This window comes from Bacillus crepusculi (assembly GCF_014764715.1).
GTDB lineage: Bacteria > Bacillota > Bacilli > Bacillales > Bacillaceae > Bacillus.
Genome location: NZ_JACXXE010000001.1, coordinates 576,716 through 633,138 on the forward strand (window position 1 = coordinate 576,716; position 56,423 = coordinate 633,138).

General features: G+C 41.1%; 67 protein-coding genes and 2 riboswitches (2 of these 69 running past the window's edge). Of the genes, 7 read left to right on the top strand and 60 right to left on the bottom strand.

From position 1 onward, the window contains the following. Positions 1–85, top strand: partial view of a YpzI family protein gene (locus IEE86_RS02900; RefSeq protein WP_191095859.1) — the 3' portion only. The gene continues 47 nt to the left of window position 1, outside the view; 85 of the gene's 132 nt are visible here — the last part of the coding sequence; the start codon falls outside the window, past its left edge; the stop codon is at positions 83–85. A 114-nt stretch (positions 86–199) separates the two neighbouring features. Here IEE86_RS02900 and fni read toward each other — a convergent pair whose 3' ends face one another. The 17 genes from fni to IEE86_RS02985 all read right to left on the bottom strand — a co-directional run bounded on the left by fni (position 200) and on the right by IEE86_RS02985 (position 16,225). Beyond that, positions 200–1,267, bottom strand: a complete 1,068-nt coding sequence (fni, locus tag IEE86_RS02905) for a type 2 isopentenyl-diphosphate Delta-isomerase (protein ID WP_191095860.1) — start codon at positions 1,265–1,267, stop codon at positions 200–202. A 14-nt stretch (positions 1,268–1,281) separates the two neighbouring features. Then, positions 1,282–2,433 (bottom strand): 30S ribosomal protein S1, encoded by a 1,152-nt coding sequence (gene rpsA, locus IEE86_RS02910; RefSeq protein ID WP_191095861.1) that lies wholly within the window; start codon positions 2,431–2,433, stop codon positions 1,282–1,284. A gap of 223 nt (positions 2,434–2,656) precedes the next feature. Then, positions 2,657–3,334 carry a (d)CMP kinase gene (gene cmk / locus IEE86_RS02915; RefSeq protein ID WP_191095862.1) on the bottom strand — a complete coding sequence of 226 codons (678 nt, stop codon included), beginning with the start codon at positions 3,332–3,334 and terminating at the stop codon, positions 2,657–2,659. Positions 3,335–3,405: 71 nt separating this feature from the next. Further along, positions 3,406–3,588, bottom strand: coding sequence for a DUF5359 family protein (locus IEE86_RS02920; protein ID WP_191095863.1), 183 nt, complete (start codon positions 3,586–3,588; stop codon positions 3,406–3,408). A 63-nt stretch (positions 3,589–3,651) separates the two neighbouring features. Further along, complete coding sequence (locus IEE86_RS02925) at positions 3,652–4,299, bottom strand: flagellar brake protein (protein WP_191095864.1); 648 nt, start codon at positions 4,297–4,299, stop codon at positions 3,652–3,654. 102 nt (positions 4,300–4,401) lie between these two features. Further along, positions 4,402–5,751 carry a germination protein YpeB gene (ypeB, locus tag IEE86_RS02930; protein ID WP_191095865.1) on the bottom strand — a complete coding sequence of 450 codons (1,350 nt, stop codon included), beginning with the start codon at positions 5,749–5,751 and terminating at the stop codon, positions 4,402–4,404. 16 nt (positions 5,752–5,767) lie between these two features. Then, on the bottom strand, positions 5,768–6,679 hold the full coding sequence (gene sleB, locus IEE86_RS02935) for a spore cortex-lytic enzyme (protein ID WP_191095866.1): 912 nt from the start codon (positions 6,677–6,679) through the stop codon (positions 5,768–5,770). Positions 6,680–6,813: 134 nt separating this feature from the next. Further along, positions 6,814–7,470 carry a glutamic-type intramembrane protease PrsW gene (prsW, locus tag IEE86_RS02940; protein ID WP_191095867.1) on the bottom strand — a complete coding sequence of 219 codons (657 nt, stop codon included), beginning with the start codon at positions 7,468–7,470 and terminating at the stop codon, positions 6,814–6,816. A gap of 154 nt (positions 7,471–7,624) precedes the next feature. After that, positions 7,625–8,596 (bottom strand): YpdA family putative bacillithiol disulfide reductase, encoded by a 972-nt coding sequence (locus IEE86_RS02945; RefSeq protein WP_191095868.1) that lies wholly within the window; start codon positions 8,594–8,596, stop codon positions 7,625–7,627. A 124-nt stretch (positions 8,597–8,720) separates the two neighbouring features. Beyond that, positions 8,721–9,995: a Glu/Leu/Phe/Val family dehydrogenase gene (locus IEE86_RS02950; protein WP_191095869.1), complete on the bottom strand. Its 1,275-nt coding sequence runs from the start codon at positions 9,993–9,995 to the stop codon at positions 8,721–8,723. Positions 9,996–10,191: 196 nt separating this feature from the next. Further along, a complete protein-coding gene (locus IEE86_RS02955) occupies positions 10,192–10,773 on the bottom strand; it encodes a genetic competence negative regulator (protein ID WP_191095870.1) in 582 nt (193 codons plus the stop codon). Between the two features lie 164 nt (positions 10,774–10,937). Further along, the gene (locus IEE86_RS02960) at positions 10,938–11,726 is read right to left on the bottom strand and encodes a metallophosphoesterase (protein WP_191095871.1); all 789 of its coding nucleotides are present in this window, start codon (positions 11,724–11,726) and stop codon (positions 10,938–10,940) included. An 86-nt stretch (positions 11,727–11,812) separates the two neighbouring features. Then, positions 11,813–12,265 (bottom strand): DUF2663 family protein, encoded by a 453-nt coding sequence (locus IEE86_RS02965; protein ID WP_191095872.1) that lies wholly within the window; start codon positions 12,263–12,265, stop codon positions 11,813–11,815. 65 nt (positions 12,266–12,330) lie between these two features. Further along, positions 12,331–13,089: a LysM peptidoglycan-binding domain-containing protein gene (locus IEE86_RS02970; RefSeq protein ID WP_191095873.1), complete on the bottom strand. Its 759-nt coding sequence runs from the start codon at positions 13,087–13,089 to the stop codon at positions 12,331–12,333. Continuing rightward, on the bottom strand, positions 13,034–13,675 hold the full coding sequence (locus IEE86_RS02975) for a CPBP family intramembrane glutamic endopeptidase (RefSeq protein WP_191095874.1): 642 nt from the start codon (positions 13,673–13,675) through the stop codon (positions 13,034–13,036). The genes IEE86_RS02970 and IEE86_RS02975 overlap by 56 nt, the downstream gene beginning before the upstream one ends. Beyond that, complete coding sequence (locus IEE86_RS02980; RefSeq protein WP_191095875.1) at positions 13,672–15,180, bottom strand: RecQ family ATP-dependent DNA helicase; 1,509 nt, start codon at positions 15,178–15,180, stop codon at positions 13,672–13,674. The genes IEE86_RS02975 and IEE86_RS02980 overlap by 4 nt, the downstream gene beginning before the upstream one ends. After that, positions 15,173–16,225, bottom strand: a complete 1,053-nt coding sequence (locus IEE86_RS02985; protein ID WP_191095876.1) for a YpbB family protein — start codon at positions 16,223–16,225, stop codon at positions 15,173–15,175. The genes IEE86_RS02980 and IEE86_RS02985 overlap by 8 nt, the downstream gene beginning before the upstream one ends. 268 nt (positions 16,226–16,493) lie before the next feature. On the opposite strand from IEE86_RS02985, the gene IEE86_RS02990 reads away from it, so the two are divergent. After that, a complete protein-coding gene (locus tag IEE86_RS02990) occupies positions 16,494–16,742 on the top strand; it encodes a ferredoxin (protein WP_003215700.1) in 249 nt (82 codons plus the stop codon). A gap of 34 nt (positions 16,743–16,776) precedes the next feature. On the opposite strand, the gene IEE86_RS02995 is transcribed toward IEE86_RS02990, so the two are convergent. Continuing rightward, positions 16,777–17,358, bottom strand: a complete 582-nt coding sequence (locus IEE86_RS02995; RefSeq protein WP_012010414.1) for an ECF transporter S component — start codon at positions 17,356–17,358, stop codon at positions 16,777–16,779. Between the two features lie 143 nt (positions 17,359–17,501). Next, a riboswitch (FMN riboswitch) is annotated at positions 17,502–17,633 on the bottom strand. 287 nt (positions 17,634–17,920) lie between these two features. Between IEE86_RS02995 and serA the strand changes: the two genes are divergently transcribed. Beyond that, the gene (serA, locus tag IEE86_RS03000) at positions 17,921–19,495 is read left to right on the top strand and encodes a phosphoglycerate dehydrogenase (protein ID WP_191095877.1); all 1,575 of its coding nucleotides are present in this window, start codon (positions 17,921–17,923) and stop codon (positions 19,493–19,495) included. A 103-nt stretch (positions 19,496–19,598) separates the two neighbouring features. Here the strand turns inward: serA and IEE86_RS03005 are convergent, their stop codons facing one another. The 15 genes from IEE86_RS03005 to IEE86_RS03075 all read right to left on the bottom strand — a co-directional run bounded on the left by IEE86_RS03005 (position 19,599) and on the right by IEE86_RS03075 (position 33,412). Further along, on the bottom strand, positions 19,599–20,246 hold the full coding sequence (locus IEE86_RS03005) for a peptidoglycan DD-metalloendopeptidase family protein (protein WP_191095878.1): 648 nt from the start codon (positions 20,244–20,246) through the stop codon (positions 19,599–19,601). Positions 20,247–20,346: 100 nt separating this feature from the next. Next, the gene (locus IEE86_RS03010) at positions 20,347–21,453 is read right to left on the bottom strand and encodes a sigma X negative regulator (RefSeq protein ID WP_191095879.1); all 1,107 of its coding nucleotides are present in this window, start codon (positions 21,451–21,453) and stop codon (positions 20,347–20,349) included. Then, entirely contained in the window at positions 21,365–21,973 is a 609-nt protein-coding gene (sigX, locus tag IEE86_RS03015; RefSeq protein ID WP_191095880.1) for an RNA polymerase sigma factor SigX, read from the bottom strand. Before sigX ends, IEE86_RS03010 begins: the two co-directional genes overlap by 89 nt. A gap of 201 nt (positions 21,974–22,174) precedes the next feature. Next, positions 22,175–23,956, bottom strand: coding sequence for an ATP-binding protein (locus tag IEE86_RS03020; protein WP_191095881.1), 1,782 nt, complete (start codon positions 23,954–23,956; stop codon positions 22,175–22,177). Further along, positions 23,953–24,675 (bottom strand): response regulator transcription factor, encoded by a 723-nt coding sequence (locus tag IEE86_RS03025; RefSeq protein WP_003215596.1) that lies wholly within the window; start codon positions 24,673–24,675, stop codon positions 23,953–23,955. The genes IEE86_RS03020 and IEE86_RS03025 overlap by 4 nt, the downstream gene beginning before the upstream one ends. Before the next feature lie 86 nt (positions 24,676–24,761). Continuing rightward, on the bottom strand, positions 24,762–25,940 hold the full coding sequence (gene ccsB / locus IEE86_RS03030; protein WP_191095882.1) for a c-type cytochrome biogenesis protein CcsB: 1,179 nt from the start codon (positions 25,938–25,940) through the stop codon (positions 24,762–24,764). Next, the gene (gene resB / locus IEE86_RS03035; RefSeq protein WP_191095883.1) at positions 25,924–27,603 is read right to left on the bottom strand and encodes a cytochrome c biogenesis protein ResB; all 1,680 of its coding nucleotides are present in this window, start codon (positions 27,601–27,603) and stop codon (positions 25,924–25,926) included. The genes ccsB and resB overlap by 17 nt, the downstream gene beginning before the upstream one ends. 1 nt (position 27,604) lies before the next feature. Beyond that, positions 27,605–28,135, bottom strand: a complete 531-nt coding sequence (resA, locus tag IEE86_RS03040; RefSeq protein WP_191095884.1) for a thiol-disulfide oxidoreductase ResA — start codon at positions 28,133–28,135, stop codon at positions 27,605–27,607. Positions 28,136–28,225: 90 nt separating this feature from the next. Then, positions 28,226–28,960: a 23S rRNA pseudouridine(2605) synthase RluB gene (gene rluB, locus IEE86_RS03045; protein ID WP_191095885.1), complete on the bottom strand. Its 735-nt coding sequence runs from the start codon at positions 28,958–28,960 to the stop codon at positions 28,226–28,228. A gap of 135 nt (positions 28,961–29,095) precedes the next feature. Next, a complete protein-coding gene (locus IEE86_RS03050) occupies positions 29,096–29,632 on the bottom strand; it encodes a spore maturation protein (RefSeq protein ID WP_191095886.1) in 537 nt (178 codons plus the stop codon). A 4-nt stretch (positions 29,633–29,636) separates the two neighbouring features. Continuing rightward, entirely contained in the window at positions 29,637–30,224 is a 588-nt protein-coding gene (locus IEE86_RS03055) for a nucleoside recognition domain-containing protein (RefSeq protein WP_191095887.1), read from the bottom strand. Continuing rightward, positions 30,212–31,363, bottom strand: coding sequence for a D-alanyl-D-alanine carboxypeptidase family protein (locus tag IEE86_RS03060; protein WP_191095888.1), 1,152 nt, complete (start codon positions 31,361–31,363; stop codon positions 30,212–30,214). The genes IEE86_RS03055 and IEE86_RS03060 overlap by 13 nt, the downstream gene beginning before the upstream one ends. Positions 31,364–31,477: 114 nt before the next feature. Then, entirely contained in the window at positions 31,478–31,957 is a 480-nt protein-coding gene (locus IEE86_RS03065; RefSeq protein WP_191095889.1) for a YpuI family protein, read from the bottom strand. Between the two features lie 113 nt (positions 31,958–32,070). Continuing rightward, the gene (scpB, locus tag IEE86_RS03070) at positions 32,071–32,664 is read right to left on the bottom strand and encodes an SMC-Scp complex subunit ScpB (RefSeq protein ID WP_191095890.1); all 594 of its coding nucleotides are present in this window, start codon (positions 32,662–32,664) and stop codon (positions 32,071–32,073) included. Then, complete coding sequence (locus tag IEE86_RS03075) at positions 32,654–33,412, bottom strand: segregation/condensation protein A (RefSeq protein ID WP_191095891.1); 759 nt, start codon at positions 33,410–33,412, stop codon at positions 32,654–32,656. The genes scpB and IEE86_RS03075 overlap by 11 nt, the downstream gene beginning before the upstream one ends. Before the next feature lie 210 nt (positions 33,413–33,622). On the opposite strand from IEE86_RS03075, the gene IEE86_RS03080 reads away from it, so the two are divergent. Both IEE86_RS03080 and IEE86_RS03085 read left to right on the top strand, forming a co-directional pair. After that, positions 33,623–33,715: a YjcZ family sporulation protein gene (locus IEE86_RS03080; protein ID WP_012010430.1), complete on the top strand. Its 93-nt coding sequence runs from the start codon at positions 33,623–33,625 to the stop codon at positions 33,713–33,715. A gap of 88 nt (positions 33,716–33,803) precedes the next feature. Then, entirely contained in the window at positions 33,804–34,328 is a 525-nt protein-coding gene (locus IEE86_RS03085; protein ID WP_191095892.1) for a DUF309 domain-containing protein, read from the top strand. A 24-nt stretch (positions 34,329–34,352) separates the two neighbouring features. Here the strand turns inward: IEE86_RS03085 and IEE86_RS03090 are convergent, their stop codons facing one another. From IEE86_RS03090 to IEE86_RS03120, 7 genes are all read right to left on the bottom strand, one after another. Further along, a complete protein-coding gene (locus IEE86_RS03090) occupies positions 34,353–34,706 on the bottom strand; it encodes a GNAT family N-acetyltransferase (RefSeq protein WP_191095893.1) in 354 nt (117 codons plus the stop codon). Positions 34,707–34,819: 113 nt separating this feature from the next. Continuing rightward, positions 34,820–35,284, bottom strand: a complete 465-nt coding sequence (gene ribH, locus IEE86_RS03095; RefSeq protein ID WP_060596841.1) for a 6,7-dimethyl-8-ribityllumazine synthase — start codon at positions 35,282–35,284, stop codon at positions 34,820–34,822. A 26-nt stretch (positions 35,285–35,310) separates the two neighbouring features. After that, the gene (gene ribB, locus IEE86_RS03100) at positions 35,311–35,937 is read right to left on the bottom strand and encodes a 3,4-dihydroxy-2-butanone-4-phosphate synthase (RefSeq protein ID WP_191095894.1); all 627 of its coding nucleotides are present in this window, start codon (positions 35,935–35,937) and stop codon (positions 35,311–35,313) included. Positions 35,938–35,948: 11 nt separating this feature from the next. Next, positions 35,949–36,599, bottom strand: a complete 651-nt coding sequence (gene ribE, locus IEE86_RS03105) for a riboflavin synthase (protein ID WP_191095895.1) — start codon at positions 36,597–36,599, stop codon at positions 35,949–35,951. A 250-nt stretch (positions 36,600–36,849) separates the two neighbouring features. Next, positions 36,850–36,991, bottom strand: a riboswitch (FMN riboswitch). 116 nt (positions 36,992–37,107) lie between these two features. Next, positions 37,108–37,452: a hypothetical protein gene (locus tag IEE86_RS03110; RefSeq protein WP_008344451.1), complete on the bottom strand. Its 345-nt coding sequence runs from the start codon at positions 37,450–37,452 to the stop codon at positions 37,108–37,110. A gap of 224 nt (positions 37,453–37,676) precedes the next feature. Further along, entirely contained in the window at positions 37,677–37,910 is a 234-nt protein-coding gene (locus IEE86_RS03115; RefSeq protein ID WP_003215556.1) for a DUF2164 domain-containing protein, read from the bottom strand. A gap of 226 nt (positions 37,911–38,136) precedes the next feature. After that, a complete protein-coding gene (locus tag IEE86_RS03120; RefSeq protein WP_191095896.1) occupies positions 38,137–38,718 on the bottom strand; it encodes a TetR/AcrR family transcriptional regulator in 582 nt (193 codons plus the stop codon). Positions 38,719–38,969: 251 nt separating this feature from the next. On the opposite strand from IEE86_RS03120, the gene IEE86_RS03125 reads away from it, so the two are divergent. Beyond that, on the top strand, positions 38,970–40,232 hold the full coding sequence (locus IEE86_RS03125; protein WP_191095897.1) for an MFS transporter: 1,263 nt from the start codon (positions 38,970–38,972) through the stop codon (positions 40,230–40,232). Between the two features lie 30 nt (positions 40,233–40,262). On the opposite strand, the gene IEE86_RS03130 is transcribed toward IEE86_RS03125, so the two are convergent. Further along, entirely contained in the window at positions 40,263–40,700 is a 438-nt protein-coding gene (locus IEE86_RS03130; protein ID WP_008359679.1) for a peptidylprolyl isomerase, read from the bottom strand. Positions 40,701–41,021: 321 nt separating this feature from the next. Here IEE86_RS03130 and IEE86_RS03135 point away from each other — a divergent pair, with 321 nt between their 5' ends. Then, a complete protein-coding gene (locus tag IEE86_RS03135) occupies positions 41,022–41,906 on the top strand; it encodes a DUF1002 domain-containing protein (protein ID WP_191095898.1) in 885 nt (294 codons plus the stop codon). Positions 41,907–41,945: 39 nt separating this feature from the next. On the opposite strand, the gene lysA is transcribed toward IEE86_RS03135, so the two are convergent. The 19 genes from lysA to IEE86_RS03230 form a co-directional block, all read right to left on the bottom strand. Then, positions 41,946–43,271, bottom strand: coding sequence for a diaminopimelate decarboxylase (gene lysA / locus IEE86_RS03140; RefSeq protein WP_191096038.1), 1,326 nt, complete (start codon positions 43,269–43,271; stop codon positions 41,946–41,948). Positions 43,272–43,386: 115 nt separating this feature from the next. Then, positions 43,387–44,859: a spore germination protein gene (locus IEE86_RS03145; protein ID WP_224740748.1), complete on the bottom strand. Its 1,473-nt coding sequence runs from the start codon at positions 44,857–44,859 to the stop codon at positions 43,387–43,389. Beyond that, entirely contained in the window at positions 44,813–45,421 is a 609-nt protein-coding gene (gene spoVAEA / locus IEE86_RS03150; RefSeq protein ID WP_191095900.1) for a stage V sporulation protein SpoVABEA, read from the bottom strand. The genes IEE86_RS03145 and spoVAEA overlap by 47 nt, the downstream gene beginning before the upstream one ends. Before the next feature lie 6 nt (positions 45,422–45,427). Then, positions 45,428–45,778, bottom strand: coding sequence for a stage V sporulation protein AE (gene spoVAE, locus IEE86_RS03155; protein WP_007501045.1), 351 nt, complete (start codon positions 45,776–45,778; stop codon positions 45,428–45,430). Next, a complete protein-coding gene (spoVAD, locus tag IEE86_RS03160; RefSeq protein ID WP_191095901.1) occupies positions 45,778–46,794 on the bottom strand; it encodes a stage V sporulation protein AD in 1,017 nt (338 codons plus the stop codon). Before spoVAD ends, spoVAE begins: the two co-directional genes overlap by 1 nt. A gap of 12 nt (positions 46,795–46,806) precedes the next feature. Next, the gene (spoVAC, locus tag IEE86_RS03165) at positions 46,807–47,259 is read right to left on the bottom strand and encodes a stage V sporulation protein AC (RefSeq protein WP_099726763.1); all 453 of its coding nucleotides are present in this window, start codon (positions 47,257–47,259) and stop codon (positions 46,807–46,809) included. Between the two features lie 20 nt (positions 47,260–47,279). Next, positions 47,280–47,696 carry a stage V sporulation protein AB gene (locus IEE86_RS03170; RefSeq protein WP_191095902.1) on the bottom strand — a complete coding sequence of 139 codons (417 nt, stop codon included), beginning with the start codon at positions 47,694–47,696 and terminating at the stop codon, positions 47,280–47,282. Next, a complete protein-coding gene (locus tag IEE86_RS03175; RefSeq protein ID WP_191095903.1) occupies positions 47,686–48,306 on the bottom strand; it encodes a stage V sporulation protein AA in 621 nt (206 codons plus the stop codon). The genes IEE86_RS03170 and IEE86_RS03175 overlap by 11 nt, the downstream gene beginning before the upstream one ends. Before the next feature lie 113 nt (positions 48,307–48,419). Beyond that, positions 48,420–49,187 (bottom strand): RNA polymerase sporulation sigma factor SigF, encoded by a 768-nt coding sequence (gene sigF / locus IEE86_RS03180; protein WP_191095904.1) that lies wholly within the window; start codon positions 49,185–49,187, stop codon positions 48,420–48,422. 12 nt (positions 49,188–49,199) lie between these two features. Continuing rightward, positions 49,200–49,640, bottom strand: a complete 441-nt coding sequence (spoIIAB, locus tag IEE86_RS03185) for an anti-sigma F factor (RefSeq protein ID WP_191095905.1) — start codon at positions 49,638–49,640, stop codon at positions 49,200–49,202. Beyond that, a complete protein-coding gene (gene spoIIAA / locus IEE86_RS03190; RefSeq protein WP_024422866.1) occupies positions 49,637–49,990 on the bottom strand; it encodes an anti-sigma F factor antagonist in 354 nt (117 codons plus the stop codon). The genes spoIIAB and spoIIAA overlap by 4 nt, the downstream gene beginning before the upstream one ends. Positions 49,991–50,152: 162 nt before the next feature. Next, positions 50,153–51,307: a D-alanyl-D-alanine carboxypeptidase family protein gene (locus IEE86_RS03195; protein WP_411955678.1), complete on the bottom strand. Its 1,155-nt coding sequence runs from the start codon at positions 51,305–51,307 to the stop codon at positions 50,153–50,155. A 157-nt stretch (positions 51,308–51,464) separates the two neighbouring features. Further along, positions 51,465–52,277 (bottom strand): purine-nucleoside phosphorylase, encoded by an 813-nt coding sequence (locus tag IEE86_RS03200; RefSeq protein ID WP_191095907.1) that lies wholly within the window; start codon positions 52,275–52,277, stop codon positions 51,465–51,467. 11 nt (positions 52,278–52,288) lie between these two features. After that, the gene (gene deoB, locus IEE86_RS03205) at positions 52,289–53,473 is read right to left on the bottom strand and encodes a phosphopentomutase (protein WP_191095908.1); all 1,185 of its coding nucleotides are present in this window, start codon (positions 53,471–53,473) and stop codon (positions 52,289–52,291) included. Positions 53,474–53,626: 153 nt separating this feature from the next. Further along, positions 53,627–54,517, bottom strand: a complete 891-nt coding sequence (gene xerD / locus IEE86_RS03210) for a site-specific tyrosine recombinase XerD (RefSeq protein WP_191095909.1) — start codon at positions 54,515–54,517, stop codon at positions 53,627–53,629. Positions 54,518–54,523: 6 nt separating this feature from the next. Further along, the gene (locus IEE86_RS03215; protein ID WP_191095910.1) at positions 54,524–54,751 is read right to left on the bottom strand and encodes a YqzK family protein; all 228 of its coding nucleotides are present in this window, start codon (positions 54,749–54,751) and stop codon (positions 54,524–54,526) included. A 117-nt stretch (positions 54,752–54,868) separates the two neighbouring features. Then, complete coding sequence (gene fur / locus IEE86_RS03220; RefSeq protein WP_034319892.1) at positions 54,869–55,321, bottom strand: ferric iron uptake transcriptional regulator; 453 nt, start codon at positions 55,319–55,321, stop codon at positions 54,869–54,871. A 121-nt stretch (positions 55,322–55,442) separates the two neighbouring features. Continuing rightward, positions 55,443–56,087: a stage II sporulation protein M gene (spoIIM, locus tag IEE86_RS03225; protein WP_191095911.1), complete on the bottom strand. Its 645-nt coding sequence runs from the start codon at positions 56,085–56,087 to the stop codon at positions 55,443–55,445. Positions 56,088–56,202: 115 nt separating this feature from the next. Next, positions 56,203–56,423 carry the end of a S8 family peptidase gene (locus IEE86_RS03230; protein ID WP_191095912.1) on the bottom strand. The gene runs 910 nt beyond the window's last position, so the window shows 221 of its 1,131 coding nt (coding positions 911–1,131); its start codon lies beyond the right edge, outside the window; it ends in the stop codon at positions 56,203–56,205.

The following is a 56,423-nucleotide window of genomic DNA, read 5'->3' on the forward strand; positions in this document are numbered from 1 at the left end:
AGAATCTGATCGTGATCAGTCAATTCATTATAAAGGGGCAACAGCATTAGAAGGTCCAGAAGACGCTCGCAAAAGAAATCAATAAAAAAAGGCATGTGATGATCACATGCCTCAGCTTGTAGACAAACCCTCGCATTCTTTGTCAGGTCGGCAAAGGTTTTTATGTCCCGCTAAAAAGAAAACAAAGGGCTACACTTTTTTAGCCCTTTGACTCCTTAGATCTTACACTATAGTACGTCGTATCCACGCCTCTTTCTTTCAGCCAATGACTTGTTTCACCTGTAATCACAACCGGTGCTTGTCTCAGTTCTTCAACGGTCTTCACGCCAATCACTGTCATCATCATCTTCACATCTTCCTGAAGGTCGATGATATCAGAAATGAGGCCGCTTTCTCCTCCACTGGTAAGTGATTTTAAGAAAAAGCCAGCTAACCCAGCAGCGGACGCGCCAAGTGCAATTGATTTTGTCACATCAAGTGCATCTTGAATGCCTCCAGAGGCTAAAACCGTTTGATCCTGAAAGGCGGTATGTACCTCAGCAAGACTCGCTGCAGTTGGAATCCCCCATTGATCAAAATAACGAAGTGCTTTTTGACGTCGAAGATTTTCGATCTTAGAAAAATTCGTTCCGCCATATCCTCCTACATCAACAGCCGCAACTCCGGCATCGAATAACTTCTTTGCCGTTTCCTTGCTCATGCCAAATCCGACTTCTTTTACGACAACAGGCACACCAACTGATTCTGCGATGGCTGCGATTCGCTCAAGCGCACCTCTAAAATCACGGTCCCCTTCAGGCATGACGATCTCTTGAATGACATTTAAGTGTATCTGGAGCATATTTGCCTCCAGCATATCGACCGCTTCCCGAGCTTGCTTGATTGTCGCTTCACTGCCTAAATTCGCAAAAATCAGTCCATCTGGATTGACCTTTCGAACGACTTCATACGTTCTTCTTTCATCTTTATCTTTCAGTGCAGCCATTTGTGATCCGACTGCGACTGGAATATTGGTTTCCTTCGCTGCGATCGATAACGAGCGATTGATCTCATAGGTTGACTCTCCGCCACCACCAGTCATTGCATTGATAAAAATTGGCGAACCGAAAGTCAGTCCGCCAATTGTCGTATGTGTATCAATTTGTGATGTCGCAAGATCTGGTAAACTGGCGTGAACGAAGGAAACATCTTCTAAACCTGTTGCTGCATGCTGGCCAGTCGATAAAGCATGCTCAATATGCTGTTTCTTTCTTTCTGCTCGCGTCAATTTTGATCACCAAATTATTTTAGTTTATTGAGTTTATCACCAATCAGGTCACCAAGCTGGAATCCGCTTGTGTTTTCTTCTTTCGCCTGATATTGACGATAATTCTCCTCTATTTGTTTTTCAGGATTTTCTTCTAAATCTCGGATGCTTAGTGAAATGCGCTCTTCATCTTCATTCACATCAAGCACTTTCACTTTCACAGTCTGCCCTTCTTCAAGGACTTCTTGAGGAGTACCAATATGTTTATGAGAGATTTGGGAAATATGCACAAGTCCTTCTACACCTGGCAGAATTTCAACAAATGCACCAAAGCTCACAAGTCGTTGAACGGTTCCTTCAAGCACATCACCTTGTTTCACCTTTTCACCAATTTGGCTCCAAGGTCCTGGTAATGTTTCTTTAATAGATAGTGAGATACGTTCGTTATCACGGTCAACAGCAAGTACTTTGACCTGGACTTCCTGTCCTTCCTCCACTACGTCAGATGGCTTTTCAACATGCGCATGGGATAGCTGAGAAATGTGAACTAATCCATCAATGCCGCCGATGTCAACAAATGCACCAAAATCAGTCAGGCGCTGCACTTTACCATCAATCACACTGCCTACTTCAAGCTTTTGCAGGAAGTCTTGCTTTTTGTCTAATTGCTCTTGCTCAACCACTGCACGGTGTGAGAGAATCACGCGATTTTTTTCGCGGTCAAGTTCTACCACGACAAGTGAGAGCGTTTTTCCTTTGTAGTCTGTAAAGTCTTCTACATAGTGTGCTTCAACAAGAGAAGCAGGAATAAATCCTCGCACACCAATGTCTACGACAAGACCACCTTTTACAACGTCTTTTACTTCAGCTTCAAATACTTCTTTCGTTTCAAACTTTTTCTCTAGGTCTTCCCAAGCGCGGTCTGCATCAACAGCACGTTTCGATAAAATCAAAGCATCGTCTTCGACTTTTGTTACTTTAAGCTCTAACTCGTCGCCATCTTTCACGACATCTGATGCTTTTTCAACGTGAAGACTTGATAATTCACTGATTGGGATAATCCCAGGTTGTTTCACATTGACGATATCTACATTTACATGCTTGTCCTCAACTTTAGAAACAATCCCTTTCACTACATCTCCAACCTCTGGTACCTGAACATCGATTTGATTCATTTCCTCTGTCATTTCGATAACCTCCTTGGTCCAAACCTACACAGCTTAGTTAAAACGACTGGGTGAATATGTGTCTTAAGCATGATGATTGCCAGCCGAATATGTATTATAGAAACATTCAAATCAACAGAATTGCTTGAATGATCAATAAAAATAGTATTAGTATAAACTTCTAATAAAAGACCTGGTTTGTCAAGAGATAAACCTCTAACTTATAAAAGTTTTCTAAAATTTCTTACTGTTTTTCCACGCGGTCTGCTGCGTCTAAAATTTTCCCTGCCACCTCTTGAATGGAAAGGGAAGTTGTGTCAATTTCAATCGCGTCATCAGCCTTCTTCAGCGGTGATACTTCGCGCTCTGAATCAAGCTTGTCACGTCTTGCGATCTCTTCAATCAGTTGATCGTAGTTGACATCATAGCCTTTTTTCTGATTTTCTTCGTAGCGGCGTTTTGCTCTTTCTTCTACTGAAGCAAGTAAGAAAATTTTCACTTCGGCATCTGGAAGAACGTGAGTGCCAATGTCTCTTCCGTCCATGACAACGCCGCCCCGTTTGCCAAGTTCTTGCTGCCGGCGGACCATTTCTTCTCGAACAGCTCTGTGCTTTGCCACAACAGATACTTGGTTGCTCACGCGGTCTGTTCGAATATCCTCTGTGACATCGGTGTTGTCTAGATGGACTTTTTGACCTTCGTCCGTTGACACAAGTTCAATCACTGTCTTTTTCAGCAGTTCATCAAGTGCCTGTTCATCTTCAAGGTCTACCCCTTGATCGAGTGCCGCTAGTGTAATCGCGCGGTACATCGCACCTGTATCGATATAAATATATGATTTTTTTGCTGCAACAATTTTTGCCACAGTGCTTTTTCCTGCTGCTGCAGGACCGTCAATTGCGATAGATAATTTCTTTTTCATAATACCTCTCCTTGATTGAATCTCCCTTATGAATTGTAACACGATCACCGCTCAAACGGGGGAATTTTCTATCAATCCTTCTGCTTAAACGTCTCAATCCAATCTTCAATACTCATGTTATTTACACCCTCGTATTGCACGACTTTTGACAAAAACAGTTCTCCTTTCGTCAAATGAAGTGTGATCTGAACGGCTAATAACAGAACAAGCTGAACCAGCAATGCTTTAAATAACCATCTTTCCACTGTTTTCATACAAAAAGCCTCCACGCTAGATTCTTTCTCCTCTAGTATGGAAGCTTTTTACACCCTTTATTCTTATGCTTTTTTTACACGTGTTAAAAGCTGCTGTTGAAAGCAGTATTTCATGATGTGCTGCTGATTGTCATTCGTGATTTCAGAAAACTCCATGATCGCTTTTGTTTTGCCAGTCTGTTCATCTTGATATACCCGATTCATTTCTGCAACCGCTTTAATTTTCACGGGTTCTTTCAGTGGTAGTTCAAATTCTGTGATCACTTCTCCATAGTCTTTGAGCGAGACGCCCTCCGGAACAGCAATTGCTACGCCGCCAGCACTCATATTAACGATAAAAGTGTCAAAGGCCTCTTCATCAGGTTGTGTGATGGTGGCTTTCACCATCGTATCCACTCGAAGGTATTCTCTCCGCTGAAGCCGTATCATCTCTTCTTTTGGCGGAATTGAAATCACTATCATCGGAATATCTTCTTTTCTTTTTCCGATGACTTCGCTTGCACATTTGTATGGAATTTGATTTTCATCGAAAAAGAAGACGGTGATTTCTGTTTGCTGGTTTAAATAGATGGTGCGCCCCGTCTCTTTATCAGCTGGATAATTAATGCAAATATCATCGTTATTATTTTCCAAAACTTTCGATTTTGCTGTTTTCACTTCTTTGTTCTCATTGACATACTCAATTGTGATTGCATCCCCTATTTGTAACATTCCTCATCACTCTTTTCATCTGTGAAATCGTATCCTCTCCTATATTAAACCATGTATAAAACAAAAGGAAAAGACTTATTAGCCTTTTCCTCGCTTGCTTTTCTATAGGTCTTTATATATAGGTTCTGCGTTTTTTAGCTTATCTACTCTTTCTTCTTTTCCAGTATCCGCATTGATAAACATCCGGTACGTATCATTTTTGATGGTTCCAAGAAACTCATAGCAGAGAACTTCCTCCGACATATCATTTTGAACAATTGCTAAATGTGTATCTTCAATTTTCACATGCTTATTCAATGTTTTTTCTGCTTCTTTTTGCGAGATGCTAGGTGCTTTAATATCGCGTTTTTTATGATTCATTAAATAGTCTTTCGCTGAGAACCCAACGACCTCTCCATCATCTAATGCGACTTTCATGCGAATACTATCCGGATAAAGTAGCACATTTTTTTGAAGGGGCACATAGGTAAATACACCGATATTATCAAATTGTGCACTTTCATCTAAATGGAACGTTTCTGTATCAAATCCATTCTTTTTTAAGAAGCTTAATGCTTTTTCAGACGCTTCATTTAAGCTGATTTTCTGTTTTTTGACGTTTCGATTTTGAAGAAGGTAGACAGGATGTCCTCCTTTTTCAGTCAAGTCTAAATAAAAGTTCGCTTTGCTATCTGGATCGGACATCGATAAGCTGTACACATCTCGATTTGTTTTACTTCCGCTTTTTCGCACCTTAAAATCTTGATTATGGTCAGGCGCGAATTTCTGCGCAATGCGAATCGCTTCTTTTTTTGAAATCTTTTCACCTTTTAAATGACTGTAGCCTTGTGTTTCTTTTTCTGATGATACATTTGTAGGACCGAGATCGACATCCGCAAATGCATCTGCATTTTTCTCTACTGTTTTCAAACCGTCGATGATGGTGTTGTCGTTCTTTCGATCGCCATCAGCCAGCGCCATTTCAACATCCATCCATTTTAAATTTTTGTTGAGTACAAGATGCTGCACTTGTCTAAGCTCGTTTTGGATATCTGCCGCTTGATCATATAAAGCAGTAATGGTTTTATGGGTATCTTTGTTTAACGGTTCATCTGATAACGATTTAACTGATGATTTGTAGCTAAAGTCCCCGACATTCGCTAGAAATTCTTCCGTTTTGTTAAAAGGCATCAATGTGAGCGGGAGCTGACTGACATTGTTATGCGCTTCTGATGACATTCTCCATACATCTGCAAGTGCTGGTGAGATTGATGTTTGGCTGTTCATCGCAAGTGTTGCTCCGAGTTTGTCGTGCAGCTGATCGACTTGATACGTTAAATCGTGAAAGGCCCTTTGATAATTGTTCTCTGCATGAAGCAGCACCGCGTCTTTTTCTTGATGCTCCTTATAGCCCCAGTAACCTGTTGAGATGACAGCAATTCCTAAAATAGCAATCAATATTCCTCTGATCATTTATTTACACCTCTTTTTATTCACAGAAAATATGTTTCCCGATTCGTTTAATTTGTGGTCTTCCCCAAATCCATGGGCTTGTTGCTGTATCAGGATTAAAGTAATAAATGGCGCTCTCAGATGGGTCCCAGCCATTGATTGCATCAAACACAGCCTTTTTTGCCGTTTCATCTGGCGTCATATAAAATTGTCCATCTGCTACAGCTGTAAACGCGAGTGGTTCAAAAATGACACCCGCGATCGTATTTGGAAATGTTGGGTTGTTCAGACGGTTTAAGATGACAGCAGCAATGGCCACCTGTCCTTCATACGGCTCACCTCTTGCTTCACTATAAACTGCTTGTGACAAGAGCTGAATGTCATTGCTAGAGAAACCACCTGGCATGTTCGCAGCCGTTTGCTTCGGCGTTTGATTTGCTTGCTGATTGCCTGACTGTTTTCCAGACTGCCCAGCTGACCCGCTTTGGCTTTTTTGATTCTGTTTTGCACCTTGCGCGGTCTTTTTTTGTGTGTTTCTTTGCCCAGGAGCCTTTGTTTGCTGATCAAGAGGCTTCCCGCCATAATGGGTGAATTGATTCCCTTTTTGCAGCTGCTGCTGTACAAACTCTTTATAGTATTTCGTCTTTTGAACTAATAGGCTTTTTGTTTTTGCACCTACGAGTCCATCGACATTTTTTACACCAAATTGGCTTTGAAAGTTACGAACGGCCCAGTACGTACCCCAGCCGTACACTCCATCAATTTTGCCATTGTAAAAGCCATTGTATTGGAGCCTTGCTTGCAGCTCGACTACATCTTCTCCTGTTGCTCCTCGCTGAATGACTTGATTGGTGAAGGCTTCACTTTTTTCAGCTGTCATCATTGAAGATGCGAGTAGAACAATTGAGAAGATAAGAACGATTTGTTTCATGAAACGAGCTTTGTCCATATTTGATCCTCCTGTACTTTTGATGTTTGAATATATGTTTCTTCCGATCCCTATTTTTATACATTCATCACAGGAGGGAATTGGATGGAAAAGACAAAAAAAACGCCCTATGCACTGATAGGACGTTTTCCAAATTAAATTTGCACCATTTTCACCGCACGGGCTTTTTTTGCTTTTCTCAGACCAAACCACCATAAAAACATCATAAACGGCAGCATCATATATCCCCAATTTTTCATCCCAAGAAGAATGTAATCATATAAGCCGTGAAAAATCACAGGGAGGGTTAAAGAAAGGATCAGCCATTTGCGCTGCTCTTTTTTATCAGAGAAACGAGCTTTGCCGATATAAAATCCCATCACAACACCAAACAAAGCGTGACTTGATACGGGTAATAAGGCGCGTGTAAATGCATATTCTACCCCATGACCGACTAAGTAAAGAATATTTTCAAGTGTCGCAAATCCGAGCGAAACACTTATCCCATACACAATCCCATCATAATGTTCATCAAACTGGGCATGCGCATAGACGCTGACCATTAAAATAAACCATTTTAATGATTCCTCTAAAAAGCCCGACGTCACAAATGAAATCAAGATAGGGTTCGTTGCGATATGTTCCTCTTGAAGGACATATTGTATAAACATGGTTGGAAACACAAGAATGACACCTAGCATAAAAGATCTGATGACCATGTGAACCGGCTCATTGTCGTACTGATCTTTCAAATAAAAATAACTTAAAAGTGCGATGCCGGGAGCTAAACCTGCTGAGATGATTGCGATCATAATCAGACCTCTTTCCCTACATTATCCTTCATTATCGTACCATGATTTACCCCTTTTTTATATGATCCGAGACCATTTTCCTTAAAATATTTTTCTATATAATCCCATTTGATATAAAAAAGAACTGAATCCCTTTGAAGGATCCAGTTCTTTTTTAGCCGTTGATTCTTTTGTTGATTTCTTCTGCAATCAGCCCTCCATGAAATCTTCCATTTTCAATGAAAATTTCATTGGCATTGTTTCCAGCTGCAATGACCCCTGCAATGAAAATACCCTCTACGTTTGTTTCCATCGTCTGTTCATTAAAGGCTGGTCGCCCTGATTCTTGATCAATCATTACACCCATTTTTTCTAAGAAAGAATGATCAGGATGATAGCCTGTCATGGCAAATACAAAATCGCTTTTCACTCGATCCATTTGATTTTGCTGGTTTGTAAACAGCACCTCATCTTTAGTGATTTCTTTCACCTGCGCCCCGAATTCCATTCGAATGGTTCCATTACGGACAAGGGCTTCAAACTCTGGTAAAATCCAAGGTTTGATGCTAGACGAATATTCAGTTCCTCTATATAACACCGTCACTCTGCTCCCGCATTTTACTAATTCTAGCGCGGCATCGACACTGGAGTTCTTTCCGCCGATAACTGTTACATCTTTATCAAAGTATGGGTGCCCTTCTTTAAAATAATGATACACATGAGGCAGGTCTTCCCCTTTGACATTCATGTAGTTTGGATGATCATAGTAGCCAGTGGCAATGACGACGTAGTCACAGGAATAATCATCTTTTGATGTGCTCACGGTAAAACGACCATCTTTTTTCGTCACAGCGTTTACTTTTTCAAAGGCATGCACACGCAGGCTTTTTCTTCTGACCACTTCTCGGTAATAGGAAAGTGCCTGAATACGAACTGGCTTCCGGTTTTCAGTAATAAAAGCGACATCACCGATCTCAAGCTTTTCACTTGTACTAAAAAAGGTTTGGTGTGTTGGGTAATGATATATACTGTTGACCACATTCCCCTTTTCAATCACAAGTGCATCGATCCCGATTTGCTTGAATGCGATGGCAGCTGATAACCCGCACGGGCCGCCTCCTATTATGATCGCTTTTTCTTGTTTCATTTGTTCCACTCCTGTCGTTTCAATGCAATAACAATTGCTGGGCTGATTGATTATTTGTGCCATTACATAAAAAAATCTCCTATATAAGGATAGGAGATTTTTGAGCGCGATGCAAATAAGCCGCTTAAATCCAGCCTCTGAATCGAGAAGCTTCAGCCATTTTACGTACACCGACCATATATGCAGCAAGACGCATATCAATGCGGCGGTTTTGCGCCATTTCATAAATATTATTAAATGATTTCACCATCATATCTTCTAAACGAGTTTCTACTTCTTCTTCTGTCCAGTAGAACCCTTGGTTATTCTGAACCCATTCAAAGTAAGAAACAGTGACACCACCCGCACTCGCAAGTACGTCTGGAACAAGGAGTACACCACGATCTGAAAGAATTTTTGTTCCTTCCAGTGTCGTTGGACCATTTGCTGCTTCTACGACAATTTTGGCTTTAATGTTTGCCGCATTATCTTCTGTAATTTGATTTTCAATGGCTGCAGGTACTAAGATATCACAATCCAGTTCAAGCAGCTCTTTGTTTGTAATCGTGTCGTTAAATAATTTAGTGACGGTTCCAAAGCTGTCACGTCGGTCAAGCAAGTAGTCAATGTCTAGACCCTCTTCATCGTATAATCCGCCGTAGGCATCTGAAATCCCTACAATTTTTGCTCCGGCATCATACATGAATTTAGCCAAGTAGCTTCCTGCATTTCCGAATCCCTGTACGACAACACGAGCCCCATTAATGTCAATTCCTTTTTTCTTCGCCGCTTCTTTGATGCAGATCGTCACACCTTTTGCTGTTGCCGTGTCACGTCCGTGTGATCCTCCAAGAACAATCGGCTTTCCTGTAATAAATCCTGGCGAGTTAAATTCGTCCATTCTAGAATATTCATCCATCATCCAAGCCATAATTTGAGAGTTTGTAAACACATCTGGTGCTGGAACATCTTTTGTCGGCCCCACGATTTGACTGATGGCGCGAACATAGCCGCGGCTTAGTTTTTCAAGCTCTCTAAATGACATTTCTCTTGGATCACAGATAATACCGCCTTTTCCTCCGCCATAAGGAAGATCCACAATACCACATTTTAAACTCATCCAAATTGAAAGCGCTTTTACTTCTTTTTCAGTTACGTTCGGGTGGAATCGAATTCCGCCTTTTGTCGGACCGACAGCATCATTGTGCTGCGCGCGGTAACCAGTGAAAATCTTCACCGATCCATCATCCATACGTACTGGAATTTTGACCGTTAATAGACGAATTGGTTCCTTCAGCAATTCATATACTTCTTGCGGATATCCCAATTTGTCAAGCGCTTTATGTATGACGGTTTGAGTTGACTTTAAAACATCTAGCTTATCTTCTGCGTTATGAGCGGCGTTTTGATCGGCTGCCATTAAAATAAACCCCCTAGAAATCTTTCATGATCTACTGCTCCCTTTCAAGCAATAGTATACACCTTCGTACTGGTAAAGCAAAGGTAAAAAACGTTTTTTATCAAAATAAAATATCAGCGTTTATAAATATAAAAAAGGATATAAAAAAATACTGTTGTTTCCTCACAACAGTATTAAATATAATAGAAAAAAATGATTAAAAATACATCTGAATCGTTTTCACTGCATCTTCTTGCATAATCACTTTTCCATACTCTTTTAACCGGTGAATGGTTAATGTTGTAGGAGAACCAAACTCCGCTAAAATGGAAATAACCGTATCAGCAGACAGTTCTTCAACATCATCTAGGCTGAGAAAATATTGTCCTTCATAATGGTAAACTGTACCCCCTAAAAGTCCAATACGACTTAAACTATGGGACAGTTGAATCACATCTTCAAACGAGGCAAATTGATAGAGCACATGCTTGCTCTCGTCGAGCTTGACTTGCATCTCAATGTAATCTTCATCAAACTCATCATCAGCATCATCTTCCTGCTGACTCTTTGTGACAATGACGACCATCCCCTGCGCCTGAAGAGAAAATACTTCAACAGCAATCGGTCCATTCGCTTCAAAACCGAGCTCCTGATTCGCTTCATTCATCATGTCTTTAAACAGCTGATGAACTTTGAACGAATCTTTCCAAAGGTCTTCTTTCGTAAGACCCCGGTCTGTGAGGTCATCTAGTGTGAGAAAAATTTTGATTTTATTATAATTCAGACGCTCCAGTCGCATAACGTTCCCTCCTGCCTCTTCTAACACACATCATACTGTAGTATATGAGATGATGAGCCATAGGTTCTTAATTTTGTATTCAGTTTACACTGTGTCAAGACGGAAGACAAGCATGAAGCAATGCTAACGGTGACTTTTATGGAAAATATTGAGGGTGCATCAAGTTAACGCATGTTTAGAGGCATTAAATAGATCAAATGGGTTTCTGGTTCTGCCCCAAGACGCATAGGAATCTTCGTTGTTCCATAACCATTACTAATCAGAAAGAATGCGCCTTTGACCTGACCTGTTCTTCCTTTTTCATACGGACCAAATTTCCCGATACGGATCTGCCCTCCGTGGGTATGACCGCTCAGGACAAGGTCGATTCCCTCATCCTCACTCATCATGTGATGTACATCTGGATTATGTGATAAGAGAATGTTCACTTCATCTTTGACAAACTCAGGTCGAATAGCTTCATAATCTGCTTTTTCAAGCCGAATATCGTCAATTCCTCCAATTTTGATGGGCTGACCTTCAAAATCCCACACAGCCGTTTCATTTTGTAATGTGGTGACATTGTAGGCATGAAGGAGCTCTTTTAACTTTTGCTGATGTAGCTCATGATCATTATTGCCCCAAACAAAATAAACCGGCGCAATTCTTGATAATCGTTTCACATTTTCTTCTATCCTAGCATAGGGTACACCTTTTTCTGCTAAGTCCCCGCCGATCATAATCACATCTGGCTTTTCCTGCCTTACTTCTGCTAATAATGTGTCACTAATGAGGCGCCGGTGTGTATCAGAAATAAAGAAAATGACGGCAGGTCTATCTGATTGAAGTGCTTCTATTGTAAAGTAATGCTTTTTGATGTTGTTTTGTTTTGCTGTTTTCACCATTTTTGCCGTTACACACACACCTGTTGTAACAGCCGCAATGGCGGCAGTAAATCCGATGGCATATTTCATCATAAATGGCTCCCTTATATGTCTTTCTTTCATAAGACGCTTGAATGAAAAAAGACGTTTCAACTGTTAAACGTCTTTTGTCTCATTTATTTACTTTCATAATAGAGATTAATGTCGTATTGCTTCTGCATGTAGTGAAAAACCGCCTCACGCTCTTTCCATTGATTTGATTGAGGCCATAAATCTGTGCTTTTTTGTATAATTTCACATCTAAGCTTATGATATTCATCCTCAGCCTTTTCTTCTTTTTTCTTATAATAATACGATGCGTAAAAAGCAAACACCTCTGCCATGATCCAAAACAGAAACACCTCATGACCAAGCAGTGTTGCAATCATAGCTTCTGGCTGCAACGTGCCTCCCGTTTTAGCTGTTATAACAAAATAAAACAATAGAAGGGCTAGAGATAGAAGGGCTGTCCACTGCCATCTTTTGCTCTGCTTTTCAAAGCCCTCGTATTTGCGCTTTCTTTTGATCAATGTTTCAATCATTTTCTGCGTCGGCTGATCCATATAGCGGCTGATTGCGTGTAATGTCATCACATACACCCTGTCCCTTTTTTCTACATATGTATGTGCTTTTCAAGGGATTCATGTCAGGGAATTTAGTTTTCTAATGGGATATTCAGCACTTGCCCGCTGTACACACTATTTCCTTTCAAATGATTATACGCCTTAATCTTTTCTTCACCCGAACGATTTTGGTAATATTTCATGGAAATTCGATACAGGTTTTCCTTTGGCCCAACGGTATGCTGTACGACACGAACAGGTTTTTCTTCCTGCTTCTTTTTCTCTTCAGCTTCTTTTCGTTTTTTTTCTTCCTGCTGTTTTTGCAGCGCTAGCTGCTGCTGTTCACGCTTTTTTGCAGCTGCTGCCTTTTCACGCTCTGCTTTCTCTTTAGCGGCTTGCTCTTTTTTCTTTTGTTCAGCCTTTTCTTTCGATTGCTGCTTTTCTTTATCTGCTTCTTTCTTTTTCTTCTCTTCATCAGACGCATCAGCTTTATCGTCGCTTGAATCATTTTTCGTTTCAACAAGTGCTGACGGGACCGGGTCTGTGTCAGCACTTGATGTTTTATCGATATATACGCCTTGATTGTTATTATGGTTGACTTCCTGTGATGTGTAGTAGATCAAAAGGAAGAAAACACCGATGACGATTATAGGAAAAATAATAGCCAATGTCGTAAACAATGGATTACGCACCTTTTTCGTGCGCTGCTTTTTATATTCATGAAAATCTTCTCGTGTAGGAAAGTGAGAGTCATCTGAAGGATTCACTGCTTCTTCCAGATTTTCCTCTACATCGTCATGGATGTTTGTCAGTTGCTCCTTTTTTCTCTTCATTCTCGACATTTCTTCCATGTTCATCCCTCCCCCTATATTTCAAACGAATTTGACATGCAAAGACTAAGTCAATCACAAAATGGGTCATGACCGGAACAAATAAGTTCCCAGTCCACTCATATAAAAGTCCTAAAAAAATACTAATAGAAACCACAAGGATAAACAAGAGTATTTTTGATAAGTAGCGAAAGTGAAGGAGCGCAAACACAATACTGGCGATCTCAAGTCCAAATTGCTGTTGAACGATCCCTCGGAATAAAATTTCCTCTGAAAAGGCAATGAGCAGTGTTAACCAAACAATATGCGGAATACGGCGGTTTTTGAACATTTTTTCATTTAAGCCGCCATCATCATACATATGAGCAGGAAACACCTTCATGACAATTGCGTCGACAATTATCACAACCAAAGCGCCGCCAATTCCATAAGTCAGTATCCGCATATCACGGATCTGCCAAAGGGTAGTAAAATCAGTCCAATGCTCAAACATAAAAATACCTAGTAAAAAAGAAACGATAAGCATGAGCATCTGCGTAAAATACAGCTGTTCTACGACTTGTCGATCGGTTAATTTTTCAATGATTCGGCGATGTTGTTCAATCAATGCTGCGCCTCTTTTGTCAGATGAAACATACGATCCAGCTCGGTCTTCCAGTGTTTCATTTCATTCAGCTCCGTTTGTTGATCTTTTCTTTCATAATCAGACAGGTCAAGTCCGCAGGAAGAGCAGCAGTTTGCAGAGGAAGAGTCCTTCGTTTGATCAAGCTGTTCATAAAAGTAGGATAACAGAGATTGTCTAAAGCAGTCTTGACCCATGATTCGTTCTTTAAATTGCCATACTTTTCTTAGCTTTTCTAATTGCCTGTCCTGCATTTTTTCTTTTAGATTCTTGATGAGCTCATGAGGCTGTTCGGATTGATACATGATGTAATAATGCGTCAGCATCCGCGCACGCGTTTCCTGGAGCCCTGCTTCCATCAAATGTTCACGTAATTTCTTTTCATCACGAGTCGGCATTTGTGCTAATTGTGCTAAGAAAAAATCAATTTCTTGATCATCAAAGCCTTCTGATTGAATCAAATGACTTTGAATATCTGCATCCTCTTCTGTATATAAAAGAATGCTCACACTGTTTTTCCCGTCTCGTCCCGCTCTTCCAATCTCCTGCATAAATGCTTCAATTGATTGCGGCGGACTCATATGAATCACAAATCGTATATTTGCTTTATCAATTCCCATTCCAAAAGCACTTGTACAGCAAATGAGATCAAGCTGCCCGCCGATAAATTGCTGCTGAATGAGCATGCGGTCCCCTGCATCCATTCCGCCGTGATAAAATTCTACACGCTGCTCGGTTTTTTGTTTGATAAAGAGTGCAATATCTTCTGTCATTTGCCGGGTTGGGCAATAAATAAGGCCTGGCCCTTGAAGGGTTTCCACAAGCTCAATCGCGCGTTTCTCCTTCGCTTCTTTTGTTTCATGCGCTTCTTTGACTAATGCAATGTTAGGGCGATTCACAGAATGAATATGAAAATCCGGATGCTTTAGGCGTAAAGTTTGCACTGTATCCTTTAGCGTTTGCTTTGTCGCTGTTGCCGTCAGTGCTAAGGCAGCAGGATGTCCTAACGCTTCTCTCCATTCACCTAACTTGGAATATTCAGGACGGAAATCATGCCCCCACTCTGATATACAATGGGCTTCATCGACGACAAAAAGACCAATATGCATCGATTTGAGCTGCTCTAACAGTACCTCTGACATGAAAGCCTCTGGGGCAACAAATAAAAATTTATATGATGGCAAATGCCGAATAATATGTCTTCGCTCCTGAAATGACAGTGTACTGTTGAGCGCCGCCACTCGTTTTTCTCCGCGCATTTTCATTCGTTCTACTTGGTCCTCCATGAGCGATAAAAGCGGCGAAATAATAAGAACTAACCCTTCTGTCATATAGCCGGGAATTTGATAGCAAAGTGACTTTCCACCGCCAGTAGGCAGCATTGCAATCGTATCTTTTTGATTCAGTACACTTTGAATAATCTCCTCTTGACCTGCTTTAAATGAGTCATAACCAAAGTAGTGCATGAGCGTCTGATGAAGCTTATCCATTTGCTCTCACCATCCTTGTCAGTGCCAATCGTATTTGAAAATAAGTAAATGGATGCTTGAGGTTTTCTTTAATCAGCTTCATTTTGTTTGTTTGAAGCCGGCTCGCTACTTCATGGATCGCCTGCTGCTCTTCGGTGCTCACATACGGCTCTATTGAAAAGCTTGGCTCATGTATGGACAGCTCCACAATATGGTCTTCGATTGTTGCCTTTTTTAATGAACGAATATGGGCAATTTGATCAATGCTAAACCCTTTTTGTACAAGCTCAAGCGTTTTGTGGGTAGAGGTTGTTAACACGCGTTTGAATTCAAGGTCAGCTACGATCAGTTGCATGATTGGCGCCTCACCTTTTTGTGCAGAATGAATAAAATAATGGAGCACATTCCAAAAAAGCAGGTAAACATACCACACATCTTCTTTCACCCACTCAGCCATTTGCTGATACGTACGCCCGATTCTTTCATTTGAAGTCAATGAATACACTAAGATCAGTGCTTCACGATCGCTTAAACGAGCAAGGAGCTTTTCAAGTTCAGAATGCAGATCTTCAGAAAGCTTTTTCTTATGGTGATACTGTTTTAAGAAAGATTTCGTCCAGCTTTGAACCGATACATCTCTTTGAATCGGAACATATTGGTGTGACCCTGCCGTATAGTGAGAAAGCACTTGTACAAGTAAAGACAGTCTCATCCATAGCATCTTTGCTTTATCATGATACTTGGCACCATGAAAATAAGCAGGCAGTGGTTTTTCAGAAAAAAACTGTTTGAGCATATGCTGCCCTGCATCTGTGAGGCTGAATGTATCCCCTGTTTTTTTGATATAGTGCTTTTCTTCAAGCTTTAAAGTAGAGCGATTCAGCTGATCCCGCGTAAAACTTGGATAACAGCCAAAATAGCTAGAAAGCTCAAACAAACTTGCATCCTGTATCGTTTGTGATGACTTTTTTCCTTTAAAAAGATGGTAGACAGCGCTAATGGAGCGTTCGCCGTTCAATTTATGTATGCTGTCCATTAACATGACATCCAAATAATGAATCGTCATTCATCAAAGCACCTGTCTTCCTGACAAAATTCGAATATTTTCTCCCTTTATTTTAACAGATTTCATTGAAGAAGAAATGTTTAAACTCAATTTATGGGGGAAAGTTATGAACAAACCCTTATATGATAAGCATTCTCAATCACTTTACAGTTGAAATGTGAATTTAAAATCATTACAATAAGGTTTGAGGAAATTGTTTTTTATCGGTGAAACTAAAAAAGGTTAAACCATTTGTTCCATCGAACAATCTGGGAGGTATTTTTTTAACATGGCAAAATATACAATTGTAGACAAAGACACATGTATTGCTTGCGGCGCATGCGGTGCAGCTGCTCCAGACATTTATGATTATGATGATGAAGGCATTGCATTTGTTACGCTTGATGACAATCAAGGGACTGTAGAAGTTCCAGAAGTACTTGAAGAAGATATGCTTGATGCATTTGAAGGATGCCCAACTGACTCAATCAAAGTTGCGGACGAATCTTTCGAGGGTGACCCACTTAAGCATGAATAGGATAAAAGCCCCTGATGCAGGGGCTTTTTTTATATTAACTATTTTGAAGTCGGCGTTTATTTTCAAACCATGGACGCATTTTTACAAAAATGAAGCTAAACACGATGGTAATAATGATCCCTTTAATAAAGTTAAAAGGTAAGATACCTGCTGTAATGGTTGTCTTCAGCGCATGATCTGATAGTTCAGGCGCATTTAAAAACCATGTATACGCAGGAAGAAACAGGAAGTAATTTAAAATACTCATCATCACAGTCATAAGCAAGGTACCCATGATCATTGACCATGCCATCCCTTTTGCTGATTTAATTTTTTTAAACATAAAGGCGACTGGTAAGATGAATAGTGTGCCTGCGATGAAGTTGGCGACTTGCCCAACAGGAACGCCAGACATACTGCCTTGAATGAGATAATGCAGCACATTTTTTAATGCCTCAACAGCAATCCCTGCACCCGGTCCATAAATTAAAATCGCAATAATCGCAGGAATATCGCTGAAATCAATTTTTAAATACGCTGGAAGCCCTGGAAAAGGGAAATCCAATAAAATTAACACAAATGAAATACTACTGAGCATACTTGTTACGACTAAACGTTTTACTTTACTTTGATTCAATATTCTCTCTCCTTTTCGATCAAATCTTTCGAAAAGAGGATTGTTCAATTTCAGCCACAAAAAAACCGCTCATGAAAACAGGAGCGGGAATTTAGGCTAGACAAATAAACGTGTAAACAGCAATGTTTTCAACGTTTATGAACCTCCATCTTCTCCCATCCAGACTATACTGTCGGCTTCGGAATCACACCGAATCCTGCCAAAAAAGGCTCGCGGGCTTAGAGACTATGCTCATCACCGCCGGTAGGGAATTGCACCCTGCCCCGAAGATTGATCATTATTCAATTCGACATCATTATATATGATATATGAGCATTTGTACAGATAAAAATCCTGAGCAATTTTGTCAGTTTTAAGAAATCGTAAAAAACGTAAAAATTATAATGACAAATGCGCAAAAATTGGTTATCTTTTGTTTAAAGGTGTCCATTCTTTATGCAGACACAAAGAAATGTTCGTGTTTTCTTTTTCGCTTTACTGCTTTAATTTGATTGACACAGTGAAAAGGAATATGGTAAATTATCAGATATTTATGACGTTTATTTTAGGAGGAAATCTTACGATGTTTCGAGTATTAGTCTCAGATAAGATGAGCAATGATGGTCTTTTACCCCTTTTAGAATCAGATTTTGTTGAAATTGTCCAAAAAAATGTAACAGAAGCAGAAGATGAATTACACACATTTGATGCCTTACTTGTCAGAAGTGCGACCAAAGTCACCAAAGAACTTTATGAAAAAATGACTTCATTAAAAATTGTTGGCCGTGCTGGTGTGGGAGTAGACAATATTGATATTGATGAAGCGACTAAGCATGGTGTCATTGTCATCAATGCGCCGAACGGTAATACGATCTCGACAGCTGAGCATACATTTGCCATGATCTCATCTCTCATGCGACATATTCCACAAGCCAATATTTCTGTTAAGTCAAAGGAATGGAACAGAGGCGCATATGTCGGCGCTGAGCTTTATGGAAAATCTCTTGGAATTGTTGGCTTAGGCAGAATCGGAAGCGAAATCGCACAGCGTGCAAGAGCTTTTGGCATGACGGTCAACGTATTTGACCCATTCCTCACAAAAGAACGTGCAGAGAAAATCGGTGTTAATGCCAAATCACTTGATGAAGTGCTCGAAGTATCAGATATTATTACTGTACATACCCCATTAACAAAAGAAACAAGAGGACTTCTCAATAAAGAAACGATTGCAAAAACGAAAAAAGGTGTTCGTCTGATTAACTGTGCACGCGGCGGCATTATTGATGAGGGTGACCTTCTTGAAGCACTTGAAAGCGGCCATGTTGCAGGAGCTGCGCTCGATGTATTTGAGGTAGAACCGCCTACTGATAATCCGCTTGTCGATCATCCGCACGTTATTGCAACTCCGCATCTTGGTGCATCTACAAAAGAAGCACAACTAAATGTAGCGGCTCAAGTATCTGAAGAAGTGCTTCAATTTGCAAAAGGACTTCCTGTCATGTCATCTATCAATCTACCAGCGATGACAAAAGACGAGTTCAAAAAAATTCAGCCATATCATCAATTTGCAGGAAAACTCGGACGTCTTGTCTCTCAATCTATGAGAGAACCTGTAAAAGGAGTGAGCATTTCTTACGAAGGCTCTATCTCAAAACTCGAAACATCTTTTATTACAAAAAGTCTCCTATCTGGCTTTTTAAAAGAGCGCGTTGACTCGACTGTGAATGAAGTAAATGCTGGGATGGTAGCGAAAGAACGAGGCATTAGCTTTAGTGAAACCATTTCATCCGGCGAATCTGGTTACGAGAACAGCATTTCCATTGAAGTCAAAGGTGATCTTTCAACCTTTACTTTAAAAGCAACCTATATCCCGCATCTAGGAGAACGTGTTGTTTCCATTAATGGATTTAATATTGATTTTTATCCAGATGGACACCTTGTCTACATTCAGCATACGGATGCGCCTGGTGTGATTGGAAAGGTTGGACAGATTTTAGGCGACCATGATGTCAACATTGCCACAATGCAGGTCGGACGTAAAGAAAAAGGCGGCGAAGCCATCATGATGCTTTCCTTCGACAAGCATCTTGAGGACGAAATTGTTAAAAAATTAACGGAAGTGCGAGATATTCTTTCTGTCCGCCTGATTGACCTATAAAAACAGAACGAATTTGATATTCTTGAGCATCTGCATCAGCCAGGATTAGCGCAGAATGCGAGAGTTTGTCTACACACTGAAACCTCATGCTTTTGCATGAGGTTTATTTTGTTGAAAGCATTAATTGGTCACCCGTTCGGATGACATGAGTGGTGAGCTCATTGATCTTTTTCAATTGATCCACGGTCGTCTCATGTGCTTTTGCAATCGACCATAGGGTATCTCCTTGTTTGATGACATATGTATTTTTTTCATGCCCGTTTACATGAAGAGCTGGCTCTTGAAAACGATCCATTGCGATGATGGTGAGTGGATCGACTGCATCTTCTTTGCTAACTGACCAACGGCCGCGGTGCACCTCAAAATGCAAGTGAGTGCCTCTAGAGGCCCCTGTGTTGCCTATGATGCCGATCGGCTGTCCTGCTTGTACATGGTCTCCATTTGTAACATAGCGCTCGTGTAAATGGGCATAGACGGTTTCATACCCATTTGGGTGCCGAATAAATACGACTTCACCATATGTAGCAGATACATAAGAACGAGTAACCACACCTTCGCTTGCAGCAAAAATGGATTCTCCTTCTGGCGCAGCAATGTCTAATCCCTTATGCGAACCACCTCTTGTCCCAAACAAATCGGTGACTTCTCCCTTCACTGGTTCCACCCATTCGGCTGGTGTTTGTGCATATGCAAATGGCGATATAATAAGGAGAAAAAAACAGCTGGCGTATATGAAGTAATACCTTTTCATCAGTGACTCCCCTTCTTTGAGGTTGTTTTCATGACAGCTTAGTATACAGCAAGGATGCCCTTTTTTATACATCAAAAAAGAACGCAATATGTTGCGTCCTTTAACGATCTTTTATGACAACTGGATTTGGCAGAGCCGGCACCTCTATTGGTTCTTTTAATTCATACGGTCCGACTTGATCAGTCCCTGCATTTTGGATCGTGACATCTGTATAACCAAAATCTTTCGCTGTGAGCAGCAGACCTTCAATAAGTAGAATATGATTAATTGAGTCCGTTAATTGTGCTGATGCTCCAAACGTGATGGTCACATGTTTTCCTTTTGATGTCACTTCTTTAATTGGCTCTTCTTTAATTAATGGATCAAGTCCTGCATCGCTTTCCCGCTTCATGGCCTCTACCGCATCTTCATAAGATGAATAATGAGTTTTTGAGGGCACCAAAAATGTCCCGCTCTTATTCTCTAATACGTAATAAGCATGCTTTGTTTGTTTATCAATTGAAATCGTTCCAATGCTTCCATTTGTCCCTAATTGAAGATGAGAGCCTTTGACTGACTTAACTTGCACTTGGTTATATTGGCTCCATTTTAGTGTTTCTTTTACCATGTCTTTAAACCGGTTGGCTTCTTTTAATGTATCAAGAGACAAATCACTTTTCAGCTGAAAGATAAGCGTATCCCCTTTTTCACTAATATCCACCATATCAATATAAGATTGAAGAGGTTTTGTCATGTCAGGCAGCTGCACCTGTTCGTATGTGCTTAGCATTGCCTGCACACGGTCGTGTTCATTCTCTTTTTCGATACTAATCGGGACAACTTGAGAAGTCGATTCATCTATGTATGCAATCGTCATATACTTTTGCTGGTCCGCTTTTGAAACAACATGTGAGGGCTCATTTGTCAGTTTCACTGCCTCCAATGTTGCATTCACCTGACCTTTGTCAGCACTCGATTCCATTTTCACTCGTTTCATATCGTGAGCAGCTGGCTGAAAGAAATGAGGAGAAATCAAAAACGCCATAAATAAAACCACAACGGTAGCCACCGCTGGACCGATCCATTTGACATTTTTCTTTTTCTTCCCGCTTGCCATCAGCATCTGCTGGTAAATTTGCTTAGATGAACGGTTGTCCTCCACCTTTGGAAGCTGACTTAGTAACACCTTGATTCGTTCTTCGCTCCAATCGGACCTGTTCGTTTTCATTCGCTAGCTCCTCCTTCAAAAGCTCCATATGTTTTCGGAGCACTTTCAGGCCTCGGTGCTGAGTTGTTTTGACTTTGCTTTCCGAGAACTTTAACGCCTTTGCCGTCTCCATGATTGAGTAGCCTTGGATAAACCTTAAAATGATGACAGCTCTTTGATCGATGGTGCAATGATCAAGTGCGGCATAGATTTCTTTTACAGTTTCATCCTGTACAGCCAGCTCATCTGGGAGCAGATCTGGATCTTTCACATCCTGCTTATCCCAATCAAACGTGCCGAGCACCCGTTGTCTAATGGTTTGCTGTTTGCGAAACCAGTCAATCGCCACATGCCTTGCAATTGAAAACAGCCATGTTTTCTCGCTGCTTCTTCCTTCAAAAGTTTTATATGAGTGAAGTACCCGAATGTAAACCTCCTGAACGAGATCCTCTGCCTGATTTTTATCTTTTACCATATAAAATAAAAACTGGTACAAATCTTGATGGTACGAATCATATATTTTTTGAAAGGTTTCATGCATAGGAAACCCCTCCGTTCACTTATTTTTGTCGAGTGACTCTTACAAAACGTTACATTACAACTTTATGACAAATATATTACAAGTTCGACAATTTGGAAAGGGCTTTTTGTTTAACTTCTCCTTAAAAATATGAAAATAGAAAAAACACTTCCTTTCTTTCGAAAAGAAGTGTTTCTCATGTAACAAGATTCTTCGTCAAGATTAGACGAGTTCCTGTTTTTTTCTCGGAATATAGAAGGTAAAGTGTGTACCTGCACCGGCTTTGCTGTGTGCATGAATGGAGCCTTGGTGTGCCTCCACAATATTTTTCACAATCGCAAGACCTAGCCCAGTACCAGAACGCCCTCTTGTTCTTGCTTTATCTGCTTTATAGAACCGTTCGAAAATAAAAGGCAGATCCTCTTCTGGGATGCCGCTGCCAGAATCTTTTACATCCATCTTCAGCCCGTTTTCCACCGATTGAACTGAAAAATGAACCTCCCCGCCCTCTGGTGTATGACGTATCGCATTATCAATGAGATTCGTAAACACTTGCTCAATCTTATCTGGATCGAATACAAAGTGTGGTTCATCCACTTGAATCTCATACGTGAGATTGATTTGTTTTTCTTTCGCAATACCGAGGAACTTGCGGTAGATCTTCTCAGTCAGCTCTTCTGTATCTGTTGATTCAAGATTAAGTGTAATATGACCCGCTTCCATCCTTGCTAGGTCTAGAAGGTCATTCACAAGACGCCCCATTCGAAGTGATTCGTCATAAATAATTTGCGCAATTTCCTTCTTTTCCTCTTCTGAGCCAGCAATGTCATCTACAATGGCCTCACTATAGCCTTGCAGCATAGCAATTGGTGTGCGAAGTTCATGACTAACATTGGCAATGAAATCTTTTCTCAACTTATCAAGTCTTCGTTCCTCTGTCATATCGCGGAGTACCGCAACTGCTCCCCTTACATCCTGCTGATTATAAAGTGGAGACATGAGAAGAACCCAAGTACGGCCTTGCAATGATACTTCGATCATCTGCTCTTTTTCCGTGCTGACGGCTGTATGAAACAGTTCCCGCGCTTCTGGCGGCAATTCATCTCCATCTTTGATCTTCATATTTTGCTCGTAATACCAAGCCTGCAAAAATCGTTCTGCAGGAGGATTGGTCATAAGGATCGTTCCATCAATATTGATGGTGATGACGCCATCAGCCATACTGCTTAAAATGTTGGACAAGTGTTCTTTTTCTTGATTTAAGGCAGTAATATGAAATTTAAGCTGCTTCCCCATTTGATTAAAGGCGATGGCCAGTTCTCCAATTTCATCTTGCGTTAAAATCGGAATTTTTGTATCGAATTTCCCTTTCGCCAAATCCTGTGCTCCTTCTCTCATCTTTCTCAGAGGATAGGTGACACGTGTAGATAAGAAGAAAGCAAAAATTGTGGTCAGAACGATCGCAATTCCGGCAGCTAAGAAGATATAACGCGTCGTATGTTTGGTTGTTTGTTCGACAGCAAGAAGTGACTGAGAAAGAAAGACCATGCCTTTCTTTCCGTTTGCCTCAAAAGGAACACCTACAACAATTCGTTCATCTTTCCGGTTGCCTGCATCAGGTTCTGCCCGTTTACTGATTTTCTTACGGTCTTTTAGTGCTTCGTTCAAATCTTTGTCCGCTTCAATTTGTTCCTTTGTAATCGCAGGAAGCTTTCCACCTTTTTCAGACGAATACCATTCGAGACCATCCTCTTGAATAATCGCAATACTCGTCAATTTGTCAGCAAGCTCTGATGTAATTGACCTTGCAAGCGATTGATCTTCATGGCTTTCTAAAATGACTGCTACTTTGTTTGCCATTTGTGTTAAATCAGATTTCGCTTCTTCTACATGATAATTCTCAATGAATTCTAAAAGAAGCACTGTCAAAATAGATAAAACAATCAGGACGAGGAAGAGAATGGTTAACCATAGCTTTCCTACGACACTTTTCCAAAGCTTCATTCAGCCCCGACCTCAAATTTGTACCCGACACCCCATACAGTCACGATTTTTTTCGCAGCCTCTGGTGATACCTTGTTCAGCTTTTCTCGAAGTCTTTTCACGTGAGTATCTACTGTTCTCAGGTCGCCAAAGAATTCATATTGCCACACTTCTTTTAATAGCTTTTCCCGATCATAGACCTTATCTGGTGTTTTCGCCAAGAAGTATAAAAGCTCATATTCCTTCGGCGTAAGACTTACTTCTTTTCCATCAGCCGTCACTCTATGGGCATCATGGTCAATAGAGAGATGAGAAAACACAAGCACATCCTTTGTTGTAGTCCCAGTATTCAAATAAGACGTTTGAGACGATCTTCTGAGCAATGCTTTTACGCGTAAAACAACTTCACGCGGGCTGAAAGGTTTTACAATGTAGTCATCCGTTCCTGCCTCAAATCCTTGGACACGGTTGGCTTCCTCACCTTTTGCCGTCAGCATAATGATTGGTGTGGCTTTTTTATCTCGAATTTGATTACACACTTCAATCCCATCTGTGCCCGGCATCATTAAATCAAGCAAAATGAGGTCATAATCCGTTTGAAGCCCTTTTTGAATCGCCTCGTCCCCGTTTTCCGCTTCATCGATTTCATAATTTTCACGTTCTAAATACATTTTTAAAAGGCGGCGAATTCTTGCCTCATCGTCTACGACTAATATTTTCGTTTGAGTTGTGTGTTCCATTAGACAATCCTCCTGCTTTCTCCGTTGTTACATTCATTTTAACAAAAAGCCGAATTGATTCATAAAGGTTGGCCTTTTCCTTGTGATTATGCGTAAGAATGCAGCCCCGCAATCACAAGATTGACAAAGATGAGATTAAACATAATAATGGCGAACCCGATCACGGCAAGCCAAGCAGACTTTTCGCCATGCCATCCTCGCGATAACCGAAGATGGAGATACGCCGCATAAAAGAGAAACGTAATCAATGCCCATACTTCCTTCGGGTCCCAGCCCCAAAATCTCGTCCATGCAATTTGTGCCCAGATCATCGCAAAGATCAGTCCACCTAACGCAAATACAGGAAAACCAATGGATACAGCTCTATAGCCAATTTCATCGACTAAATCAAGATTTACCTGCCTGACGAGTGGTTGAAGCAGAGCGCTTAGTCGTTTGCGAATGATTAATCTAATCAGTCCATAAATGATCAACCCGGCGCCAAATGACCATAACACTGTATTGACCTTTCTGCCCGAAAAAACAGGTGGTAAATCAACGAAAGGCTCTAATCGATCTTGCGTCACAAGCTCCCCTCTATGAGGCCCGACTAGGGCTGGCAGTTCATATACCATGACACTTTCTTCTTTATTTTTATCTACCCAATTAAACTTTGCTTCATATCCTGTCATTCTAAAGACTGAAGTGACAGCGATAAACGAAAGTGTCACCACAATCATAAACATCACAAGCTCTAAACCAAACGTCTTCTTCCCCGGCTTTGTTTGATCGACATGCTTTAAAAGGAAGATGACACCTGCCACAAAGCTGATCGCTAAAATGGCTTGCCCAAGAGCTGCAGTTGTCACGTGAATGTATAGCCAATTACTTTGAAGTGAAGGAATCAGCGGTGAAATATCTGATGGAAACATGCTTGCATAGGCAATAATCAATAAGGCGATTGGAAGTGTGAATAAACCAAGTACAGACACTTGATACACAAAATATAAAATGATAAATGCAAGCACCAGCATCATGCCAAAAGCCGTTGTGAACTCGAATAAATTACTGACTGGTGCATGACCAGACGCTATCCATCTTGAAATAAAATAGCCAAATTGGCTCAAAAAACCGATGATGGTGAGCGTAATGCCGATGAGTGCCGCCTTATTCCTGCGCGGTCCATCCTCTTTCTTTTTTCCTTTAATGGCACCGCCAAAAAAAGGAACTGCCGCTAAATAAAATAGAAAAGCTGCAAATAACAGATTTTCACTGACTGCCACCATCTAATCCTTCCCCCTTGCTTTTGCTGATACTAGCTGTATCAGGCAGTTCTTTTTGATCAACTGGCTGTTGGATGCCACTGCCATTCAGTAACACATTGAGATCAGACTTTAAGCCGAACCAGTTTTTGTTTGTATGTCCTGCCACAAATACTTTCCCATCCTTTGCCGACAGCCAGATTCTTCTATGCTGCCAGTACATCCCCTGCACGACACCAATCATAAAAATGATCCCGCCAACGATTAGTATCCCAAGAGTTAAGTCCTTTCTAACGGTCAATCCTGTTACGTTTTTCGTTTCAACACGATCAAACTTCATCTTATACATATTATTGTCAGAACCTTCTACTGTCTCTTGAATAGCCACAAAGCTTTTTTCACCTTTAGGTTTTTCAGGAGAAATCATTTCAAACACGAAAGCAGGATTATTCGGATTCCTTGTTTTCGTGCTTGGTGTTCCATCCTCGTCAAAATAAAAATCAGGAAGATAGCTCATCACTTTAACTTTGTAACCGCTACCAAGATCGTATTCCGACTTAGGCTCCAGCAGATTAATCTTCACTGTTCCGAAAGATTTTTCTGTATCTTTACGAATCAGCTGAAAGACCATTTGATCGAGTTCATTTTGTTTAAAATCCACTTGATATAATGAGAAATTGTCAAACTTAAGCGGTTCATTCACTTTAATATCGTGTTCTGTTACCTGCTTCAGCTTTGGCTTTTCACCAAAAACAACTTCCCCTTCTCGTTTGTATAGTATGGCATCGGTTTTATAGCTTTTCACCACTTGACCGTCGCCAGCTTTTTCAATCGCATTTTCAAACACTTCTTTTTCATTTCCAGATTCATAGCGATCTATTGAAAACGCATTATTTTTCAAGAAGTATTGACCATCCGTGCCTGGAATCGGTGCTGTTTCGCCCTCTCTTACCCATAGCGTTTCATCGACATACATCCCCGGGACAAACCGAAGCATCGATCCAATGAGAAAGATAATTAATCCGATGTGATTGACGTATGGTCCCCAGCGTGAAAAGCGACCTTTTTCAGCTAAAATATATCCATCTTCTTCTCGCACGCGGTAACGCTTTTGTTTCATCGCTCTAACGATGCCTTCATATGTATGCTGATCTAATGTTTTGTCTGTTTCACTGAACAAACGCTGCCTTCTCATAAAGCTTTCTTTTTTCATAACACCTTGATTTTTGAGTGCCCGATAAAGAGGAATGACCCGATCAAGACTACAAATGACAAGGGAAATTCCAATAGAGGCTACAAGGGCTAAAAACCACCATGAACTATAAAGATCATGGAATCCAAGAATGTAGTATAGCTTACCAAACGATCCATATTGCTCTTCATAATAGGTGGAAGCAGATGCATCTGGCGGAATAAACCGCTCCTGCGGAAAAATAGTTCCCAGCGAAGAAGCTAATAGTGTGATGACAATGAGCCACACACCTACTTTAACGGAAGAAAAAAAGTTCCATACTTTATCAACAATCGTTTTGTTATATGTTTGCGAGCGTCTTGCACTGCCGTCATATCTCATATCTAGTAGCTTGGAAGAGTTTTTCTCTTTTGCATCAATGGGATTCCCGCATGATTCACATAGAACAGTACCGATTGGATTAATATGTCCACACTCGCACTTTACCTCTTTCATTCTATGACCCCTTTGGTTTAATCAAATTCATATATTCATAGACATTACGTTCTGTCATGGTTCCTTTTATGACTTTGATTACCTTGCCTTCAGGATTAATTAAAAATGTGGTTGGCAGCGGCGTAATATCATATGCCTCTGTGACTTGACGGTCTTTGTCCATGGCAACTGGAAAATTCACGCCATATGCATCCATAAAATTCTTAACGGCAATATTTGATTCTCCAACATTCACTGCAACAATTTCCACACCGCGATCCTTGAACACTTGATATTGATTCGCCATATAAGGAAATTCTTGTTTACATGGACCGCACCATGTACCCCAAAAATTCAGAAAAACCCCTTTGCCTTTTAAGTCCTTTAATTCAATCCGGTCCCCATCCACAGATTGAAGGACAAAGTTTGGCGCAATAGATCCTTCTTTGACTCGATCCTGTTTGGCAAATACTGAGTTATACATTGTATAACATAGTGCAGCAAGCATCACGAGGAGAATGCCCGTCCGTATGAAAAATCGTCTTTTCTTCATCTGAAGTACCCCTTCCCCATAGACATTCAGGTAAATTATAGCATTCTCCTTCTTTTGATGCTTCTTCATTTTTTGAAGTTTATGTGAAAATTAGAAAGCACTTTTCCCGTGATCAGCAATCGCTCTTAGTCGCTTTACTTCATGTGGTGTTAATTCTCTGCGCTCTCCCGGTCTCATGCCTTCAATATGAAGGAAGGCATATTGCTCTCTTTTTAGCTTTAGCACGTCATGACCAATCGCTTCAAACATGCGGCGTACCTGTCTGTTTCTGCCTTCATGAATGGTTAATTGAACAATAGATGTCTGCTTTCGTTTATCGATAGAAAGCATTTTGGCACGAGCACGTGCAGTCTTTTTATGATCTAACATGATCCCTTTTTCCAGCTTTCTGAGCAATTCCTTTGATGGAATGCCTTTTAGCTTCGCTGCATATGTTTTATCAATTTCATATTTCGGGTGCATGAGCTTATGGGCAAATTCGCCATCATTTGTAATCAATATCAAACCGCTCGTATCATAATCTAACCGGCCAATTGGATAAAGGCGCTGCGGAACATCATCAAAGAAGTCTGTGACGACTTTACGTCCTTTATCATCCTCCGCTGCTGAAATGACGCCGCGTGGTTTATAAAGCATAAAGTACACCGGTTCTTCTCTTTCTAGTTTTAATCCGTTGACTTCAATTTTATCTGAAGAGCCCACTTTCACTCCAAGCTCAGTCACTGTTTGACCATTAACGGTAACTCGTCCTTCTTTAATTAATTCTTCAGCCTTCCGCCTAGAAGCGACGCCGGCATGTGCAATTACTTTCTGTAAACGTTCCATTTGTCTTTCACCTCATGTACTATCTTACTTGCTTGACTTAAAACAAACAAGCATTCGTGGAAAAATAAGCGTTTCGTCTGTCTAATTTCAGCTAAAAAACTGTTTTCCATCCATTAAATACAAAAAAGCGCCTCATTAGGCGCCACTAAATAACAAGCTGACAATAATAACAGATGCGATGACACCAATGAGGTCAGCTAACAGACCTACTTTCAGCGCATCTCCCATTTTTTTAATACCGACTGCTCCAAAATAGACCGTTAAAATGTAAAGGGTGGTGTCTGTTGATCCTTGCATGACGGCTGCGAGCTGACCAATAAAAGAATCTGGACCATATGTTGCAATCAAGTCTGATGTCATGCCGAGTGCAGCTGTTCCTGAAATCGGACGAATAAATGCAAGCGGCACCACCTCTGCCGGAAAGCCAATCGCTGTAAATACAGGTTTTAATAGCCCCATCACAAAGTCAAGCGCACCTGACGCACGAAATATCGTAATCGCCACAAGCATACCGACTAAATAGGGAATAATTGAAAAGGCGATGTGAATGCCCTCTTTCCCGCCTTCCACAAATGTTTCATAAGTCGGTACTTTTTTGATGGTTCCAGCAATCAAAATGCCTGCGATAATCAGTGGAATCAAAGCAAGTGACAGCCAATTAATAAATGCCACAACATCACCCCCGCCTGCTTCTACGATAGTGGAAATAGCGATCAATGAGAATCGCACCGATTCCTGAAATAAGTGTCGCCAAAATGGTTGGTCCAACAATGTCTGTTGGCTGATCTGCACCATAGGTCATTCTAATCGCAATAACGGTTGTTGGCACAAGTGTTATAGAGGATGTGTTAACAGCTAAAAATGTAATCATGGATCGGCTCGCCTCATTTTTCCCGTCATTCAATGCTTTCATCTGCTCCATTGCCTTAATTCCAAGCGGTGTCGCGGCATTCCCGAGACCAAAGAAATTCGCCATGAGATTGGACAGGATATACCCCATTGCTGGATGGTTAGGCGGAATATCTGGAAATAGCTTTGAAATAAAAGGGCGGCACATTTTACTAAAGAAGTTTAACAGCCCCGCTTCTTCTGCAATCTTCATCAGCCCTAGCCAAAAAACAAGGACACTAATGAGACCAATTGAAATGGTAACCGCTTCTTTTGATCCCTTAAATACAGCTTCATTCACTTCCTGCATCGTTCCGTTAAACATCGCATAAACAAGCCCGATAACAGTGAGAAACACCCAAATTAGATTGACCATGAAGATCCGCCTATAGATGTCTGGAAGACAGACTTAAACATTTCTTGAAAGCTTTTTTGAGGCATTCGGTTCCGCTTATTTTCATAAAAAATCGGTACTTGCTCGATCACCTGACCATCTAATAAAAACGTCATTTTTCCTACGACATCCGGGATGGCTTCGGCGTTTTTTTTCCATTTTTTTTCGGGAGTGAGCATTTCGGTTTCAATTTCCACTAGTTTTTTCTCATCTTCATTTAAAAAATAATCCACATCACGCTTAATAAAAGCTTTTTTTTCGTAAAAGGTCCCTTTTAACGAAGCAAGCCTTCCCTTTTCAGCAAGCACATACGTTTTGTAATGATCAAATGCATACTCAAACATGGAGATATGATCTTTCCAGTCATCCGGCGCATTAATGGTCACAGCAATTAATGCAGCATCCCCTTTTGCAGCTGTAGAGACGAGCGTGCGTTTTGCAAGCTTCGTATAGCCCGTTTTCCCACCTGTTGAATATGGATATAAGCCGGTGAGCAGTTTGTTTTTGTTTTTCCAATAGCCTTCCATTGTCTTCGCTTTATAGAAAGTCGTGCCGGCAATTTTTTGATATTGTTTATGCTCCATAGCGTATTTAGTTAAAATGGCCATGTCATAGGCTGATGAATAATGGTTTTTATGATCATCGAGTCCATGCGGATTTTGGAAATTCGTATTTTCCATTCCTAGTTCAGACGCCTTTTGGTTCATCATAAAAATAAAGCCTTCTAAGCTGCCGCCAACATGCTCTGCAATGGCAACAGCTGCATCATTTCCAGAACGCAGCATAAGCCCATACGTCAGATCCTCTAAGCTCACCTTCTGCCCTTCCTTTAAATAAATCGATGAGCCCTCAGCTTGAATCGCCCGTTTTGATACTTTGACGGTGTCTTTCATTTTTCCTGATTCAATGGCTAATACAGCCGTCATAATTTTTGTAATACTGGCGATTCTTCTTTTTTCGTGCTCGTCCTTTCCAAATAGGACTCTGCCTGACTGTCCATCTATTAAAATGGCGCTTCTTGCACTCACCGATAACGATGTATCTGCTTTGGCATGTGAGGAAAAAGGCAGTAAGAGTGTAAATAGAAGAAGGACTGCTGTTCCAATTTTTAAATAGGGCATGTTCATTCACGTCCTTGTCCGTTTTGTAAAAGTGTATGCTCAGCTGAAAAAGTTATGATGCCTCGTCCATAAAAAAAAGCGTCTCTCGCATGAAGAGACGCTTCGTATTCTTACTTATACCATTTTCATTTGCTGTTGAGAGGTCGTATATTCTAGCTCTTCTCTCATTGTTAAAAAGTCTTTTTCTAATGAAGAAAATAATCGCTTTACATCAGCCGATACTTCATGTCGGAAAACAATGCTGCTTTTTCCGGTATAGGCCGAACGGCTGTCTTCATACCATGTATCCTTTTTCGGTGTGAAAAACTCTTCAATACATTGATGATAAATACGGTGAAGCATCTGCTGTGCGGCTTGCTGCGGGAATGTCTGCTGCTGGCCGATTTTTTTGCAAACTGCCGCTGCATCCTCGCTATACACTGCAAGCTTCCGTAATGTACTCAATATGTCACAATAATAGGCTTCCGCTTCGGGGTTTAATCGTTTCAAGCTTGATAAGGTAGCTTCGTTCAGAAAACCATTCATTTCAGTTGCAACCTTTGATAAAAAGACACCTGCTTGATCAACTTGAGCCTTTACATTCATATGTGCCATTTGTTTCGTGTTTACCTTCCCCTCATGGCTTTGTCACCATTTTATCTTTCATCAAAAGATTTTAGACCTAAAATCTTTTTTATATTTTATCATACATTTTTCCTTCTTTTGAACTATTTAATCTCTTCAAATGTTTGATTGAAGTTTTCAAAAAAGAGATCAGCCTCTTCTTGTACACTATCTGCTTCCACATTCTCTGGAAGCGGTGGCAATTCATCTAGAGATTTTAAGCCAAATTGCTCTAAAAAGGTAGGCGTTGTCCCATAAAGAATTGCTCGTCCCGGGCCATCGGCACGTCCAACTTCACAGAGCAGCGCCTTGGCTACGAGACTATGAAGCACCCGCTCTGATTTGACTCCTCTGATCTCCTCTACCTCACTGCGCGTGATCGGCTGTTTATAAGAGACTATTGCAAGCACCTCCAGTGCTGCCTGTGACAAACCTTTTGAAGGTGTCTCTACTAATTTTTTTAAATACACGCTATATTCTTTTTTCGTTAGCAGCATATATGAATCTGCATATTCAATGAGCTCAATCCCTCGTTCTTGCTTTTGATATTCTTCCTTTACAGCAGACATTATGTCGAGTAATGCCGCCTCATCTACTTCAAGAACAGACATGAGCTGTTTTCTTGTTAAGCCTTCGTCACCCGCTGCATACAGCAGCGCTTCTAAGATGGCTTTCCAATTCACGATATCAAGCGTCATGAATCGTTTCACTCCCTATGATATAAATGTCTTCAAAGTTCCCTTCCTGCTCTAACATGATTTGATGACTTTTCATCAATTCGAGAACTGCAAGAAACGTCACGACAAGGTGTTCCTTTTGATCCTGTTGAAATAGAGTCATGAAGTTGGTCCGCTTTTTTGTTTTTCTTAAGTGATTCATAATCTCATTCATTTTGTCTTCAATCGGGATTTCTTGTCTTGTGATTTTTGATGGTGCTGGTTTCGTTATTTTTTTTCGGTTTAATACCTTTTGGAATGCACCTAACATATCATACACCGTTACATGTAAATTTGTGTCCTTCGCTTCCACTTCTTTTGCAAAATCACTTAAATCACTCGGGGGTTTTGTAAAAGCATTTTGCCGTTCTTCTTCACGTTCCTTTAGTTCTTGCGCTGCATTTTTATACTTGCGGTATTCAATCAATTTGCCAATTAGCTCTTCGCGAGGATCCTCTTCCTCTTCGAGCAGATCTTCATCAAATAGCTCTTCCTCTTGTTTTGGAAGAAGCATTCTGCTTTTAATACTCAGGAGGGTTGCAGCCATCACCAAATATTCACTCGCAACATCAAGCTCAAGCTCCCTCATCGTGTGGACATATAATAAATACTGCTCCGTAATTTTAGCGACGGGAATATCATAAATATCAATTTCCAAACGGTTGATTAAATGTAAAAGCAAGTCCAAAGGACCCTCAAACGAATCTATTTTCACCTGATATTCCAGCATTCTTTTCTCACCATTTCTACTGTCTTCTAAGTACCGTATCACCGGCTAACCTTTAGTATAAGACAGGATAAAGCTCTCGTCCAATATAATTTCGACCATGATGCCCTAGGCAAAACAAGAAAAACAGTGGATTCGCCCATACCAATGAGGGCACTTATACATAGAATACCATTGTAACCAAAACTGATGAAAAAAGGAGGCCGTATCATTATGGGAGATGGCTATAACTTCGGCGGAGGTTTCGCGCTTATTGTTGTGCTTTTCATCTTGCTGATCATCGTTGGCGCGGCTTGGGTTTATTAAAGAAACAGAGCGTCCTTACACTAAGGGGCGCTCTTTCTTCTTTTCTTTTCGGTGTGTTAGACTGATAGTGGAAAAGGAGATGACCGCTGTGTATCCTGAAGCGTACGTGGCTTTTTTACACGAATTTCATACGACAAGAGATTATTTTGAGTGTCATGAAATTCTTGAAGAATATTGGAAGGAAGATCCCCAGGGGCAGCGCAAGGAATATTGGGTAGGTCTGATTCAGCTTGCTGTTGCTTTGTATCATCAAAGGCGGGGAAATGGAAAAGGAGCGAAACGGCTCATTTCTAACAGCCTTCACTTGTTAGAAGCAAACCGGTCAGTATTATCTAACCTTGGTCTTGATGATGAAGCGTTTATTTTACTTCTTAGAACACTAAAAAAGAATATGGATGAAGACATGCCCTACAAGAGTGTGATGCTTCCAATCAAAGATCAAGCGCTTCTTTCTTTATGCAGGGAAATGGCTCAAAAAGAAGGATTGACCTTTGGACAGGAAAGTAACTTGTCCCATACATTTTTGATCGAAAAACATAGACTGCGTGACCGGACAGATGTACTGCTTGAACGAGAGAAGCAGATCGAACGTAAAAAAAGCAGAGGATTTTAACCTCTGCTTTTACATGTGTGATATTTAATTTGTTTCACTGTGACACTTATGAAAGAAGCCTTGCGTTAATTCATTTGGAATGAGTGTTTTCGTTTTAAATACCTCTTCCACAGCTAAAATCATCTTCTTGCCGATTCCTTGATCGCGATGGGATGGATTCACGCTGATATGCTCGATTTGCACTTGGTCGTCTGTTTTCAACACACCAATGGCACCTACGATATCCTCGCCATCTTTCCAAAGGAACAGCTGCCGATCTTCATCCATTTCATATGACTTCATCGTCTGCTGAAGCTGTTTGACGTCTTTCTCACCCGGCATAAAGGACAGGAGTCCCATGGCAATTTTTTCAAAAGACCTCTTGTAACGAATTAACATATATACCCCTCAATATTCAAATTATCCTAATTTCCAGCAAATGTCTTATGAATCATTTGCTCATCACACATTATAAACATTTTCATGCTGTTTTTAAACTCTTTTTCATTAAATTAACGAAACGTTCGATTTAGATTCGCCATTTCAATGGCAGCTGCAGCCGATTCACTGCCTTTATTTCCAGCTTTCGTACCCGCTCTTTCAATGGCTTGTTCAATGGATTCTGTTGTCAGTACACCGAAGATAATCGGTACCCCTGTTGACATGGCACTTTGAGCGATTCCTTTGGCCGCTTCGTTACAAACGTAATCATAGTGAGTGGTTGCGCCTCGGATCACGGTTCCAAGTGTGATAACTGCATCATATTTTTTGGTTTCAGCTAGTTTTTTTGCCATATACGGTATTTCAAAAGCGCCCGGTACCCACACAACATCAATATCGTCACCGTTTGCTCCATGTCTAAGCAATGTATCTTCTGCTCCATCTAACAGCTTACTTGTAATAAAATCATTAAATCTGGCTACGACGATTGCAAATTTTAGTCCTTCTGCTACTACATGCCCTTGTATTGTATTCATATGTTCATCATCCTTTTTTGTGATTTTTATTTTGTTTTGATCGTTGTTGTTTGATGATTGTTTAAATGTGTCTGCAATGCTTCTATTGTAAGCATCTTTAAACCATGCTGTTTTTGAATCTCTTTTAGTTCAGGAACGCGCGCCATTGATCCATCTACATTCATAATTTCACATATGACACCCGCAGGCGCTGAACCCGCAAGCTTAGCAAGATCAACGGCCGCCTCTGTATGACCCGGTCTTTCTAGTACTCCGCCCTCTTTTGCAATGAGCGGAAATACATGACCTGGGCGGGCAAAATCTTCTGGTTTTGCGTCTTTATTTAACATGGAAAGCATGGTCGTTGAGCGTTCAAAAGCACTAATACCAGTTGTCGTTGACGTATGGTCGATGCTCACTGTAAAAGCTGTATGGTGTGCATCCGTATTTTGTTCTACCATTGGATGCAGGTTCAGGTGTGTGGCAATCGACGCATGGACTGGCGTGCAAATCAGACCTCTTCCATGTAAAGCCATGAAGTTAATGACTTCCGGCGTTGCATGCTCAGCAAGTGCCACAAAGTCCCCTTCATTTTCTCTGTTTTCATCATCCACTACGATAATGATTTCTCCTTGTTTGAGGGCATTTACTGCCTCCTCAACTGAATGATACATACAATCGCCTCCTAGAATCCGTGCTCTTTTAAAAATGATGGGGTCAACCGGGATGGCTGCTTTCCGTCTTGCTCTTTTGTTAAAAAACGATAAATATATTTGCCGATCATGTCACACTCAATATTCACTATATCGCCCATAGATTTAGTCGGAAAAATAGTTCCTTCAAGCGTATGAGGAATAATAGACACTGTGACGTGTGCATCACGCAAATCGAAAATGGTCAAGCTGACGCCATCTATCGCAATTGATCCCTTTTTGGTGAGCATATCTGTGAGGGCCTTGTCCATCTCTAAATCATAGTAAATGGCATTACTTTTCTTTTCTATTCGGGTAATGGTAGCCGTTCCATCGACGTGACCTGAAACAAAATGACCGCCGAATCGTCCATTCGAAGACATGGCTCGCTCTAAATTCACTGGACTGCCTGATGTAAGCTGATCCAGCGATGTGGATTTAACCGTCTCAGGCATCACATCTGCCGTGAAGTGTTCTTTTGTAAAGCTTGTGACTGTGAGACATACGCCATTGATCGCGATACTATCTCCAAGATGAACATCTTCTAGCACACGGCTGCACTTGATGGCAATTTCCATGGCATCTGCTGACTTGTGGCTTAATGACTGAACTTTGCCAACTTCTTCAATAATTCCCGTAAACATTGTGATCCTCCCCTTTCTCTTTCATTTGTATTTCTCACTTTATTAAAAAGCGATGTTAGGGACATGTGATCGATTGAGCACCTTCGTCGCTTTTTATGGTCCATACAAGGTAGATGAGGGATCACCTAATAACACTGCATGCCGTCTACTACATGTACATACAGAAAGCCCCGGAAAAAATTCCGGGGCTGTGGTTTTTTGCATTAGAAATAAAACTATGATCAACAAATATTTTTCGTTCATAGCTTTCTTTATCCTTCTCCCATCCAGACTTTCACTGTCGGCTTCAGCTTTTCACTGAATCAACCGTTAATAAATTAACGGGTCACGGGCTGTAAAGCAATTGCTTTATTACCGTCGGTCGGGATTTTCACCCTGCCCCGAAGGATACAATCGATATTTAGCTGTCCTTAGGGGCTATTATAGCGGTCCTTTTTGACAAATGCAACAATCAAGATTTCTCGGGTTTATTTCATAAAAAAGGCCTCCTTACAGGAAAGGAGACATATTAATTAACGACTTTTACTACTTTTATAAGACCATCTATTCTTTTTTCATTACTAAAGTAGGCTTTAATACGATCACCTTTCTTCAAATCGGCGACATCATCTTCAAATTTCTTTCCATTAAAAATGATTTTTGTGCCGTTTTTTGCTTGACCGTAATATTCATCTCCATCAATTTTCGTAATGGTATATTCATAGATGGTGTAATCTTTATCATTATTTGTTAAGCTTTCGCCAATGGCTGTTGGCACATCTTCAATTTTCATGCCATTCATGTATAAATAACCTGCACCTAAACAAAGCAGTAAGACAAATAAGATGGCAATTTTTAATTTAATTTTCCCCATATTTAGAACCTCCATCATCTGCACTTCGCCTATTTGTATGTTTTATTCCTTCTTTTGATGAAATAAAACCAAAAAAGCTGATTTTCATTAATGGTTACTTATATAACGATTCAGATGGACCTTTGGTTCCACCTTTTCATCATTACATATGATACGAATATGCGTTCTTTATTAAGGGGGTCTCTTTCCTCTTTATCAGTTAGCAAGGCGCACATCATTGATGATCATCTTTTTTCGAGTGCGAATAGATCTTCCTCCAACAATTGCGATCTTTGAACAGCGATGTTCCGGCTGTCACGAACCCCTTGATTATAATAATAGCTTCCAAGGTTTTTTGTGATAAATTCTAGTATATTGATGGCTGCTAATTCACCAATTTCTTCTTCTCGTTCTTCGGCAAAGTAACGCTGAATGGCAATCATCATTTGATTTTTTTCTTCTTTTGTTAATGGTTTCAAATTATCTCCTGCTTTCTTTCAGCTGACCACGCTTTTTTGATTTGTATTGATATCTGTTTTTCAGTTGAATGTGGCGACACCCACAAATACGAATGTTTGTTCTCTTATCATATCACAAAATCGAGTTTTGTCCATCACTGCCCTAAAAGAAAAAGCGTATTTTGATATTTAGATCAAATACGCTTGCACTCTAATTGTAGGAGGATGTCATAGCATGTTGTCCATTTTATTTTAATATGGAAAGTATTGTCGCTATAGAATGATCTACAAATGAACGCTCTGGCCGAGATTTCATGAGGACGGTCAGTCCAATGAAAGAAACGACCAGTGTTTGTGCTAAAGCTTTCGCATTCAGGCTGCTTTTGAGCTCATCCGACCGAATACCTTGAACAATTCTTTCTTCGAAAATGACCGAAAGATACATCTGATGCTCTCTTGTGAGAATTTCGAATTTCTCTTCGTGTGGCGCAAGTTCCACTATTGTATTGATGCAAAAACACCCTTTACTCGGACCATCTCTATATTCCTCTTCTACTAAATCTGCAAATAATGCATGAAATGCTTCCTTTACAGAAAGATTGTTTTGAAGTTTTGTTCGAATATGGGCAGCATGCTGCTTTGTATATTTGCGTAATGCGGCCTCAAATAATTCCTCTTTATCTCCAAACGCTGAGTATAAACTTGGCCGCTGTATTCCCATTTTTTCAGTCAAATCGCTTAATGTAGTGGCCCTATACCCCTTTTCCCAAAAAAGCACCATTGCCTCATCCAACGCTTTTTCCTTGTCAAATTCCCGTTGTCGAACCATCAGCAATTCCTCATTTCAACATTAAAATTTCTTCACAAAGTCAGACATCTATTTTTTAATATTATTCTCTATTTTGTTACCAATCGGTACATTATAATTTTATTTTACCGACGTACGATTGTCAAATTGCCTTCCTCTCTCAAGATGAAAGTATTGACTTTTAAATATTTTATTGGTTATCCTTAACAGGAATCATAATGTATCGATCAGTATATTATATTACTTAGTACAAAAAGGAGACAATGACATGCATGGTGAAAGAAAAAAACACTTCCATTGAACATCTTGATATGAAAACGACTCATTTACAAAACAAACCGAAACAAGCGATGACTCGCTATATGGCTCTGCTGTTTGCATCAGCCTGCGGGATGGCAGTTGCAAACATATACTTTGCACAACCGTTATTAGACTCCCTCGCATCCGAGTTTGGTATCACCTATTCATCCATTGGTATGGTCATTACGATTACTCAGCTTTGTTATGCACTGGGACTGCTACTGATCGTACCACTTGGTGATCTGTTCAATCAAAGGCGGCTCATCATGGCTCAGATGCTAGTATCCGTGTTATCTCTGATTCTAGTCGGCATCTCCCCTACCGCCACCGTCCTGTTCATAGGGCTGGCTGCCGTCGGCATGCTTGCTGTGGTCACTCAGGTACTCGTAGCGTTCGCAGCGACATGGGCTGCCCCTGAAGAACGTGGTCGTATAGTGGGCTTGGTTCAAAGTGGCATTGTGATTGGTATTCTTCTCGCACGAACCTTTGCTGGTGTACTAACCGATCTCGCCGGCTGGAGGTCAGTCTATCTCGTGTCTGCCGTTATGATGCTCTTCATAACCGCCGTGTTATACCGGTATCTTCCGCACGCTGACAGCGAGAGAGCGTCAATATCCTATATGAAGCTGCTCGCTTCAATGTTTACATTGTTCAGACAAGAACGAATTCTGCGCATCCGAGGCATACTGGGTTTTCTGATCTTTATCGTATTTGGGACGCTATGGACTTCGCTCGTGCTGCCTCTCAGCAGCTCGCCATACAATCTTTCACATACAGCGATTGGTGCATTTGGTCTTGCCGGAGTTGCCGGGGCATTAGGCGCTGCTCGTGCTGGAAGCCTTGCTGATCGAGGCTTAGGACAGTTAACAACTTGCATAGCCCTTGTCCTATTACTCGTTTCATGGTTTTTTATCTTTTTCACTGAATATTCACTTATTTTATTAATCGTTGGGATTATCATTCTTGACCTATCTGTGCAGGCCGTACATGTGACCAACCAAAGTATGATTTTCACAGTGCTGCCTGAGGCGAGAAGCCGGCTCACTGCTGCTTATATGATTTTTTACTCCATCGGCAGTGCGACTGGTTCCATTGCTTCCACTAGCATATACGCAAACACTGGCTGGAGCGGAGTATGTTTATTTGGCGCCTCTGTCAGCGCCATTGCCCTTTTATATTGGATCATCACCTACCGCCTCACGGAACAAATAACCGTAAGATCAGATTTAAAATAAAAAAACACCGCGATTAAGCGGTGTTTCGGATTATGCGTCGACAACTTCGACTTTCTCCATGCCTTGTCCCTGTTCCATATCAAGAACAGCCTCGATACCAGAGGTTACCTTGCCAAAAACAGTGTGAACACCGTTTAAGTGCGGCTGAGGGTCATGTACGATAAAGAATTGACTGCCGCCTGTGTCTTTACCAGCATGCGCCATTGATAATGAACCTCTTTCGTGTTGATGAGGATTTCCTTCTGTTTCACATTTAATTGTGTAACCAGGGCCTCCAGTTCCATTACCGTTTGGATCGCCACCTTGACTAACGAAGCCTGGGATGACGCGGTGGAATTTCAATCCATCGTAGAAGCCTTCGTTCGCTAACTTTTCAAAGTTCGCTACTGTACCTGGAGCAGCCTCTGGGTATAGTTCAAACTCAATTTTCTTTCCATTCGTTAATTGTATGTATCCTTTTTTTGCCATTTTGTACATTCTCCTTTCAGGTTAAACAACGCTCATTATAGCACATTTTCGGTCATGTTAAACATCCCCTGCTCTTTGATTGTGATTTACCTCTTTTCTTAGGATTGATACAATAGAAGAGCTTGATCCGTTTTTCCTATTAACATGATGGCAGAATGAGCAACATGCCTTTATTTATTGGAAAAGGAAAACATCTTAAAAAGAAAATTGAAACGTCGAATCGATTTGTTACGTCTATATGATGGAGTACGCTTCATATTGTGTACTCAAAAGATGAGTTTCTCTTGAAAGAGGAACGCTTTCGACTTGAAGGAGGTCAACATGTTTAAAAAAACAATGCTTGGTATGATGGCAGCGCTTCTTTTAATGATTGGTGCGCCAAAAGTCAGCTTAGCGGATGCAGCTGTCGGCGATGTCATCGTCACACTCGGGCAAGACTTAACTCCGGCTGATCGCCAGAAGGTGCTTGACGAGTTGAATCCACCTGAAAATGCGACAAAAATTGAAGTAACCAATAAAGAAGAGCATGAATATTTAGGAAAGTATATCCCTCGTTCTTCTATCGGGACGAGAGCATTATCATCTTCATCTATCACCATTGAAAAATCAGGTACTGGTCTGACTGTAGATACACATAACATCAAGACCATTACAGATGAGATGTATTTAAATGCTTTAATGACAGCAGGTGTCAAGGATGCAAAGGTTGTCGTGACTGCCCCATTTGAAGTATCTGGTACAGCAGCACTGACGGGTTTATTAAAAGCCTATGAGGTATCAAGCGACAAAGCCATCCCAGAAGATGTGAAGCAGGTCGCAAACGAAGAGCTTGTGACAACTTCTAAATTAGGTGACTCTATTGGGAAAGACAATGCTTCTGCGCTTATTGCAAAAATCAAAGATGACATTGCGAAAAACGGTGTTCCTAAAACAACAAAAGAAGTCGAAGAAAAAGTCGATCAGGCCGCTTCTGATTTAAACTTAAATCTGACGCAAGATCAAAAGGATCAGCTTGTCTCACTCTTTGATAAGATGAAAAACATCAATATCGATTGGAAACAAGTCGGATCTCAAATCGATAAAGCAAAAGACAAGATTACGAAATTCATAGAATCCGATGAAGGGAAAAACCTTCTACAAAAGATTTGGGATTTCTTTGTCTCCATTTGGAACACGATCGTATCTGTATTCACTGGTGGAAAATAACTCATAAAAAGAAAGCTGCCTGATGATCAGGCAGCTTTTTTAAGTAGATGATTTCACTTTTGATTGATAAGGTAAATCCAGTTTGACAATGTCCTCATATGTTTCACGCTCAACCACAAGCTGCGCTTCCCCGTCTTCTACAAACACAACAGCTGGGCGCGGGATGCGGTTATAGTTGTTGGACATACTATAGCCATAAGCTCCGGTACAAAAGACAGCTAATAAATCTCCTTGTGATAACTCTGGCAGGTCGATATCCCAAATGAGCATATCTCCGCTCTCACAGCATTTCCCTGCAATTGAAACCGTTTGATCATGTGTTTCGCTCATTTTGTTTGCACTCGCTGCTTCATATTTCGCTTGATATAAAGCTGGACGAATGTTGTCACTCATTCCGCCGTCTATGGCTACATAATCACGAATTCCAGGAACATGTTTTGATGAGCCGATCGTATAAAGAGTCGTTCCTGCATCTCCAACAAGAGAGCGGCCTGGCTCAATCCAAATTTCCGGCATATCGAACTCATAACGGGCTGCGTTCGCTTTGACAGCTTGTATGATTTTCTCAACATATTTTATCGGAGGAAGTGGCTCATCCTCAGCTGTATAACGGATTCCAAAGCCACCGCCTAAGTTTAACACTGTGGAAACAAAGCCAAATGATTCTCTCCATTCATCCAGCTTCATAAAAATTTTATCTGCTGCAAGGACAAAACCAGCCGTATCAAAGATTTGTGAGCCGATATGGCAATGGACGCCTAAAAGCTCGATCACTTCTGACTCAAGCACTTGTTTCACCGCTTCGTCTGCTTGTCCGTTATGAAGATCAAAGCCAAATTTTGAATCCTCTTGGCCTGTCGTAATGTAATCATGCGTATGCGCTTCGACACCTGGCGTGATACGGAGCAGCACTTTCACCTTTTTTGACAGCTCTTGACCAAGCTGTTCGATGAGTTTCATTTCATAGAAATTATCCACGACAATACAGCCGATCCCATGCTCTAATGCCATCTTTAATTCTTCTTTGCTTTTGTTGTTGCCATGGAAATGAATTTTATCTACTGGAAATCCGGCGCAAATGGCTGTGTGCAGCTCCCCGCCAGATACGACATCAAGAGATAATCCTTCTTCTTTAGCAAGCTGAAACATCGCAATAGAGGAAAATGCTTTACTCGCATACGCTACCTGTGCGGTTAATTTTTCTTCTATAAACGCTTGTTGAAAGCTTTTTGCGCGCTCCCGTATTAAAGCCACATCATATACATAAAGTGGTGTCCCATACGTTTCAGCTAAAGAAACGGCATCAACACCACCAATTTCTAAATGACCGAGTTCATTTTGTCTGCAAGTGCCGTGTAAATACAATGTCATTCCCTCTTTCTCCGCCTCGGCTGAAAAAAGACAGCTGCGTGAGCTGCCTTTTGCCGTTTCTCAAAGTTAAAAATACAATATCACAATCTTCAACCACTTTCAATGAGCGTTAAGAATTTGGCGGAATTTTTGATCTGTTTTGAGGGTGAACGATGCTTGGCCTTACTTTTGAGCCAGGAACAGACGTCCGAATCAGCACTTGCCACAACGCCTTTCCATTAAAAGGTATGAATGGCCACATATAAGGTGTTTGCAATGAACGAGTGGCTGTTAAATAAATGATTAACAACGTAAAACCAATGATGAGTCCATTCAGCTTAAAGATCGCCACTAGTGCTAATATGATGAGTCTTACAATCTTATTGGCGACACTCAGTTCATAGCTCGGCGTTGTAAATGTACCGATGGCAGCTAGTGAAACGTATAAGATGACCTCCGGTGTAAATAAACCGACATCAATGGCAATTTGTCCAATTAAGACGGCCGCAATCAGCCCCATGGCGGTCGAGAGAGCCGTTGGCGTATGAATGGCTGCCATTCTTAAAAACTCCACCCCAAAATCAGCAAGAAATACTTGAACAATCACAGGAATATGAGAAGGCTTATTAAACCCAATATAGCTTAAATTGTCAGGCAGAAGATGAGGTTCTAGGATAAACAAAAACCAAATTGGCAATAAAAAGGTCGAACATAATATACCTAAAAAGCGTACCCACCTTAAAAACGTGCCGACTGCTGGTGCCTGGCGGTATTCTTCTGCGTGCTGAACGTGGTGGAAAATAGTGGTCGGTGTAATAATGACACTAGGAGATGTGTCGGTAATGATGATGACATGCCCTTCTAATATGTGGTTAGCGGCGACATCTGGCCGTTCGGTGTATCGCACAAGCGGAAAGGGATTATATCCTTGCTTAATAATAAATTCTTCAATCGTTTTATCAGACATCGTCAGTCCATCGACTTTGATTTCTGATATTTCTTTTTCAATGATATCCACAAGATCTGGGTCCGCAATATCTTCAATGTAGCAAACACATACATCTGCTTTTGAACGTTCGCCTACTTTGAGCATTTTGTATCGCAGCTTTTCATCTCGCACTCTTCTTCGTATGAGCGCTGTATTCACAATAATATTTTCGACAAACCCGTCTCTTGCTCCTCGGACAACCTTTTCTGTATCCGGTTCCTCTGGCATTCTGCCAGGATAGCTCCTGACATCAATAATAAATGCGTAGTTTTCACCTTCTACAACGACTGCTACAAGTCCTGACAGCACTTGGTCTACTGCTTCATCCAGCGTTTCAACTTTTGAGACTTGCTGATTGACAAGGCGGTTCTCGACCACACGTGCGAGATCGTCTGATTCAGGTTCGTTGTCATTGATTTCAATCAGTTCTTTTAATAAATAGATGACATACTGCGTATCACACAATCCGTTTACATAGTAAAGTTGGATTTCCTGATCATGTATATAGATTTTTCGAACGCCAAGGTCAAAGCTGAGACCCATTCCGACATGATCCTTGAAGTAATCTTCATTTTTCTTCGGGTCTCGATACACATTTACCTTGTCTTTCTTCATGGAAACCACTCCTTTCTAATATTAACTCCACTGCTTTCATCGTGATTGGAGATCCTTTGCTTAAGTCATCTTTCCGTCCCATCTTGCCAATATCTCCAATCCCAACAACAAATGGAAGCTGGAGTGAGTCGAGACAATATACCGTATCCCCGCTCATTTTATGGGGTTCCATTTCTGGAAGTCCATGTTTGTCAACGCCGTATTCTGTCAGTTCCCCTTCCCGGTCAATGGAGACATGGACCTTTGTCCATTCGGCTTGATGTGTTTTGGATGCAACTGCGATGGCTCCAAGCACTTCAATTTCAGGGTGACGCGCCACATGCTTCATCGCTGTCTCCCCTGTTCCTTCACCTGTCAAACCAGAATCATCAAACATGACAAACACAGGATCATACGGCGTCTTTAAAATCATCTGGACAAGTTCAGGTCCTGTCCGTTTGCTCGGATTCCCTTTTGAGCTAGAAATACATCGTCCGCCGACGTTCTTGGCGGCAAGCTCAATGGTTTTGGCAGCATATATATCTCCGTCTGTCACTAAAATGACTTTCCGTCTTTGCCCCATATTCGGTTATCCTTTCGGTTTAAAGATAAGTGCGATAATAAATGAAAATAAAATCGCAGCGGATATTCCAGCAGAAGTTAATTCAAAAATACCAATCCCGATCCCGATGAATCCGTGTACATCTGCCTGGTGCATGGCCCCATGTAGCAAGCTATGACCAAAGCTAACGATAGGTACGGTTGCACCTGCACCTGCAAATTCAATAAATTTATCATAAATTCCAAACCCGTCTAAGATGGTTCCTGCCACAACAAAGGTGGTCATGACATGTGCAGGCGTGAGTTTGAGTACATCTAGTAAAAGCTGGCCGATGACGCAAATCAGTCCGCCTGCAACAAAAGCGATCAGATAATCCATTAGCTTTCTCCTCCTGCACGCTCAAATACGACACCATGGGCAATGGTTGGAATGGTCTCTTTTTGCTGGACCATCATCGGGCTGAGAAGCGCCCCGGTTGCAACAACCAAAACTCTTTGCAAATTCCCTGCCTTCATTTCTTGAAAAATGTGACTGAATGTCACAATAGCTGAACACGCACAGCCGCTGCCACCAGCGAACACGTTTTGATCGGGTGTATAGATGATTAATCCGCAATCATCGTGCTTTCGGCCGAGCTGAATGCCGTCTTCTTTGAGTAGATCCTTTAGGATCGGCGAGCCAATGCCAGATAGATCACCAGTTAAAATCAGATCGTAATCATCAACCGTTCTCCCTAAATCTTCTAAGTGCTGCTTGATCGTATCTGCTGCAGCCGGCGCCATTGCCGATCCCATATCAAATGGATCTGTGATCCCAAGATCCATGACTCGTCCTACGGTTGCACTTGTAATTTGAATGTGAGAGGGCTCTTGGCTGATAATGACGGCCCCGCTCCCAGTTACTGTACTTGTTGCTGTATCTGGCTTTTGTCCACCATATTCTGTCGGATTACGAAATTGGCGTTCTGCCGTCGCATTATGACTGCTTGTCGCTGCAATGGCTCTATTTGCAAAACCACCATCTATTAATGCTGAAGCAATGGCGACCGATTCCATTGAGGTAGAGCATGCTCCAAATAAGCAAAGGAACGGGATTTTCAGTTCTCTTGCCACATAGTTTGCTGTGACGTTTTGATTTAGTAAGTCTCCAGCCAGTAAAAGATCAATATCGCTTTTTTGCAATTTCGCTTTTGATAAAGCGGTTGATATCGCATCATCCATGAGCTGCCTTTCAGCCATTTCCCAGTTCTTTTGATCACAATGCATTTCGTCGTATGTTTTATCAATGAGATGACCGATCGGGCCTTCTTTTTCTTTTGGTCCTGCAGCTGTTCCTTCTGCATTCACATACAGCTTGTGCTCAAAGACCCAAGATTGTTTACCTGTTAGTTTCACGTTTCATTCCTCCTACGAAAACACCTTTTCCAAAATGTATCGAATGATCCCTACGACATATGCCGAGACGACACCAAACACAATGACGTTCCCAGCAAGTTTAAACATGTTCGTGGCAACACCTAAAACAAGCCCTTCACTTCTATGCTCAAGGGCAGCACTTGTCATGCTGTTTGCAAAACCTGTTACCGGCACGGCCGATCCCGCTCCAGCAAACTGACCAATTTTATCGTATATACCGATACCAGTTAAAATAGAAGAAATTAAAATGAGGGTTGCCACTGTTGGATTCCCCGCTGTCTTTTCATTAAAATCAAAAAAGTGAATATAGAAGTTCTGCAATCCCTCGCCTATGGCACAAATCAAGCCGCCAACAAGAAAAGCCTTGATGCAGTTGAGGACATAAGGAGGTTTGGGCTGATATGTTTTCACTTTAGATGGATAGTTCTCTTTTAAACTCGACACGTGTTGTTCCTCCCAAATTTTTAAATATAAATAAGCCAATGAAATAATGAACCAAATACCTTTCCTAAGACGATGGCCATGAGCAGTAAAACAATTTTCCCATCCATTCCAATTCTTTTCGTTAAAATAGGAAGTACATTTAATACCTCGGTCAATGCGGCTGCAAGCATACCGACGAAAATGCCGGATAAAAGACCGATCGGCAGCGTCAGCCATTTGGATAAATGCAAATGCATTTGACTCAAGGTGGCCCAGCCGCCAATAACCGCTCCACTGATGACAGCCGCCTCGTACCCTTGTATGAAGCGCTGCGTTTTGGTTAATTGCATTAATCGAGGGATGATGCCAAGCACTGTGAGAAATGCCACAAATCCTGCTCCTACCGTTAAACCGCCGCCAAGTCCAACTAACGCGACAAAAAGCCATTTACCGATCATGGATATCTTTCAATGTTTCTTTATTTTCTTTAAGTGCGACATAATGATCGAGATCGAGCTGGTATTTAAACATTTCCACTTCGAGCGGACTTGGTTCTTCATTTAAACGCTTCTTAAATACATGATTGAAAAATAAAATCATGCCCAAACCGAGTCCGAAGCTATATGGAATTTGTAATAAATAAGGATGCTCAACCGTGTTTCCAGTGATCATTTCATATAGGCGGATATGAACAAGCCTCATACTGACATCCTCGTGGAAATTCATGATGGCAAGCGCGGCTCCAACAAACAATAGGAGCCATACAAACACAAATAAAACGGGAGAAAGCTGGCGTTTGCCTGTATCAATTTCAACAATGGCTTCAGCGCCTCCAACAGTTTGAATGTCGATGTCTGGCCATGTTTTTTTGATCGTTTTGACCACATGCATGATATCTAGAACAACGATGTGACGATCCTTTTTGCTGACATGATACATCGGCATTTGGCTAAGCTTTTGCACAGCATACTCATCACCAGTGATTTGGGCGATATCCTCTAAATAAATGAGCTGATCAATACCAGTCTTGATTCGATGGCGCAGCCGAATAAAGATTTGTCCATCCATCCAAGTCACTTCCTATACGATGGGTTAAAAATAGTATGTGGTGAAAAATGGTTCTCATACTGAAAAAACTTAATTTACCGGTAATTACCATACAAAAAAGCCAGCCGAATTGGCTAGCTGTCTTTTTGATCCATTTGCATCTGAATTTGCTTTAAAATTTTCTTTTCAAGCCGCGAGACTTGTACTTGTGAAATACCAAGCCTTTCTGCTACCTCAGATTGTGTTTGATCTTTGTAGTACCTTAAGTACACAATCAGTTTCTCCCGCTCTTCTAATTCCTCGATCGCTTCTTTCAGCGCGATTTTATCAAACCATCTTTCTTCTGAATGATCGGCAATTTGATCAAGCAGTGTAATCGGGTCCCCGTCATTTTCATACACAGTTTCATGAATCGATGATGGTGAGCGGACTGCTTCTTGGGCGAGGACGACATCCTCTGGTGTGATGTCAAGGTATTCGGCAATTTCCTGTACGGTTGGCATTCTTCCATGAGACTTAGACAATTCATCCCGTGCCCGCCGAATTTTATTTCCAAGTTCCTTTAATGACCGGCTGACTTTGACCGTACCATCATCCCGAATGAATCGCTGAATTTCACCAATGATCATCGGAACGGCATAGGTCGAAAACTTCACATCATATGACAAATCAAATTTATCAACAGATTTCAGCAGTCCAATGCAGCCAATCTGAAACAGATCATCAGGTTCATATCCCCTATTTAAAAAGCGCTGAACAACGGACCAAACAAGACGCATGTTTTTTTCTACGAGGAGGTCTCTTGCTTGCTGATCTCCGTCTTGGCTTTTTTTGATGAGCTCTTTGACTTCATCATTTGACAGCTGGGCTTTTTTTGCTTGCTTTTTTACCTCCACATCCATATGAGCAGCTCCTTAATTACAAAGCGCTTTGCTTTTTGATAGATGCTTTGTTAAACGGATCGTCGTGCCCATTTCTGGTGATGAGTCCACCATGACATCATCCATAAAATTCTCCATGATGGTAAAACCCATTCCAGAGCGTTCTAAATCTGGCTTTGTTGTGAAAAGTGGCTGTCTTGCTTCCTGAAGATCTGTAATTCCCATGCCTTCGTCACGGATGGTGAGGTAAACGATATGATCATCTAGCGTGACATGAATATGCACCTTGCCATCTGGATTCCCATCATAGCCGTGAATAATGGAGTTTGTCACAGCCTCTGATACAACCGTTTTGATTTCTGTTAATTCATCTAGTGTCGGATCAAGCTGGGCAATGAACGCCGCAACTGTTACCCTCGCAAAGGATTCATTTTGACTCAGTGCAGAGAAGGTCAGGTTCATTTCATTCGTCATGATGCCACCCCCAATGTTTGCAAAGCTGTTTGCTCCGATGGCTCCATACGAATGATTTTAAATAAGCCAGACATATCAAATAAACGGTTCACTGCTGGTGAAATTGCGCAGACGACCATTTCCCCGCCAAGCTGCTTAATTTCTTTATATCTTCCTAGAATCACCCCGAGTCCAGAGCTGTCCATAAACGATAAATCAGCCAAATTCAGCACGATGTGGCGAATGTCCTCTGTTTCCAAATAATTCGTCACCTTTTGTCTCAATGTTTCTGCGGAGTGATGATCGAGCTCTCCTGTCAACCGAATGCAAAGTACGCTCTCTTTTACTTGAAAATCAATACCAAGGCTCATCTTTTTCTTCCTCCTTGCTCTAATTTCGGATAAAGAATGTTTCTCTTTTGGACAAAGTAAATCCTTCACCATGACAAAACTAGTGATCATTCGTCACATTTAGATGTTCTTTTCTTCTCGTTCATAGCAAAAAGACTGCCATTGACAGCAGTCTTAATCCTTTTATTTCCATTTGACAAATTCGGCCATGGCTCGTTTGAAGAAGGTCCAAACCCCTGCTTTTTCCATTCCTTCTTTTGCTTCGACAGGGCTTTCATGCAGCACCTTCCCGTCTTTTTTTAAGACAATGGTGCCAAGCTCCGTTCCTTTTGAAAATGGGGCCGTGACATCACGGGACAATTTGATTTCTTTTTTCAGCTGATCTACATTTTCGCCTTTTTTCGTTAAAAGGGAGATCGGTTCAGACGTAACAAGCTGAATTTTTTTCTTTTTCCCTTTGCTCACTTTAACCTCTGCCACGTCTTGTCCTCGTTTGTAAAGCGGATGGGTTGTATATTGACTAAATGCATAGTCTAACATTTTGACCACTTGGGCGTTTCTGTCCTTCGGTGTACTTGCGCCGAATACAACAGCAATCACGCGCATGTTGCCTTTTTTAGCTGATGCGGTTAAACAGTATTTTGCCTCACCTGTAAAACCTGTTTTCAATCCATCGACGCCTGGGTAAAATTTAATCAAACGGTTCGTGTTCACTAGCCAGAATTTTTTATCCGTGTTTTGACGGAGATAGTCTTCGTAGACACCTGTGAATTTGGTGATTTGTTCATATTTCAACAGCTCTTTTGCCATTTTTGCCATATCATGAGCTGTGCTGTAATGATCTTTTTCAGGAAGTCCCGTTGGATTTTGAAAAACGGTTGAGGTGAGCCCGAGTTCTTTTGCCTTCTTGTTCATCTGCTCAACAAACTGTTCTTCAGATCCAGCAATATGCTCTGCCATGGCAACTGACGCATCATTTCCTGAAGCAATCGCAATCCCTTTTAGCATTTCTTTCACAGTCATTTCTTCCCCAGGTTCAAGGAAAATTTGTGAGCCTCCCATTGATGCGGCATGATCGCTCGTTCTGACCTTGTCAGTCATTTTCAGTTTCCCTTGATCAATCGCTTCCATGATGAGAAGCATGGTCATGATTTTGGTCATACTTGCAGGTGCGAGCTTTTCATCGCTGTTTTTGTTGTAAAGCACCTTCCCCGTATCACGTTCAATTAAAATCGCTGATTTGGCTTCATGCGCCAATTCTGATGTTTGTTTTTCTTCTGGTTTTTCGATCTTTTCTTTTGCTATCGCTGATGGTGAAACCATTGAGATAAGGATCATTAATATAAACAATGCACATATATGACGTTTCAAGTGGCAGACCTCCATTATCGTAATCCTTTCTATTTTTTCCTCATACAGGCTGTTTTATTCAGAGATCGTTTGATTGCAAAAAAAAAGTCTTCTGTTTGATGAACAGAAGACTTTTGGAAACATATTATGAGAGTTGTTTCACCACATCTTTTACTAAATCAAGAAAACTTGCTTTCACTTTTTCCGTCACTTCAATGACTTCATCATGAGAGAGCGGCTGATCTAAAATACCTGATGCCGCATTTGAAATGCATGAAATACCAAGCACTTTGATTCCTGCATGACGTGCAACAATCACCTCTGGAACAGTCGACATTCCTACAGCATCTGCTCCAAGTGTTCTTAGGAAACGAACTTCAGCTGGTGTTTCATATGAAGGACCTGTCATCCCTGCATAAACCCCCTGCTGTACAGCTATGCCTAGGCGCTGAGCTGTTGTTTCTGCAAGTGCCAGCAAATCCTTATCATATGGTGCAGACATATCAGGGAAACGAACACCTTGACTGTCATTTGGTCCAATTAATGGATTGGTCCCCATCATATTGATATGATCTGTAATCAGCATGAGATCTCCTGGATGGAAGGACGTATTCACGCCGCCTGCTGCATTTGTGACAATGCATGTCTCAATGCCAATTTCTTTCATCACACGGACAGGAAACGTCACTTGCTTCATATCATATCCTTCATAGAAGTGAAAACGTCCTTGCATGGCGCAAACGACAGTACCTTTCAGCGTCCCGATGACGAGCTGCCCTGCATGTCCCTCTACTGTTGAAACAGGGAATCCAGGAATATCTTCATATTTCAATTTGATTGGATTTTCAATCTCATCTGCTAAAATACCGAGCCCTGAACCTAAAATCAATCCAACTGTTGGTACGTATGTCGATGCTTGTTTAATGTATGCCGCCGCTTCTGAAAACTGTGCTCCCACGAGATTTCCCCCTATTTGAGTTTAGATAAAAAGCTTGTTCCGTATTTTGGCATCGTTGACTTGAAATTATCTGCGACCGTTGCCCCAAGATCAGCAAAGGTTTTCGCTGTTGGCAGTTCATTTGCTTCCTGATGCTTTTTGCTGTAAGCAATGAGCGGAACGTATTCTCTCGTATGATCTGTTCCGTGATGAACCGGGTCATTTCCATGATCTGCTGTGATCACAAGAAGATCATCCTCTTTTAACAGGTCAAACACTTCAGGAAGACGTGCGTCAAATTCCTCTAGTGCCTTTCCGTACCCCACTGGATCTCTTCTATGTCCGTAAAGAGCGTCAAAATCAACCAGGTTTAAAAAGCTGAGTCCTGTAAAGTCTGCTTTAAGTGTATCGACCAGCTTATCCATTCCATCCATGTTCGATTTTGTTCTGAGAGAAGAGGTGATTCCTTCGCCGTCATAAATATCAGAGATTTTGCCGATCGCAATCACATCGAGTCCATCATCTTTCAGCTCATTCATCACTGTACGGTCAAATGGTTTTAACGCATAGTCATGGCGGTTTGGCGTTCTGACAAATGCGCCAGGCTCCCCGACAAACGGCCGAGCGATAATGCGGCCAACCATATATTTTTCATCTAATGTGAGCTCACGTGCAATTTCACAAATGCGGTAAAGCTCATCTAATGGCACAACTTCCTCGTGCGCAGCAATTTGTAGCACAGAATCGGCAGATGTATAAACGATTAAATCGCCTGTTTTCATGTGCTCTTCGCCAAGCTCGTCTAAAATTTCAGTACCAGAGGCAGGCTTATTTCCAATGATGCCACGACCTGTTTTTTCTTTTAGTTCATTTAATAGTTCATCTGGGAATCCGTCTGGAAAGACTTTGAACGGTGTGTCTATGTAAAGACCCATGATCTCCCAGTGTCCTGTCATTGTGTCTTTACCGTTTGATGCTTCTTGCATTTTTCCATAATACGCAAGCGGTTTCTCATCCGCTGGAATTCCTTTAATTGCTTTAATATGACTCAGCCCAAGCTTCGCCATATTTGGCATATGAAGCCCGTTCATTTTTTCAGCAATATGTCCAAGTGTATCTGCACCTACATCATTAAATTCAGCAGCATCTGGTGCTTCCCCAATCCCTACTGAATCCATAACGACGAGGAAAATGCGTTTATACTGATAATCAGGCATGAAAAAGCGCCTCCTTCAATATTCTTGTCCTTTGACCTTTCAAAAAGAGAGAGGTCAGACATCTCAAGTATAAACCGTTTACAAGTCAGTTGACAACCTTAAACGGTGCAAACATGAAAAAGCATGACACACGTTCACCGTGTCATGCTTTACTTATGCCCTTGGATGGAATTTGTGATACACATCTTTCAGTCTTGTTTTCGTCACATGTGTATAAATTTGTGTTGTTGAAATATCGGCATGTCCGAGCATCTCCTGTACGGCTCTTAAATCCGCACCATTTTCAAGCAGATGTGTAGCAAATGAATGTCTGAGCGTATGCGGCGTCAATTCCTTTTGAATGCCTGCTTCGATGGCTCGTTTTTTTAAGTTCTTCCAGAAGCCTTGCCGCGACATCTTTTTCCCGTGATGATTGAGAAATAGGGCATCTGCCGGCTGTTTTTTTAGTAATTTGCTTCTTCCTTTTTCAACATATTCTTCAATCGCACCTGCAGCGGCTTCGCCAATTGGCACAATTCGCTCTTTTCTTCCTTTTCCAAAGCAGCGGATGAAGCCCATTGTGAGATGAACATCTGCAAGGGTCAGATCCAGCATTTCACTGACGCGAATGCCTGTTGCATATAAAAGCTCGAGCATGGCTTTGTCCCGGTAGTCAAATGGTGTGTGCTGCTTTGGTGTATCAAGCAGCTTTTCTACCTCATCGAGGGATAACACCTTCGGTAATTTCCGCTCTGTTTTCTGCGTTTCAATGTTCCATGATGGATCCTCTGTCGTCACTTTTTCACGAAGCAGAAATTGGTGAAAGGAGCGGATTGATGATAAATGCCGCACGGACGTTTTGCTCGATTTCCCTTCCTCTTTTAGCTGCTTTAAATAATGAATGATATGAAGGCGAGTGACATCTTTGATATCCGTCAACTGCTCATGTGTCATTAAAAAAGACAAGTAGTTCTGTAAATCTCTTTTATAAGAAACAATGGTATTTTCAGAGAGTCCTCTCTCTACTGTCATGAAATGAATAAAATCGGCTAATTGATCGTTCAATGATTTCTACTCCCCATTTTGATAAAAATAAATCAATCGGTCTTGCCAGTTGGGTTGATTCGGCTGATCCATTTCCATCACTTTAATTGCTGCACCCTCTGGTTTATCATAACGATGATAGCTTTCATATTCTGAATTTATCCATATCATAGCATAATAGAACAGGACGGTAAAACCAGTGAACAGGATAAATACTTTCATTACTTCACCTGTTGTTTTGAGCCATTTTCGCATGTTTGTCATGTCCTTTCTGATCTTCTCATTACTTCAGCATATGCCAGGTAGGACAAGGAATATACAGCGAAAATGCAAAAAACCTCTTCATATGAAATGAAAAGGTTCCGATTCGGATTATTGGCCGGATTCATCATCATGACACCGGTGGCAAATACCGTGGAATGTCAATCTATGATCCTTAATTTTAAATTTCCAGTCGCGTTCAATAATCTCTTCAACATCTTCTAATAAATCATCTTCTATCTCATCGACTGTCCCGCATTCCATGCAGACAAGATGATGATGGAAGTGGGCGGCTCCTTCTTTGCGAAGATCATATCGCGAAACGCCGTCTCCAAAGTTAATTTTATCAACAACTTTCAATTCAGTTAGCAATTCTAACGTCCGATAAACAGTAGCAAGACCAATTTCAGGAGACTTCTCTTTTACGAGGAGGTATACATCTTCTGCACTTAAATGGTCTTCTTCATTCTCAAGCAGTACTCTTACTGTTGCTTCACGCTGTGGCGTGAGCTTATAGCTGGAAGAATGAAGCTGTTTCTTAATTCGATCAATCCGATTTTCCATTGACTTTCCCTCCTACGCCACATTACTTGATCATTATATCAAATGATGTGCAGGGAGCCAACTATAATCATTTTAAATTGATAAATAAATTGATTATTATTTAATAACGATTATAAAAATTTTAAAAAAGGACACCCGCTAGCTTTTTCATCAGCATGAAGGATAAGTACGATTCAAAAAAGGATGAAAGTGCAGCCAGTGCCAAAATCATCAGCAGGACAGATGCATACCGTCCAAACCACTGAACTGGCGCTTGACTGATCGTTTTTTTCATGAAAAGCTGTCCAATGAGACGAATGGAAAACGCAATCGCACAAGTTCCAATCACTAAATAGGCTGGAATGAGCAAAATATTTTGCGGAAGAACCGATACAAAAGAAAGAAAGAATCCACCGAGCCCCATTTGATTCACTAGAAAACCAACCGTAAACCCAACAACAATCCCTTTTAAAAAGATCATGAGAAAAATGAGCGGCAAACCAATGATGGAAATTCCTAGTATCCACATAAGACCTAAATATTTCATATGATGGAGGAAGCTTTGCAAAAACATTTCTTTTGATTCTGCTGCTTTCTCATTCGTCAGCTGGCCAAAAAATTGATTTAAATAATAGAATAAATCCTCTTTCTGACTGATTGTCATGCTGTTGACAATAATCGCCCCAAAGATGACGCCCATTAAAAAGAGTACAGAGACAAACAAATAAATCGATAGATGATCTTTTACGTGCTGAAGAAGATGTTCCTTCCAGGACTTTTTCCGCATGCGTCTTCCTCCCAAATAGTAAAGGTTACTAGATTCTATGAGAGAACAGACGAAACATGACAGTTTTATTGAAAGAAAAACGAGAAAGCAGCTGTACACTGCTTTCTCGTTTCCTTTATCGGGCAGCTTTTTGTACGTTCACAAGCCCTGCTCCATAATAAAAAGGTTCGCCAAGTTTTGTTGCCGTTTTTGTCAGCCTTTCACGCACTTCATCATTTGTCAGATTCGGATGTTTTGATAGAATGACAGCCGCAGCTCCTGCTACATGCGGTGATGCCATTGATGTTCCGCTCTTGTAGCCATATTCGTTATGAGGAAGTGTACTTAGCGTTGAAA

Coding starts and splice junctions, on each gene's coding strand:
- IEE86_RS03005 (WP_191095878.1), bottom strand. CDS start 20,246: ATGAAAAGGTATTACTTCATATACGCCAGCTGTTTTTTTCTCCTTATT.
- cmk (WP_191095862.1), bottom strand. CDS start 3,334: ATGAAAAAGAAATTATCTATCGCAATTGACGGTCCTGCAGCAGCAGGA.
- sigX (WP_191095880.1), bottom strand. CDS start 21,973: ATGCATGAAACCTTTCAAAAAATATATGATTCGTACCATCAAGATTTG.
- IEE86_RS03170 (WP_191095902.1), bottom strand. CDS start 47,696: ATGATCGGTAAATGGCTTTTTGTCGCGTTAGTTGGACTTGGCGGCGGT.
- ribH (WP_060596841.1), bottom strand. CDS start 35,284: ATGAATACAATACAAGGGCATGTAGTAGCAGAAGGACTAAAATTTGCA.
- IEE86_RS03145 (WP_224740748.1), bottom strand. CDS start 44,859: ATGAAGAAAGACAAGGTAAATGTGTATCGAGACCCGAAGAAAAATGAA.
- ribB (WP_191095894.1), bottom strand. CDS start 35,937: ATGTATCATTCAGTTGAGGAGGCAGTAAATGCCCTCAAACAAGGAGAA.
- IEE86_RS02950 (WP_191095869.1), bottom strand. CDS start 9,995: ATGGCAGCCGATCAAAACGCCGCTCATAACGCAGAAGATAAGCTAGAT.
- IEE86_RS02980 (WP_191095875.1), bottom strand. CDS start 15,180: ATGGATAAGCTTCATCAGACGCTCATGCACTACTTTGGTTATGACTCA.
- fur (WP_034319892.1), bottom strand. CDS start 55,321: ATGGAAAATCGGATTGATCGAATTAAGAAACAGCTTCATTCTTCCAGC.
- IEE86_RS03025 (WP_003215596.1), bottom strand. CDS start 24,675: ATGGAACACACAACTCAAACGAAAATATTAGTCGTAGACGATGAGGCA.
- IEE86_RS03090 (WP_191095893.1), bottom strand. CDS start 34,706: ATGTTAATTCGTTACAAGAGGTCTTTTGAAAAAATTGCCATGGGACTC.
- IEE86_RS03175 (WP_191095903.1), bottom strand. CDS start 48,306: ATGGATGGACAAATCTTTATTCGGCTGCGCCATCGAATCAAGACTGGT.
- serA (WP_191095877.1), top strand. CDS start 17,921: ATGTTTCGAGTATTAGTCTCAGATAAGATGAGCAATGATGGTCTTTTA.
- spoIIAA (WP_024422866.1), bottom strand. CDS start 49,990: ATGAGCCTTGGTATTGATTTTCAAGTAAAAGAGAGCGTACTTTGCATT.
- IEE86_RS02965 (WP_191095872.1), bottom strand. CDS start 12,265: ATGACATTACACGCAATCAGCCGCTATATGGATCAGCCGACGCAGAAA.
- IEE86_RS03060 (WP_191095888.1), bottom strand. CDS start 31,363: ATGCCCTATTTAAAAATTGGAACAGCAGTCCTTCTTCTATTTACACTC.
- IEE86_RS02925 (WP_191095864.1), bottom strand. CDS start 4,299: ATGTTACAAATAGGGGATGCAATCACAATTGAGTATGTCAATGAGAAC.
- spoIIM (WP_191095911.1), bottom strand. CDS start 56,087: ATGCGGAAAAAGTCCTGGAAGGAACATCTTCTTCAGCACGTAAAAGAT.
- IEE86_RS03215 (WP_191095910.1), bottom strand. CDS start 54,751: ATGCGAAAATGGCTCAAAACAACAGGTGAAGTAATGAAAGTATTTATC.
- sigF (WP_191095904.1), bottom strand. CDS start 49,187: ATGGATGTGGAGGTAAAAAAGCAAGCAAAAAAAGCCCAGCTGTCAAAT.
- IEE86_RS03130 (WP_008359679.1), bottom strand. CDS start 40,700: ATGGCAAAAAAAGGATACATACAATTAACGAATGGAAAGAAAATTGAG.
- resB (WP_191095883.1), bottom strand. CDS start 27,603: ATGAAAGAGGTAAAGTGCGAGTGTGGACATATTAATCCAATCGGTACT.
- deoB (WP_191095908.1), bottom strand. CDS start 53,473: ATGCCTGATTATCAGTATAAACGCATTTTCCTCGTCGTTATGGATTCA.
- ccsB (WP_191095882.1), bottom strand. CDS start 25,940: ATGGTGGCAGTCAGTGAAAATCTGTTATTTGCAGCTTTTCTATTTTAT.
- IEE86_RS02985 (WP_191095876.1), bottom strand. CDS start 16,225: ATGACGATTCATTATTTGGATGTCATGTTAATGGACAGCATACATAAA.
- IEE86_RS03020 (WP_191095881.1), bottom strand. CDS start 23,956: ATGAAGCTTTGGAAAAGTGTCGTAGGAAAGCTATGGTTAACCATTCTC.
- spoIIAB (WP_191095905.1), bottom strand. CDS start 49,640: ATGACGAATGAAATGAACCTGACCTTCTCTGCACTGAGTCAAAATGAA.
- IEE86_RS03065 (WP_191095889.1), bottom strand. CDS start 31,957: ATGGCACATATGAATGTAAAGGCTCAAGTTGATCAAGCAGGTGTCTTT.
- IEE86_RS03055 (WP_191095887.1), bottom strand. CDS start 30,224: ATGGTCAATCTAATTTGGGTGTTTCTCACTGTTATCGGGCTTGTTTAT.
- IEE86_RS02960 (WP_191095871.1), bottom strand. CDS start 11,726: ATGAAATATGCCATCGGATTTACTGCCGCCATTGCGGCTGTTACAACA.
- ypeB (WP_191095865.1), bottom strand. CDS start 5,751: ATGATCAGAGGAATATTGATTGCTATTTTAGGAATTGCTGTCATCTCA.
- ribE (WP_191095895.1), bottom strand. CDS start 36,599: ATGTTTACGGGAATTATTGAAGAAGTTGGCAAAGTTCAGTCATTAAGC.
- IEE86_RS03195 (WP_411955678.1), bottom strand. CDS start 51,307: ATGATCCTTATCTCAATGGTTTCACCATCAGCGATAGCAAAAGAAAAG.
- IEE86_RS03110 (WP_008344451.1), bottom strand. CDS start 37,452: ATGGGGAAAATTAAATTAAAAATTGCCATCTTATTTGTCTTACTGCTT.
- IEE86_RS02955 (WP_191095870.1), bottom strand. CDS start 10,773: ATGCGACTGGAGCGTCTGAATTATAATAAAATCAAAATTTTTCTCACA.
- IEE86_RS02970 (WP_191095873.1), bottom strand. CDS start 13,089: ATGGAAGAAATGTCGAGAATGAAGAGAAAAAAGGAGCAACTGACAAAC.
- rpsA (WP_191095861.1), bottom strand. CDS start 2,433: ATGACAGAGGAAATGAATCAAATCGATGTTCAGGTACCAGAGGTTGGA.
- prsW (WP_191095867.1), bottom strand. CDS start 7,470: ATGATCGCAATCATCTCAGCAGGTTTAGCTCCCGGCATCGCACTTTTA.
- rluB (WP_191095885.1), bottom strand. CDS start 28,960: ATGGAACGTTTACAGAAAGTAATTGCACATGCCGGCGTCGCTTCTAGG.
- scpB (WP_191095890.1), bottom strand. CDS start 32,664: ATGACGCTTGATATCGTGAATTGGAAAGCCATCTTAGAAGCGCTGCTG.
- spoVAE (WP_007501045.1), bottom strand. CDS start 45,778: ATGGATTATCTGATCGCTTTTGTTGCAGGCGGACTGATTTGCGTCATC.
- sleB (WP_191095866.1), bottom strand. CDS start 6,679: ATGGACAAAGCTCGTTTCATGAAACAAATCGTTCTTATCTTCTCAATT.
- IEE86_RS03125 (WP_191095897.1), top strand. CDS start 38,970: ATGGTGAAAGAAAAAAACACTTCCATTGAACATCTTGATATGAAAACG.
- IEE86_RS03075 (WP_191095891.1), bottom strand. CDS start 33,412: ATGCTGGAATATCAGGTGAAAATAGATTCGTTTGAGGGTCCTTTGGAC.
- resA (WP_191095884.1), bottom strand. CDS start 28,135: ATGAAGAAAAGACGATTTTTCATACGGACGGGCATTCTCCTCGTGATG.
- IEE86_RS02945 (WP_191095868.1), bottom strand. CDS start 8,596: ATGAAACAAGAAAAAGCGATCATAATAGGAGGCGGCCCGTGCGGGTTA.
- spoVAEA (WP_191095900.1), bottom strand. CDS start 45,421: ATGGGGCAAAGACGGAAAGTCATTTTAGTGACAGACGGAGATATATAT.
- IEE86_RS03135 (WP_191095898.1), top strand. CDS start 41,022: ATGTTTAAAAAAACAATGCTTGGTATGATGGCAGCGCTTCTTTTAATG.
- IEE86_RS03120 (WP_191095896.1), bottom strand. CDS start 38,718: ATGGTTCGACAACGGGAATTTGACAAGGAAAAAGCGTTGGATGAGGCA.
- IEE86_RS03010 (WP_191095879.1), bottom strand. CDS start 21,453: ATGAAAACGAACAGGTCCGATTGGAGCGAAGAACGAATCAAGGTGTTA.
- IEE86_RS02920 (WP_191095863.1), bottom strand. CDS start 3,588: ATGAAAACAGTGGAAAGATGGTTATTTAAAGCATTGCTGGTTCAGCTT.
- IEE86_RS02990 (WP_003215700.1), top strand. CDS start 16,494: ATGGCAAAATATACAATTGTAGACAAAGACACATGTATTGCTTGCGGC.
- IEE86_RS03080 (WP_012010430.1), top strand. CDS start 33,623: ATGGGAGATGGCTATAACTTCGGCGGAGGTTTCGCGCTTATTGTTGTG.